This is a genomic window from Bacillus sp. FSL W8-0640 (assembly GCF_038007725.1).
Lineage (GTDB): Bacteria > Bacillota > Bacilli > Bacillales > Bacillaceae_G > Bacillus_A > Bacillus_A cereus.
On sequence record NZ_JBBOXT010000001.1, the window covers coordinates 4,474,187 to 4,531,857 of the forward strand.

Below are 57,671 nucleotides of genomic sequence, written 5' to 3' on the forward strand. Positions count from 1 at the left end.
CCACATTCTTAAATACATGACACCTTTACTACAAAACATATTATAATCTTCCTTATACAAAAAAATAAGGAGTGATTGTATATGTATCCACGTGCAAAGGCTTTTGGCATTGCTATACATCACGGGCGTCTTCTCGTACAAGAATATCATTCAGCCGATGAAACATTTTACCGACCTCTTGGTGGTTCAATTGAACTTGGTGAACAATCAGCACATACCGTTATTCGTGAATTTAGGGAAGAGCTTCATACAGAAGTGGAAATCACCAATTATTTAGGTTGTTTAGAAAATGTCTTTCATCTAGATGGAGACATTGGTCATGAAATTATTCAACTATATTCTTTGCGTTTATTAGACACGTCACTATATGAAATGAAAATATTAAATATACAAGATGAGGAAACAGTAGCATATGCGAAATGGATTCCTATTACGGCATTCATTCAGAAAGAAAAAATATTATATCCGGATGGAGTTTTAAAATACATCCAAAAGAAAAAAGACGAAATCCTATAGGATCTCGTCTTTTTTTTCATATATTAACCAATATCTCCAAGACGTAGTACGTCACGAGCAATCATAACTTCTTCGTCAGTTGGAATTACGATAATTTTTACTGGAGAGTGTGGGAAGCTGATGAATGCTTCTTCACCGAATACGTTATTACGTTTTGCATCGAAGTATACGCCCATGTACTCAAGGCCTTCTAATACGCGCTCACGAATAATCGCACTGTTTTCACCTACACCAGCTGTGAAGATGATTGCGTCTACACCTTTCATACGAGCAGTGTAAGAACCGATGTATTTGTGGATACGGCTTACGAATACATCAAGTGCTACTTTCGCACGGTGGTCGCCTTCTTCTTCTTTCGCAATGATGTCACGTAGGTCACTAGAGTAACCAGTAAGACCTAACATACCACTCTTCTTGTTTAATACGTTAACTACTTCTTCTACTGTTTGGCCTGTTTTTTCCATGATGTATGGAATTAACGCAGGGTCAAGGTTACCAGAACGTGTACCCATTGTTACACCAGCAAGTGGAGTGAAGCCCATAGAAGTATCAATAGATTTACCGCCTTCTACTGCTGCGATACTTGCACCGTTACCTAAGTGACAAGAAAGTAAGCTTAAGCTTTCAATTGGACGACCTAATAATTCAGCCGCACGCTCAGTTACATATTTATGAGAAGTTCCGTGGAAACCGTATTTACGGATGCCGAATTTTTCATAGTACTCATATGGTAAGCTGTATAGGAATGCAGATTCCGGCATTGTTTGGTGGAATGCTGTATCGAATACTGCTACTGCTGGTACGTTTGGTAATACTTCTTGGAATGCTTTAATACCAACAACGTTTGCTGGGTTATGAAGTGGTGCTAAATCGCTTAATTCTTCGATATCAGCTAATACTTCATCAGTAATTAAAACAGAGTCAGCAAATTTTTCGCCGCCGTGAACAACACGGTGACCGATACCGCCAATCTCATCTAGAGATTTAACGATTCCGTTTTCAGTTAACTTTTTAAGAAGCATATTAACTGCTACTGCGTGATCTGGAATGTTTGTAATTTCTTTTTGTTTTTCGCCATCTACAGTAATAGTGAAGATACTATCTTCTAAACCGATACGTTCTACTAAACCTTTTGTTAATACTGTTTCACTTGGCATTTCAAATAATTGGAATTTTAAGGAAGAGCTTCCTGCGTTAATCGCGATGATTTTTGACATCTAGTCTTTCGCCCCTTTTTCTCTTGGTAGTTGTGTGGATGTTTCCACAAACCGCTCGATTTTATCTGATCAAATTCACTAAATATGAAAACGTTTCATCATTAGCAAATTTTATACTCACGATTTTAATTTAAACATCGTCCGACATATATTTCAAGTGAAAAAATTGTAACACCAAGAAAAAATATATATTACAGATTTCAAAAAAATTCAGTTAAATCTTGTATATATTTAAAAATATGACATATTATATAAAACTGTACTACATAAATCACTAATGCTGTTACATATACCTAGCTTTATTTATGTGTTGCAAACCAAGTATTTAATTGATCCATAATGTCTTCCATCGCCTTCATGTTAGAGAATTTAGGCAACTCCACTAATAACGCCTGTTTTGGCATTGTTACATTAGCGCCTTTCTTTTGGAGAACAAATATACTTTTTGCATTTTTCTCGTTTTTAAACATGGAAACAGGAAGCTGTAATAACCCTTGAATAAAGCATGTTTCTTTAATAAATGCATGTAATTTCGGTGCTTGGTCACTTTCAAAAATGAAGTTTGGTACTAAGAAGAATAAGTAACCGCCCTCTTTCGTATGTTTCACACTTTGTTCAATAAATAAGTGATGGGCATACGACATTCCTTCATCTGCTTTTAATTTATATTCACTTGCACCGATTTCGTTTGGATAATAACCAACCGGTAAGTCTGAAACGACTGCATCAACTGGATCGATATAAAGTGGTGCTAGTCCATCTTGATGGAAGAATTCGATTGCATGCTTTTGTAAATTTGCATTTACTAAAGCAAGTTTAATTAGCACTTCATCCACTTCTACACCAAATCCACTCATTGTTAGTCCTTCTTTAGCGCTATTAAACACTGTAGTCATTAAGTTACCTGTTCCAATTGCAGGATCTAAAACTGTAATTTCATTTTGACCTTGCATAAATTTATGGAATAAGTAACTCATGAACATCCCAACTGCATCAGGTGTCATTTCGTGATTCGCTTGTACGCCTTCTTTCATTCCTTTTAAGATGGCTAACTGAAATGCTTTACGAATTTCTTCACCTTTATATGTTTCTTCATTAAACGTACTATATTCACGATTCAGCCTTTCAATTGCTGATTCGGATAATTCCTCTTGTAAAATCGCTCCCTCAAACAAGTTATCACCTGTTTCTACAAGCGCCTCTAAATATGTTACATCTAATTCTTTACGTAAAACTACCGCAGAAGAATCAAAAATAGAAAATAATGTTTCTACTGTCTGACTCACGTACATTCCTCCTTCTCTCTTTTACACATAACTTATATCATACCACAAAGTGATTTTTTCCAAAAAGAAAAAGCGACCTCCTGTAAAGAGCTCCCCTTTAGTTATATATGATATAACGTTTTTTCTCATATATCGATGCCGTTACAGAGCAATATATGAGAAAAAACGACCTCTTTATAAGAGGTCATTTTCTTCACATTACTTCGCAGATTTAGCTGCTTCTAATGCTGCTTCATAGTTTGGATGGCTTGTACCTTCGCTTACGTATTCTACGTAAACTACTTTGTCATTGCTATCTACTACGAATACTGCACGAGCAAGTAAACGAAGTTCTTTCATTACTAAGCCGTAAGCTTCACCGAATGAAAGGTCGCGGTGGTCAGAAAGTGTTACAACATTTTCTAAACCGTTTGCTGCACACCAGCGTTTTTGAGCGAATGGTAAATCAGCGCTAATTGTTAATACTTTCGCGTTTTCAATACCTGCTGCATCTTGGTTAAAACGACGTGTTTGTGCATCACACACACCTGTGTCGATTGAAGGTACAACACTAATTAATTTCACTTCGCCTTTGTATGTTTCTAAACTTACTGGAGATAAGTCGTTTGCTAATACTTGGAAGTTTGGCGCTTGATCGCCAACTTTAACTTCTGTTCCAACTAAAGTCATTGGATTACCTTTAAAAGTTACGTTTGCCACTTGAAAATCCTCCCTTATTTAAACAAAATATGTACAATGTAAATGATAGTTTGTCCCTATCGATAATGCAAATAAAATCGCTTTATTTACAAAAAAATTAAAGAAGCTAACCTATTGATTAGCTTCTTTATTCGTTAAATTTGAAATTCAGGATCATCTTCTTTTCGTTTATCCATCATTTCTTTCACTTTATCAACAGCTTGTGGCGCTAATTCAATTATTTTATCGATGACATGTGTTTGTTTATCTAAGTGCAATACTTTCACACCATCTCCATTTATAACAAGAAAAGCAACAGGATTAATAGAAACTCCTCCACCACTTCCCCCGCCAAATGGATGGTGGCCTGAATGTTCTACTTTACCAAATTCACTTCCACCAGCAGCAAATCCGAAACTTACTTTCGAAACAGTAAGAATTACACTTCCATCTGCCGCTTTAATTGGGTCACCAACAATTGTATTTACATCAGTCATTTGTTTTAAATGCTGCATTGCTGTTGTCATTAAACCTTGAATTGGATGGTCCATTCTATATCCCCCCTATGCTTGAACAGATTTTTCTGTCATACCAGATCTTTGCTTCCTCATAAATATGAGCAATTTCACCGCTGTTTTTATAGTGCGGAATATACGAAAAGATGCTGTTAACTCACATCTTGATGCAAATCCTTTTCCTTGAAAAACTGGGGTAATTTCAAATTCTGGTACGTCGACAATATGCATATATTGTCCGACAACTCCAGCAGCCATACCTTTTGTCCCCCATGCATATCCAGTGACAATTCCAGTACTAGCTGCGTCGCCTGCTCCAATTTGTGTATGCCATTTCCAACCATTGATTTTCACTCGTTTGAGAAAATCTTTAACAATAGTATGAACTTCTTGAAGCTTTTTTATCAGCTCACCAATGCTGTCAAGTTGCGCCATAATTTTATTATCGAGTCCGCCGTCCTCTTCAGCTTTTTCGATTTTCTGTCCTGTCTTTTTCTGCTGTTTTTCAATTCTTTCCAACACATCAAATGTATATCGAATCATCCATATTTTCACTTGAAGCAAACATTTCTTTTCCATTTCTGAATATAAAAATGTCACCTTAAGCTTTATTTTTGACAATAGTATAAACAAAATAAAAAGAAGAAGAATTATTATTCCAATTACGAGCCACTTCATACGTATCATCCTTTCACTCCGTACCCATTATCGACAACTTTATTCATCATTAAACAGAGTTCTATAAGATTGAATATAAAAATTTTTCTAAAAATAAAAAGGTATTTTGACATTTTATATCGAAATATATTATTTGAACATATCATCAGGGAACGGACTCTAATGATATGTAGCACGAAAAACAGAAAATTTAACTGCAGTGGAGGGATACATAATGGCAGATCGTCGCAATTTATTTTTCTTTTATGGTGATGACAAAGCAACGCTCGTTGAAAAAATGAAACCAATCTATCGTATTTTAGAAGAGAATGGATTTACCATATTAGATCATCCAAAAAATGCAAACGCTATCGTCAGTGTTGGAGATGATGCAACCTTCTTACAAGCCGTTCGTAAAACTGGTTTTAGGGAAGATTGCTTATACGCAGGGATTTCTACGAAAGATGAAACTTCGTTCTACTGCGATTTCCATATTGATCACGTTGATACAGCCCTTCAAGAAATTACAAAAAATGAAATTGAAGTGCGTAAATATCCAACAATTCAGGTAGATGTAGATCACAGTACATCTTTCCATTGTTTAAATGAGTTCTCATTACGTTCTAGTATTATAAAAACATTCGTTGTAGATGTTCACGTTGATGATTTATATTTCGAAACATTTAGAGGTGACGGTTTAGTAGTTTCTACCCCAACAGGAAGTACTGCTTACAATAAATCATTGCATGGCGCAGTTGTTGACCCACTTATTCCATGTTTCCAAGTAAGCGAACTAGCATCTTTAAACAACAACACTTACCGTACGCTCGGTTCACCTTTCATTTTAAATCACGAACGTACATTAACTTTAAAACTAAGACCAGACGGTAACGATTATCCTGTTATCGGCATGGATAACGAAGCGCTTAGCATTAAACAAGTGGAAAAAGCTGTTGTACGCTTAAGCGATAAACAAATTAAAACAGTTAAATTAAAAAACAATTCTTTCTGGGAAAAAGTACAGAGAACGTTTTTATAGGATTAAAATAACCGCAGAATTATGGAATTCCATAATTCTGCGGTTATTTATTTACCCCGATTGGCGCGGACAATACTCTCTTACTATCCACCCGTTATTCTTGTCAGTTTTTGTCGGTAATTCGATATATTTTAATAATCGCTCATATATTTCGAGTTACGATAGATATATTTCAATAATCGCTTATATATTTCGAGTTACAGTCGATATATTCCGAAAATCGCTTATATATTTCGAGTTACAGTCGATATATTCCGAAAATCGCTCATATATTTTTACGCATCTTTTCTATAGACAACTTGGCCATCTATTACGGTCATTTCTGCTTCTACTTCTTTTATTTCTTCTGCCTCAATTTCAAACATATTGCGGTCTAATATTGTAAAGTCTGCTTCATATCCTTTTGTAATTTGCCCTCGCTTCGCTTCTTTTCCAATTGCATAGGCACTTCCTGTTGTAAATAAAGAAACAGCCTCATATACCGTTAATCTTTCCTCAGGCATATAGCATACACCGTCAATAAAACTTCTACGTGTAACAGCGCTATATATACCTAAAAACGGATTTACTTGTTCAATGGGGGCATCTGAGCCACCATTACAATGTAGCCCTGCTTCCAGTAATGTCTTCCAAGCATACGCATAACGAAGACGGCGCTCTCCTAGTTTTTCAATGACTGACGGAAAATCTGATGAAAGAAAGACTGGCTGTATATCTATAATGACTTGCAAGTTTTTCATTCTTTCAATTAACTCCTCACGAGCAAGCTGACAATGAATAATGCGGTCACGTAACCCTTTTGCTGGTGGATATAATTCGAGTGCATCAATGACATATTCAAGCGATAAATCACCGATAGTATGAATCGCAACTGGCATATGTAAATCTCGTGCTTTCTTCACTAATTCTGCAAGTTCTTCACATGAGAAAATCGCAACCCCATTCGTTTCCTTCGCATCTTCATACGGTTCACTTAATAATGCTGTTCTTCCGCCAAAAGAACCGTCAGAAAAAATTTTCATTGCCCCAAATTCAATATAATGTTCATTTTCATATTCTTTTCGTTCATGTGCTACTTCATGGTGAACGAGCAAATGGGCTTTAAATGGCATTTCTTTTATCACATGAGAAAACGCATTATGCGTTTTTCTAAAACCACCATAATAATTTAAATCTTCCGTATGCCCGCCAACAAGTCCGTATTTCCAGCAATCTTTAATCGCTGTTTGCAGAGCTCTTTGTAAATAAGCTTCATCAATTTCTGGCTGAACATGTTTAATTAATTCTTGCCCTTGTTCATATAAAAGTCCTGTTAACTTATTTGATGAATCTCTGCCAATTTTCCCGCCTTTTGGATCTTCTGTCGCTTCTGTTATATTCGCTTCTTGCAGTATGTATGAATTCACCCATGTAACGTGACGACAAACTCTCTTTAATAAAATAGGATGGTCTTTCGAAATTTCATCTAAATCACGCGCGTGAACATCTTTCGTATCTGTAAAGTTATTTTCATTCCATCCTTCTCCAATAATCCAAGAGCCCTTTGGAGCTTCTTCCACTTGCTTCTGAACGAGAGCCAGTACTTCGCTATAAGATGTACAATTTGATAAATCTAGACGGAGTAATCTCTCTCCATGCCCAATAAGATGCATATGGCTATCAACGAGACCTGGAATCATTGTTTTTCCTTTTAGGTCATGTAACTTTACGTTTGAATATCTGCTTTCTAATTCTCCCTTATTACCAGCATCAACAATTATGCCGTTTTCAACGTAAACAGCGTCCACTTTTTCATTTTCTTCTCTCATTGTGTAAATGGTGCCGCCATACCAAATTTCTCCCATATATCCCATCTCCTTTATTTTTTATTGTATAAAAAAAAAGCACCAGTTCAAAACATGGTGCTTTTCTAAAAATTACTTTTGTTCAGTAGTAGACGTTGTAACTTGCCATTCAATATTAAATTTATCTTTTACTTGTCCGTATGCTGGGCTCCAGAATGTTTCTTGAAGTGGCATGATAACTTCTCCACCTTCTTGTAACTTATCGAATACTTCTTTTGCTTTTTCTGCATTACTAATTTGAATTGCGATTGTTACTTGAGATCCGATTGCATGTCCTTGACCTGGGAATGTATCAGAAATCATAAGATCCGTATTACCAACTTTTAAAGTAGCGTGTAAAACGCGCTCTTTCGCTTCAGCTGGAATCGGGTATTCTGGATTTTCAGGCATGTCACCAAAAGTTTGCATGACTTCTACTTTTGCATCTAAAGCCTCTTTATAAAACTGTACAGCTTCTTGCCCACTACCATCTAAAACTAAGTACGGATTAATACCTAAAATCATACGGACACCTCTTTTTTAAGTTTATAAAATCGAACTTGTGTTCGTTTTTATATTATCATTGTTTTGCATTTCATTCAACTATTTACTTCACTGTTTTCAAAATTATTTTGACGGAATCTCCATCTCTTGTTTTCTAAGTTCAATACGGCGAATTTTTCCAGAAATCGTTTTTGGTAGTTCATCTACAAATTCAATTTTGCGAGGGTATTTATATGGTGCAGTAAGTTCTTTGACGTGTTGTTGGAGTGTTGGAATTAATGTTTCTTCGTTCTTTTCTATATTCTCTCTTAATACGATAAATGCCTTCACGACACTTCCACGAATTTCATCAGGACTTGCGACAACTGCACATTCTCTTACGTAAGGATGTTTTACAAGTGCATCCTCTACTTCAAACGGCCCGATTGTATAACCAGAGCTAATAATGATATCATCACCGCGCCCTTCAAACCAGAAGTAGCCGTCTTCATCTTTCTTCGCTTTATCACCTGTAATATAATAATCACCGCGGAATTGCATCGCTGTACGTTCATCGTCTTTGTAATATTGTTTAAAGAGGGCCGGCGTTTCAATGTGAACTGCAATATCACCAACTTCGCCTACTTTAACCGGAGTACCTTCCTCATTTACGATATCGACGTGGTTACCTGGCGTTGGTTTCCCCATTGATCCTGGTCTAATATCCATCCCTTTCATTACACCAACAAGTAATGTATTTTCCGTTTGCCCATAGCCGTCTCTTACTGTAATATGAAAGTGCTTTTGGAACGTTCCAATGACTTCTCTATTTAATGGCTCACCTGCTGATACAGCGCTATGTAACGCCTCTAAATTGTACTGGCTTAAATCTTCTACCTTTGCCATTAATCTATACTCAGTCGGTGTACAACAAAGCACATTCACCTTATTATCGTCTAATAAGTTCAGGTATGTTTTCGGTTCAAACTTACCGTGATATACAAATCCTGTTGCCCCTGATCCTAGCGTTGCTAAAAACGGGCTCCAAATCCACTTTTGCCAGCCTGGACTAGCTGTTGCCCATACAATATCATTCTCTTCAATTCCGAGCCAATTTGGAGCGCTCGTACGTAAATGAGCGTATGCCCACGCATGTGTATGAACGACACCTTTCGGATTTCCTGTCGTTCCTGACGTGTAAGATAAAAAGACCATATCTTCTTTATCTGTCTTCGCCATTTCTAACATGTCACTCTCTGTTTCTAATGCTGTTTTTAAATTAATCCATCCATCTACTGACTGCTCGCTCAGGACAAATTTTTGAAGAGATTCCATCGCTTTTATATCATCAAACTGCCTAATGTACGGCTCATAGCTTACTATCGCTTTTACTTCTCCATGTCCAATTCGATATTCTATATCTTTTTTACGTAACATTTCCGAGCTTGGAATTACGACAAATCCTGCTTTAATAGCAGCAATATACGTCATGTACGCTTCAATTAAACGCGGCATCATAATGAGAAGCTTGTCCCCTTTTTGCAAACCACTTTTTATAAAAGCGTTTCCAATTTTATTCGCACCTTGCATTAATTCAGCGTATGTAACTTCCCTTCGATTCCCTTTATCATCTTGCCAAATTAAAGCTAACTTCTCTTTATCACCTGTATATTTCTCTATTTCAGAAACTAAATTATAAGACGGTGGCGCCAACAATTCTTCTCTCTTCATAAAATATCCTCCCTTTTCTTTATGCCTCCTTTATATAATAAAGAATTTTCTGTTAATTTTGAACCCTCTTCTTTTGACAAATTTTTCAGTTCTGTCGAATTACTAAATGAAATTACATCAACTTACCGACAAATGGCAACACAAAAAAGAAAGAGCGGGAGAACCCGCTCTTTCTAAGCCATCATATGGGATTATTTTTGGTAACCGCCTAATTGTTGCTCAGCTAGTGAAACTAGACGTTTAGTGATTTCACCACCAACAGAACCGTTAGCGCGAGCTGTTGCATCAGCTCCAAGTTGAACACCAAACTCTTGAGCGATTTCGTATTTCATTTGGTCTAATGCTGATTCAGCACCAGGAACCGCTAATTTATTTGTGCTACGTGACATGTTATATCACCTCCTTGTGAGTATAGAGTGTGATAAATAACATGACTTCATACACGTTTTAGATATGGTAATTTATGGTTTAGAAAAGTTCTTCAAATTTTTCTTCTTCCGCCACTACTTCTATCGTTTGTAATACCATTGTTTCTTTGTTCGCTACAGCTTCATCGATTAATGGTGTGAAATCGTATTTCGCTTCAAAACGATTTGCTTTTTCACGTTTCGGCTTCGTCGCTGGGCTTGCTGGTGTAAATACAGTACAGCAATCTTCATATGGACGAATTGAAATATCATACGTGCCGATTTCTTCAGCGATTTTAATAATCTCTAATTTATCCATCGTAATAAGCGGACGAATAACTGGGTAGTTTGTTACTTCGTTAATCGTATGCATACTATCTAACGTTTGGCTTGCTACTTGCCCAAGACTTTCACCAGTCGTAATTGCAAGTGCGTTACGCTCCTCAGCAATACGTTCTGTAATACGCATCATCATACGGCGCATAACCGTCATTGAATAGCTAGATGGGATTTCTTTATTAATTGTTTTTTGCACTTCTGTAAACGGAACAAGGTGAAGCGTTACTCGTTTACAATACTTCGTTAACTCTTGCGCTAAATCGATTACTTTTTGTTTTGCACGCTCACTTGTGAAAGGTGGACTATGGAAGTGAACTGCTTCCACAGATACGCCACGTTTCATCGTTAAGTAAGCTGCTACTGGGCTATCAATACCACCAGAAAGAAGTACCATTACTTTTCCGCCAACGCCAACTGGTAAACCGCCAGCTCCCATACGCTCATCACACATAATGTAGCTATAACCACTGCGAATTTCTACACGTACATTTACATCTGGATTATGAACATCTACAGTAATATCTTCTGTATTTTCTAGAATGTGTCCACCAATCTCAGGTAATAATTCCATCGTTCTCATTGGGAAATGCTTATAAGAACGGTGTACAGTAATTTTAAATGTTTTCACATCGCCTTTTACTTGTAAGAAAGCTGCTAATGCACCTTTTTTAATGTCTTCTAATTCTGATGGTACTTTCATCGCTAAGTTAAACTTATGAATACCAAATACATCTTTCAATCTTTCAGATACCGCTTCATGATCTTCGCCATTTAATTGGATGTACATACGGTCATGTGTTGCATCGATTTTAATATTTGGGAATTTTTTCAGTTTGAACTTCACGTTATCTTTTAATGTGCTTACAAATTTAGAACGGTTCTTACCTTTTGTCGTCATTTCTCCATAACGCACTAAAATATATTCATATTTCAACATAATTTCTTTACCTCATCACTTCATATAATTTTGGCAGCGTCTCTTTTACAATACCTTCAAATTGTTTTACTTCTTCCATTGTGTTTTCTGGTGCCAAACTAATACGAATAGCGCTTGCAGCTGCTGCATGCGGCACTCCCATTGACACTAACACTCTGCTCACTTCATTTGCTTTTGAAGAACAAGCAGATTTCGTTGACACATATACACCGTGTTCTTCTAAAGCATGAACGACTACTTCTGGTTTTAAACCAACAAATGATACATTTAAAATGTGCGGTGCTGCATATGCAAGCGACGTGTTAATCGTTACATCTTCCATCTCTTTAAAGAAACGAACAAGCTCTGCTTGTAAACTTTGCAAATGAGCTACCTTTTCTTTCACTTGTTCCATTGTCATGCGAAGTGCTTTCACCATCGCTACAATGCCAGGTAAATTCTCTGTACCAGAGCGATACTTAAGCTCTTGTTGACCACCTGATAAAATCGGATCTAATCTTACGCCATCGCGTACATAAAGAAGCCCCGTTCCTTTTACACTGTGGAATTTATGTCCAGATATTGAGCAAAGATCAATATGAGAAGCATATAAATCAAGCGGTACTTTTCCTATCCCTTGTACATGATCTACATGGAATCTTATTTTCGGATGATTCGATAATAACGTTCCAATTTCAGCAACGGGTTGAATTGCTCCAGTTTCGTTGTTCACATGAATAATTGACACAAGAATCGTATCTTCACGAAGCGCTCGTTTCACATCTTCTACCGATACAACACCATGCTCGTTAACCGGTAAATATGTTACATCAAACCCGAGTTCTTCTAATTGCTTATATGCCTCAAACACAGACGCGTGTTCAATATTTGTTGTAATGATATGTTTGCCACGCGAACGATTCCTCATCGCTATCCCTTTAATCGCAAGGTTATTCCCTTCCGTTCCACCTGATGTAAAAATAATTTCAGAAGGTTTAACACGAAGAAGCTGCGCTGCAATCGTTCTTGATTGTGTTAATAGACGCTCTGCCTCTCCTCCAAGCGAATGAATAGAAGAAGGATTACCAAAATATTTCCCAGCAACCGTCACGTACGATTGAAGAGCTTCTGGATATGGCTTAGTCGTCGCACTATTATCAAAATAGATCATCGTTCTTCCCCTTTCAGCGCTATCACATCGTATAATCATATCATAAATACGTGTCATTACGCTAAGACTACGCAAAGGTTCCGTTTTATCTCGATTGGTGAAGGCTAATAATTGGCGAGGATGCCCTCCTATTACAGTTTCACTTTATCCCGCGTTAACGGGCAATAAGACTCTCACCTCAAAATCCAGTTAGAGCAAAGAAGTTAGATGGGAGATTAACTGCCCGTAAATGCCCGATTGGTGAAGGCTAGTAATCAGTGGGGATGAATCTTCCCACCGATTACAGTTTCACTTTATTTTGAAACGAATAACCTTGCTGTATTCCGCTATTCATTATAGCAACATCGCCTGCAAAATTACATAAAAAAACAAACCCTTTTATGAAAGGGTTTGTTCATTGTCTACATATTCAGCTATTTTTTGAACAACGCCAGGTTCAAGTTGCTCTAATACTGAAGCCGCTTGTTCTAAAGCTGCATCGTATTGGTATTCACGGAATAATTTCTCAGCATAATTTAAACTTTCTGCTAGGTTTTCATCATGACTGCGGTAACGGTTACCGTACTGAATTAATTTTTCCACTAAATACGCTTGTCCAATTAACTCTTCTGTCATTTCAGCCACACCATTCACAGTTGTATATGCTTCTTCTAAACTGCTATTTACAGCGTTCATATTTAACGGCTTCACTTCTAATTGTTCATATACAGCTTGCATTGCCATTTGCCCTCTTTTTAAATCTTCCATAATACTCTCTGGAAGACCTGGCAAATTCGATTTTTGCATAAAGCGTTTCGTTTCGAAAATAGTATTTCGCATTTCTTGTAACTTCTCACGTGCTTCAAATTCTTCTTTGCGCATCGTTTGCAGCATTTCTTTATATTCTGCATGAAGTACTTTTAACGTTTCACATTGCTCATAAACCTCTTCTAGTTCCTCGCGAATAATAGAGAAGGCAATATCTTGTTCTGCAACGCGTAATTGTAGCATTTCAAAACGTTTCGTTAAAATGTGCATTTGCTTTTCAATTACTTTTTGAGACTCAATGTCTTTATCTTGTAACTGATAGCTTTGTTTCACAAGTTGTGTTTCTGTTTTCGTTTCAATCGTTTCGATGCGCATTTCTTCTAAATCATCATAAACAGAAAGTGTTTTTTGCTCCACATAATGTCTCGCATGTACTTCTTGTTCCAGTTGATCGTAGAAGCCATCTAAACGTGTTTTTAAGTTTTCTACTTTTTCAGCCGCTTCTGTTATATGAAGCTCCTGTATATCCATTAAACATGTTTGTAGTTGTTTCGTCATATCGCGAACTTCTTTAGGGACTTCCAAATAATCTAATACATAACCTTGTCTTACCATATCATTGTGTCCGTGTAATAAATCTTCCAGCTGAACTGGTAACGTCGCTTGACACTCTACCAATAAATCTGGAATTTGGTGAATAATGATTTCTAAATCTGCTAAACCTTCTTCCAAACTAATAACAATTTCTCTCGCTTTTAAATAGTCGCCATTGTTTGTCGCTTCTTCAAAGGTTTTAAATTTCTCAGATTCAGCGTCTAGCATCTCTTCGATTTTCTGCTCTGCTGCTCCATACATATGTCTATGAGCAAGAACACTCTTTTTCATACTACGATATGTATCACGTAACCCTTCAATTTCCGAGCTATTTTTCTCATGGCTTTCTAACAATTGCTGTAATTCATTTAAAATGTCCGTAATACGATTATCAGCGTCATCTAAACCACTTATGGATTCGTTCATCGCATGCTTTGCTTTTCGGAAGGAGAATTGCGAGGCGAATTTTCGCGCTTGCGCTAAATCTTTGTCAGCTTTCGGAAGGGTTGTTGATACAATTTCATCCCATTCTTCACGCCATTTACCAAACAGTTCTTCTGTTTGACCCGTCATGTTTAAATCTTTTACCCGTTTTAGTTCATCTGCCACAGGTTTATCTTTTATCTCTTGTTTCCACTGCTCCAGTGCTTCAATATCTTTATATGAACGATTTCTTATCACAAGCTCTATCATGAGCAGCACTAGAATAGAGCTTACTACAATGATAACGATCGTCAGGATAGAATCCATGCAAAAAAGCCTCCTAGTTATATCTCTTTTTTTGTCCGTTCCGTTTATGAAATGGAAGGCATTATGTATAAAAAGGGAATTCCCCTATATTTAACAACTAACAATGTACTAATCATACCATGTAATGGTTTGTTTTTGACCTAGTTTTTTTTAAAATTTCATGTTTCTTTCAATGTGATTGTAATCTTTCTCAATATTCCGCCTACCTCACTACCTATCCTCAAATGATTGTAATAACAAACAATCTTTCGTATGGGATACGAAATAAATTTTCCGCATGAGTGGTGGTTCAACAGAAATTACATGTACATTTCCTTGCCTTACAGACTGCTCTACTGCCCTTTCTGGAAGTAACGTGATACCAAGGCCAGCTTTTACCATTGCAAGCATCGGTTCTGCGTAAGATGTTTCCACAGCTATAGTTGGTTTTACACCTATTTCATGAAACATGTTCATAATCATTTTCCTTACATCACATATTTCTGGATATACAATTAATTTTTCATTGTGCAGCTCTTCTATTTGAATGACTATCTTCTCTTTGTACGGATGATTATTTGAAACAGCACAAACAATTTTCTCTTGTTGCACTTCTTTTATATACGTAGCACCTTCTACTACTGAATCGATGAACATCGCGTCAATCTCCCGTGCTTTAAATAACTCTCTTAATACTTCCGTATGTCCGATTTGCCATTCCACTTCGAACTCATCACCTAATATATCTTTACATTCTGATATGTAATGCTCCGCTAAACTCGGTAGTATACCAATTGAAAACTTCCGGTTCTCTTGATACCCCCTCATTTCTGTTTTCACTTCATTTATTTGCTCCAAAATTGGTAACATTCTTTTTATAAATAACTCTCCTGCCTCCGTTAACTCTACTCCTTGCGCAGAACGTTTAAGTAAAGTAACCTCTAAATCCGCTTCTAACTTTTGAATTTGTTTACTAAGCGCTGGTTGAGATATATGTAAAATCTTACTTGCCTTTGATAAACTTCGCGTATGCTTCACTTCAATAAACGATCGTACTGCCTCCAAATCCATCGTACACACCTCTAACAAAAAGTTATAACCGTTATAAGAAATCGATATTTCCTCCTATAAACAATTACTCTTTATACTTATTTCATCAACTTACTATAACGAAATGTAAAGGGGAAAGATACTCTTGAACAAAAAACAAATGCTACTCGGATCCTTTCTATGCTTACTCGCCGTCACTGCCTGGGGATTTATGTTTCCTGTAATGGCAAATGCTCTGCAATTTATCGATCCATTCTTCTTCACAACGCTTCGCTATGGATCAGCAGCTATTATTTTTCTTATTTTGCTATTAATTACTGAAGGAAAGACTTCACTCCGCTTAGAAAAAAGAACACTTTCTCTATTCTTTTACGGGACAGTCGGTTTCGCGGGGTATGGTTTTCTCGTTTTCTACGGACAACAACTTGCCGGACCTTCCGGAGCAATCCATGCAGCTATGATTCAATCCCTTATGCCACTAATTGCCTTATCACTGCAATGGATAACGAAAAATCGCCGCCCACAAAACTATACATTCCTTTGTATGTTCGTTGCATTACTTGGTGTTATGCTTGTCATTTCAAAAGGAAATATTGAATTACTATTTGGAGCTGCAAGCCACTTATCAACAAATATATTGATGCTATGCGGCGTTACTTGCTGGGTCATTTATACAAACGGGGGTGCTCGTTTTCAATCTTGGTCACCACTTAGGTACACGACATTAACTTGTTTATTTGGCTCCATTTCACTCATCGTTATTGTTACTTTCTTAACGTACACAAATATAGTTACTATGCCGTCACTGCGTACAGTTGTGAGCGTTCGTTTTGAACTCTTTTATATGTCGATTATCGCAGGCGTTATCGCTGTATTTTGCTGGAATATGGGAAATCGCTATATTTCATCTATTAACGGCATATTATTTATGAATTTAGTTCCTATCCTTGCACTGATTGGTTCTATCTTTCGAGGTTATACAGTCGATAAAATTGAAATCGCTGGAGCTGCATTAACAATTATCGCGCTATTATGTAACAATTTATGGCAAAGAAAAGTAAACATAAAAATCCCCACCTCAGTTCGTTAGGTGGGGATTCTTCACATATGAACAGCTCTTGGCCATTCATGGTACATATTCGCTTTACATAATGCTTGTTCCATCCATTGCTCAATCTCTTTCGTGTACATCTCTATAAAAAATGTCTCAGACGGGAAAGAATGCAGTACTTCTGATATATATTGTGGATATAAAAACGGCATATTTATCATACCTTTTAATTGCGTCATAAACATTGTAAATGATACTTTCTGAAATTCTTGTTTCATTTGTCCTTGTCTAATCATTTGTTCTATATAATATCTTTCTTTAGAAAAATAAACGGTCATCACTTCACGAATTAATGTCGTATCAAGCGAAAGCTCTCGGTAGAAGAAACGTGTTAGTTCTCTATTTTCAAATTGATATCGTAAAATCCCTCGCACCATTTGCACCATCACATCTTTAGCCGACAAATACTCTCTCTGTTCAAACGACATTTCAATCACATGAATATATCCTTCTAAAAAATCAGTAATAAGCTGTTCTAATAAACCTTGCTTCCCAGCAAAATAATATGAAATATTCGCTACATTCACATCCGCTCGCTTTGCAATGTCTCGCACCGACGTTCCATCATAACCTTTCGTATTAAACAACGATATTGCCGCATCAATTACTTTTTGTTTCGTCTGCTTCATGCGCTCACTTCCCTTCAATGAACAGCTATAGTTTAAATTTCTTGACTTTTAAGACAAATTCCTTTAATTTTCTATCGACAAAGTCATGTGAAATACATCGTATTTTGCTAATATTTTACACATCTCGATAAAAAAGGAGCTGTTTCCATGTTTACTAAAGAAAGTTATGCAGGATCTCGCGTGCAGCAATATGAGACAGTAATTAAACAACTGGATGCGTTATTAACTGGCGAATCAAACGTAGTCGCAAACTTATCAAATGCGTCCGCATTATTAAACCAATTTTTAGATCGCGTTAATTGGGTTGGCTTTTACGTAACAGAAGGAAATCAGCTTGTCCTTGGACCGTTCCAAGGAATGCCTGCTTGCGTACGCATTCCATTTGGACGAGGCGTTTGCGGCGTAGCAGCTGAAACGAAAACAACGCAGCTTGTAGCAGACGTTCACCAATTCCCAGGTCACATCGCTTGCGATAGTGCTTCTAATTCGGAAATCGTTGTACCGATTGTGAAAGAAGGAGCTGTCATTGGTGTACTGGACATTGATAGTCCTGAAAAAAATCGTTTTGATGAATTAGATCAGCGCTATTTAGAAAAGTTTGTGGAAACACTCCTAAAACATATGTAAAAAGAAAAGAGCGAGTTATCGATTTAGTACGTCCTGTACAAAACCGATAGCTCACTCTTTTTTCATTGATTAACAGTAGATATTTTCTTTAATGCCTGCTCTAAATCAGAAACGATATCCTCCCACGATTCTAAACCGACCGATAAGCGTATTAAATTATCGAAAATGCCCATTTCTTTTCTTAGTTCCGCTGGAATCGCAGCGTGCGTCATCGTTGCTGGATGCTGAATTAACGTTTCTGTATCTCCTAAACTCACCGCAATTGTAATAAAGTGAAGATCATTAATAAACGCTTGCGTCTCTTCTTTTCCGCCTTTTACTGAAAAAGAAATAACACCGCCCCCGCGTTTCATTTGACGAGATGCTAACTCCCCTTCTGGATACCAAACACCTTCTACCGCATCATGTTTTCTTAAGAACGATACAATTTTTTCTGCATTATCACAATGACGATCCATTCTTACTGCTAACGTCTTTAACCCACGTAATAATAACCACGCATCAAACGGCGCCATAATACCGCCGATATCCTTTCGCATCGGGCGAATCTTTTCAGCTAATGCTTTCGTTTTACAAATTGTTACACCTGCTACAACGTCACCGTGACCACCAATATATTTTGTCGCACTATGCACAACAGCGTCACAGCCAAGCTCAAGCGGTCTTTGTAAATAGGGTGAACAAAACGTATTATCAACAATAACAAGTAAGCCTTTTCGCTTCGCAACCCGAATCACTTGTTTTAAATCAATTAATTTCATTGTCGGATTAATTGGTGTTTCAACGAAAATAAGCTTTGTATTTGGACGAATTTTATTTTCAATATCAACCTCTGTCTCCATATCACAAAACGAATGCGTAATCATAAATTTTTCTTCTAACACTTCTAAAAAACCGTACGTGCATCCGTATAATCCATTTGAACAAATAATATGATCTCCAGCCTTTAAAAAACCGATTAAAGTCGCTGAAATAGCTGCCATACCAGATCCGAAGGCAAGTGCCTCTTCTCCTCCTTCTAACACCGCCATACGTTCTTCAAATAATTTCACAGTTGGATTTCCAAGCCGTGAGTAAATATAAGATGGATCCACTCCCGCAAAACTCGCCTCTCCTTGCTGCGCAGTCTCAAATGTAAATGTAGAAGTTTGAAATAAAGGTGGTGTTAAACTTCCTTTATGTTCCTCAGGTGTATAACCGTGATGAATTAACGCTGTCTCCATATGCTTCTTTTTCATAAAAACATCCCCCTTATGTTTTTATTGCCGCATATTCATCCATAAAAATTTGATGAACGTTTTCCTTCATTTTATGTAAACGTTTTATTTGTGTTTCTATCTCTTCTTCTATATTGTTTTAAATTCCTTCTTATATTAATTTCCAAAATTTATATGCATAAAACAAAAACGTACTCGCTTGACGAAACTCTGGGTAAAAGATATAATAGCGTTTGTGTAAAATAAAAAGGCAGCCTTGTAATGTGAGTTTATCGTTTGTATTTTGTTCCTCTACGGAGGTGTATCTCGTAACTCCCTGCTGCTGGAGCGAAGGTACATGAAAACAAAATGCCCGTAAATATCGATTACGTCTGTTTTTATTTTACGTAAATAAAAACATTTTTAAAGGAGGAGTCAACTATGGCTCGTTATACAGGTCCAGCTTGGAAACTGTCTCGTCGTCTTGGAATCTCTCTAAGCGGCACAGGAAAAGAATTAGAAAAACGCCCTTACGCACCAGGTCCTCACGGTCCTAACCAACGTAAGAAACTTTCAGAATACGGTTTACAATTACAAGAGAAACAAAAACTTCGTCACATGTACGGCATGACTGAGCGTCAATTCCGTCGCACATTTGACCAAGCAGGTAAAATGCCTGGTAAGCACGGCGAAAACTTCATGATCCTTCTTGAAGCTCGTCTTGACAACTTAGTTTACCGTATGGGCTTAGCTCGCACTCGTCGTGCAGCTCGCCAATTAGTAAACCACGGTCACATCATGGTTGATGGCGCTCGCGTAGATATCCCATCTTACCGTGTAAAACCTGGTCAAACTATCAGCGTTCGCGAAAAATCTAACAGCCTTGTTGTTGTTAAAGAAGCGATCGAAGTTAACAACTTCGTACCAGAATACTTAACTTTCGATGCTGACAAATTAGAAGCTACTTACACTCGTCACGCTGAGCGTTCTGAGTTACCAGCTGAAATCAACGAAGCATTAATCGTAGAGTTCTACTCTCGTTAATCTCGGTACTCTGCAAAGAGTATTATTAAAAGCCTTAGGAACCTTGTTTATCAAGGGGCCTGGGCTTTTTTTATTAAATATAGCCTGTATATGTATAAAAACGGAACAATGTAACAAAATAAAACTTAGCCCTCTCTCTAAAATTTCATCCATTTTTATCCACATTAATAAAAACCTACCCCTTAATTCATTTTTCTTTGCTGTACTCTCCTTTTGTTAACATTATTTTTACAACGTATTTATTTGTACATAATCTATACCTTCCCTTTTTCTATTCACATTCAACTTAAAAACCTCTTCATCACCCGAGCATCTGAATAAGATTAAAAAAACTTAATGAACAAGTATCTCTTTAACTGTCAAATTATTAGAATATTCAATTTACAACCCCTTCCTTAAATTGGTATTATTTTCTTGTAAGGGGAGGGAAAGTTACTAGAAGGAAGATATATTTTAGAGATTCCAACATCTAATAAAAAATTCAAAAAAATAGATGGATATATCAAGCTAGCAAAAGAAAAATATGATATTTATATTAGATTTAGGGAGGAATAATTGATGGCGTATGATTTAGAACCCGAAATTAAAGAGGTACTTGAGAAAATTGATTTTATTCAGAGATATAAAGCATTATCAAAACAATTTCCAGATAGAGAAAACACATTTGAAAACTATGAAAACGAAAAAGTAATTGCAGTATTTGAGTCTCTTGGCTATAAAGCTCGTTTTATGAAAAAAGAAAACTTTTTTATTGTTGGTGAGGTCAAGAATAAAAACATCTATACTTTTAGATTTAATATTAGTTTAAAACATGGCCTTGTTGAGTTTATTTGGTCTGCACGACATAATGGTGCAATAAGAGCTGGAGATCCATGGGCTATGTTTGTAGCAATATTATCAAATGATACAGAAAAAATACTTCGTCCATGCTTCCACAGTTACGATGAACTCAAAGAAATCATGAAAATTGCCTTTGAAATGTACGAAGATTTTAAGCGAGAATTGATTCCTATTTATTCATAATGTAAAAAGCTACCGAAGACACCAAAACAGTTACTTCGAGTAGCTTTTATTTATATATATTAAAGTTATTTATTTTCCTCTTTTTGAACATATACATAAGCATCTTTCTGCTCTTTATGTATATCAACTTTCGAATTCTCTGCAAGTTGACCCGCGTTTAGCAAAGAAAAAATAATCAACGCTTCTAGTGACATTTCGTTTTACCACTCCTTTCTAATTGTTATACGTTTATCATACCGCTTACATGTGATTTCCGTATGAACTCGAAAAGGAGATTAAAACAAAAAAGCTTTGAGGAAATTCCTCAAAGCTTTTTATTTATTAGTAACGAATTAAGAAATATTTCTTCTTACCGCGGCGAATGATTGTGAATTTACCTTCGATGCGGTCGTTTTCTGTTACAACGTAGTCTAATGCTTGTGTACGCTCACCGTTCACGTAGATTGCGCCGTTCGTTACATCTTCACGTGCTTGACGTTTTGATGGAGAGATTTTGCTTTCTACAAGTAAGTCGATTAATACTGTATCTTCTGCAGTACGTTCTACAGATGGTACGTCTTTGAATCCTTGCTCGATTTCGCTTGCAGTCAGTTCTGCTACAGAACCGCTGAATAATGCAGCTGAAATTTTAATCGCTTGCTCTAATGCTTCTTCGCCGTGAACAAGTTTTGTCATTTCAGAACCTAATGCTTTTTGTGCTGCACGTTTTTCTGGCGCTTCAGCTACTTGCTTTTCAAGCTCAAGAATTTCTTCATGAGATAAGAATGTGAAGTATTTTAAGTATTTAACAACGTCGCGGTCATCTGTGTTAATCCAGAATTGGTAGAACTCGTAAGGAGTTGTTTTCTCTGGGTCTAACCAAATTGCGCCGCCTTCGGTTTTACCAAACTTCGTACCGTCAGATTTAGTAACTAGTGGAATTGTTAAACCGAATGCTTTCGCATCTTCTTCTGATTTACGGATTAATTCAAGACCAGCTGTAATGTTACCCCATTGGTCACTACCACCGATTTGTAGACGGCAATTATGTTGCTGATATAAGTTTAAGAAGTCGTATGATTGTAAAATCATGTAACTAAACTCAGTGAATGAAATACCAGTTTCTAAACGAGATGCTACTGTATCTTTTGCTAACATATAGTTTAAACCGAAGTTTTTACCGATATCGCGTAAGAATGAAATTACATCTAAGCTACCAAGCCAGTCGTAGTTGTTAGCCATCGTTGCTGGGTTGTCCACGTTTTCAAACTCTAAGAAGTTTGAAAGTTGGTTTTTAATGCTTTCTGTGTAGTAAGCAACTGTATCTTTCGTATTTAATGTACGTTCTGCTTTTTTACCACTCGGGTCACCGATCATACCAGTACCACCGCCAACAAGTGCGATTGGTTGGTGACCAGCTAATTGGAAACGACGTAACATTAATACTGGTAACATATGACCAATGTGTAAGCTATCCGCTGTCGGGTCGAAACCACAGTATAATTTAACGCTTTCTTTTTCTAATAATTGCTCAAGGCCCTCAGCATCTGTTTGCTGATTAATTAGACCGCGAAATTCAAGATCTTGTAAAATACCCATATCCTACATACTCTCCTTTAAGTTCATTACTGGCGTGAAGGTTGAAAACATAAAAAAATCGCCCCTTCAAATAAGGGACGATTTTGATTATCGCGTTACCACCCTAGTTGCAGGCAAAAAAGCCTACCACCTTATTTACATAACGGCTTAGCACCGTCTTTTCCCTTTTGAATAAAATTCAATCGAAAAAAGATGCTCTAGGGGCGTAATTCGCGATCATCTATGTGCTGATTTTCACCGGCCATCAGCTCTCTAAAACAGGGAAATGATCACTACTTCTCCCTTTCCACGCTCAATTATTCATATACTTTTCTTTATACCATCATTTATATAGGCATGTCAAATAGAGGTCAGGTTTCCCTTCTTGTCAATCCTTTACAACACCATAAAGAGTATCGTAATAAGAGAAAGAATTGGAACCCCAACTAATAACGATACATGAAACACAATCGATAAATCATTCCCAATGGTCGCCTCCACAGGATCTTTCGCTGGGGAACCAAGAAACCCGATTAATCGATCGAATCGACTTACCGTTTTTGGAAAGTCTGGTATTTCTACATGATCACTATCTAAATGTTGCTTTAACTTATATTCACTCTTAAAGGGATTTTCGCTCAATTTCGTCCACCTCCAGCAATTGTTTCAATTTCTTTATCCCGTTATGAAGTCTCGATTTCACCGTTCCAATCGGAATGTTTAATATCTCTGCAATTTCTTTTTGCTGCATGTCATGATAATAAGAAAGGATTAGGACCGCTCTTTGCTCTTCTGGAACTTTCAAAATTGCTTCTCTTACTGTGAGCCGATCTTCGTGAGAAAATTCTTTTTCCGGAATCGGCACTAAAAATGGCAAAAGCGTACGCCACTTTTTTCTCCTATTTAATTTATTAATCATAAGACGATAACCAATTTGAAATAAATACGTTTTTATTTTACCTTTTTCAAGTTCATACATATGTTTCTTACGCTCTAGCGTCAAAAACGTATCTTGCACAAGATCGATACTTAATTGTTCATCTCGGTTAAATCGATATAAAAATGTGTATAGCGCTGGTTTGATTAAAACATATAGTCTTTCTCCCGCTTGTTTATCTCCACTTTGATACGCAAGCATGAGCTCCTCCTCAATCCCAATCTGCGCCATGATTTTTGATCTCCTTTATTCCTTTTAACGTTAATGAAATACGGGAAATTAAATATGCAATCGCAATAAAAATCCACAATTGTGATTGATTTGTAAAAAATTGCACATATGGGTTTTGAATCGTAAATCCCATTGTAACTAAAGTATTTAACGCTTGCACACATATGCATGCATACAACGCAAGGCAGATAGAAATAGTGTCAAATACATTCCAGCGAAAATACACTTTTGTTTTTGTAAAATCAATTTTATATCCATTTTTCCGTACTATATGTTTTCTATCAAATGGAATAATGATTGAAAACATAACACCCATTATAACTCCAGCTGTAAGCATTGATACTCTATATCCAATTGGTATCGGTAAGAAAAGACCACAAGAAAATACAACTATAATTCCAATTACAGCAAAAGTAAGAAGTAATTTATTAGACATAAAAAAGCCTCCCTCATCTATTCTTTCATAAATGTATACAGACGAGGAAGGCACTTCGTTCAAATATTATTTTAGTTTTTTTATAATCTTTGCAGGATTCCCGCCAACTACTACATTATTAGGCACATCTTTCGTTACGACAGCACCAGATGCGATCACCGCATTGTCTCCAATTGTTACACCTGGATTAATAATTGCTCTTCCGCCAATCCATACGTTATCGCCAATTGTAACTGGTTTTCCGTATTCTGATCCGCTTATACGCTCTACCGGATCAAGTGGGTGCGTTGCTGTATAAATGTGAACACCTGGAGCTAACATACAGTTCACTCCGATTGTTACCGGGCATACGTCTAAAATCGTACAGTCAAAGTTCGCGTAAAAATTTTCACCGACATGAATGTTATAGCCGTAATCACATCTAAAAGAAGATTCAAGATGAATATTATCTCCTGTCGTTCCGAATAATTCTTTTACGATTTCGCTACGCTCTTTCAATTGCTCTTCTGGCGTATCATTTAATTTTCTCGTTAATATACGTGCTTGCTCCCTCTCTTGAACTAAAACTGGATCAGCCGGTATGTACATTTCTCCTAGTATCATCTTTTCCTTTTCTGTTTTCATCATACTATCCCCTTTAACTTATATATATAAGTTCATGATATCATAAAAAAGAAAGGCCTGAACATTTTTCGTTCAGACCTTTCTCTCTTAATCTTCCATCGTTGATAAGTCACCTGTTGGTAAGTTTAACTCCCACGCTTTTAATACGCGTCGCATAATTTTACCACTTCTCGTTTTCGGTAATTTATCTCTAAATTCAATTTGTCGTGGCGCTGCATGAGCTGCTAGGCCTTTCTTTACAAATTGACGAATTTCTTCTTTTAATTCATCAGATGGTTCGTATCCTGCTCGAAGTGCGATAAATGCTTTAATAATTTCGCCGCGCACCGGATCAGGAATACCAATTACACCAGCTTCTGCAACAGCACCATGCTCGATTAATTTACTTTCTACTTCAAACGGACCAACGCGCTCACCTGACGTCATAATTACATCGTCAATACGCCCTTGGAACCAGAAGTATCCATCTTCATCCATATAGGCAGAGTCACCTGATACGTACCAATCTCCCGGCATGAAATAAGATTCATATTTTTGCTGGTTATTCCAGATCCCACGCATCATAGATGGCCAACCTTTCGCAATTGCTAAGTTACCCATCGTGTAAGGAGGCACTTCATTTCCTTCATTATCAACAATCGCTGCTTTCACACCTGGAATTGGTTTACCCATTGAGCCTGGACGGATTTCCATACAAGGGTAGTTACAAATAACTTGTCCACCTGTTTCTGTCATCCACCACGTATCATGAATACGAAGTCCAAATGCATTCATACCCCAGCGAATTACTTCTGGATTTAACGGCTCACCAACGCTTAATACGTGGCGCACTTGTGATAAGTCATATTTTTTAATTGCGTCTTGTCCAGCTCCCATTAACATACGGAATGCTGTTGGTGCGCTGTACCAAACCGTTACACCGTAATCTTGCAGCGCTTCATACCAAGCTTCTGGACTAAAGCGTCCACCTAAAATAACATTTGACGCTCCAACTAACCACGGTGCGAAAATACCGTAAGCTGTTCCAGTTACCCAGCCCGGGTCAGCAGTACACCAATATACATCGTCTTCTTTTAAATCTAACACCCACTTCGCCGTTTGATAGTGCTGAACCATTGCGTTTTGCGCATGAAGCACACCTTTTGGCTTACCAGTAGAACCAGACGTGTAATGTAAAATCAAACCGTCTTCACGGCCTAACCATTCAATATGTAATTCTTTTGAAGCTTGTTCAAATAAAGGATTGAACGCTACCGTTTTACCGCCTTCTTCTACATTATCTCCAACAAGGAAAACTGTTTTTAAAGCCGGTAAATCATTTAATGGTACGCGCTCTAACAATTCAGGCGTTGTAATTAACACCTTTGCTTCGCTATCTTCTAAGCGATCGCGAACTGCGCCTTCCATAAATGCTTCAAATAGCGGTCCAACAATTGCTCCTAATTTCACTGCACCTAAAAGTGCGAAATATAACTCTGGAGAACGTGGCATAAAAATAAAAACGCGATCGCCTTTTTCTACATCACCATAGTTCTTAAGGACGTTTCCTGCTTTATTAGAAAAATCCTTCATTTCCTTAAATGTATATTTCTCTTTTCGCGATCCATCTTGATAATAAAGAGCTACTTTATTCTTTCGATCGGATTTCGCATGCTTATCAATTGCCTCATACGCCATATTTACTCGGCCTGTTTCATTCCAAGTAAAGTTTTTATTAACCTCTTCCCAGTTAAAATTCGCGTATGCCTCATCATAATTCGGCAAATTATTTTCTCCTTTAATGACAGGAAGCGTTTCTACTTTCATACTTTACATCCCCCTCCTATGTATTCTATTATCTATTATAATGATATTATTTAAAATTTTCAGTATATTTGTTGATTTTTAGACAAATTTTTAATGACAAATTTCGATTCACATCGCATATATTATAAAGTACGATATTAATAGATTCACAAACCCTCAAGGTGGTGAGCAATACATTGATTCATAAAAAAATATATAATGCTAGAAACTTAAAAACAGCGAAAGGCACTTTAATTATTGAAGGTCCTGTCTCTACACATAACTTAGAAATGTATGAGTTTCATCCAGACTTAATTGCGTTTCGTCCTGCCGAGCAACAATATAAAGCAATTGTCGAAATTTCTAAATTACCAGAAGCTCGTCTCATTATTGCTAGACATGACCAAACAATTGTTGGATATGTTACATACTTGTATCCTGATCCACTTGAACGATGGTCAGAAGGAAAAATGGAAAACTTAATTGAGCTTGGGGCAATTGAAGTAGTCCCAGCCTTCCGCGGGAGTTCTGTCGGAAAGAACTTACTAGAGGTTTCTATGATGGACGATTATATGGAAGATTACATTATATTGACGACTGAATATTATTGGCACTGGGATTTGAAACAAACAGGATTGAATGTGTGGGAATACCGAAAAGTAATGGAGAAGATGATGAATGCTGGCGGGTTACAATGGATGGCTACAGACGATCCTGAAATTTGTTCACATCCTGCCAACTGTTTAATGGTCCACATCGGTAAACGCGTTGATACGGATTCTATTCAAGCTTTTGATCGTCTACGTTTTCACAATCGTTTTATGTATTAATAAAGGGGGCAACTGGAATGATTGTAGAAGAAATTATGAATCAAAATGTAGTTACATTGCATCCAAACGATACAATCGAAACAGCAATCCGAACGATACGCACGAAAGGCATTCGGCACATTCCAATTGTCGATCAAAATAATCACGTCGTAGGCATTATTTCTGATCGGGATGTAAGAGATGCAAGTCCGTCTATTCTAGATGAACAAGTTTCAATCGATATGCTACAGCAACCGCTCGAACTTATTATGAAACATCCTGTTATGACTTGCCATCCTCTCGATTTCGTTGAGGAAATTGCTACTTTATTTTTTGAAAATAAAATTGGCTGTCTTCCTGTTACAAAGGCTGGGAAGTTAGTTGGAATCATTTCTGAATCTACAGTACTGCACACATTAGTAAAATTAACAGGAGCACATCAACCAAGTTCGCAAATTGAAATTCAAGTAAAAAACGAACCTGGTATTCTTGGAAAAGTCGTTGCTATTTTTAGTGATTTACAAATAAATATCGTGAGCGTTCTCGTCTACCCAGCAAAAGACGAGAATGATAAAGTACTCGTTTTCCGCATTCAAACGATGAATCCTCTAAAAGTGATTGATGCACTTGAAGCAGAAGGTTACCGCGTATTATGGCCAAACATCATGGGGATGCAGGCATGAGTAGCGCGTTTATTTATTCGGATGACTTTCGGGGCTATTCATTTAGCCCTGATCATCCTTTTAACCAACTGCGCGTCACACTTACGTATGATTTATTACAAAAGGGCGGTTTCATCTCTCCCTCTCAAATCATCTCACCACGGATGGCTACAGATGAAGAGATCGCCTACGTTCATACAGAGGAGTACATAAATGCGGTAAAACGTGCTGGAGAAGGAAAGTTAGAAAAATCAATTGCAATGACATATGGACTCGGAACAGAAGATACACCGATGTTCCCAAATATGCACGAAGCAAGCGCATTGCTCGTTGGCGGTACGTTAACAGCTGTCGATGCTGTTCTTTCCGGAAAAGTAAAACACGCACTTAATTTGGGCGGCGGCTTACATCACGGCTTTCGCGGCAAAGCATCTGGCTTTTGTATTTATAACGACAGTTCTATCGCAATGAAATATATTCAAAAGAAATACGGTTTACGCGTCTTATATATTGATACAGATGCTCATCACGGTGATGGCGTACAGTGGTCGTTTTATGATGACCCTAACGTATGCACCATTTCACTGCATGAAACTGGTCGCTATTTATTCCCTGGAACTGGCGCTGTAAACGAACGTGGACAAGGTAATGGTTATAGTTATTCTTTTAACGTTCCACTCGATGCTTTTACAGAAGATGAATCATTCTTAGAATCATATCGAACTGTTGTAAAAGAAGTTGCAGCGTACTTTAAACCGGATATTATTTTAACGCAAAATGGTGCTGACGCACATTATTATGACCCACTTACACATCTTTGTGCGACAATGAATATTTACCGCGAAATACCGAAGCTCGCTCGTGAAATTGCTAATGAATATTGCGACGGTCGCTGGATCGCTGTCGGCGGCGGTGGCTATGATCACTGGCGCGTCGTTCCAAGAGCTTGGGCGCTCATTTGGCTCGAAATGAACAACATCCAAAACATCTCAGGTTATCTCCCTCCAGAATGGATTGAAGCTTGGAAAGGACAAGCAGAAACAGAACTTCCCCTCACATGGGAAGATCCAGACAACATGTATAAACCTATCCCCCGTAAACCAGAAATTGAAGAAAAAAACGCATTAACTGTAGCGAAATCCCTTGAAATTATTCGGAATAATATGACAAAATCTTTATACTAAAAGAAAAGGAGGCTCGTTTTTGAATAGCCTCCTTTTATTTAAAGCTTGCTATTATTGTCGTTTTCTGTCGGTAAGTCGATATATTTTAATAATCGCTGATATATTCCGAGTTACGCCGATATATTTTGATAATCGCTGATATATTCCGAGTTGCGCCGATATATTCTAATAATCGCTGATATATTTTCATTTTATAACAGTCTGGCCCAACTTTTATGAGAAAAGGTCGTGATATTATGTGGACACAACAAATAATCAACACGAAACGCGGTACATTTGAACTCTTTACAAAAGGAAATGGCGAATCGCTTTGTATTACACATCACTATTCACAATTTAATGAAACTGGTGATTACTTTGCGGATGTTTTTACTGCTACGCATCGTGTATTTCTCATTAATTTACGAGATACTGGTCGCTCTGTAACCGCCCAGTCAGAAAACGAATTAAGCATGATTGAAACAATCCACGACTTAGAAGCAATACGAGAAGCATTACAACTTCCAACATGGCATTTCGCCGGTCATTCAACAGGTGGTATGCTTGGACTTTTATATGCGATTACATATCCAAATTCCTTACAATCATTAGTCGTAGCAGGAGCTGCAGCAAGTAACTATACCGAAACACCATTTTGCATTTATCACCCAGCACATCCACAGTTTCATTATATGCAAAAACTCATCGAAAACTTAAAAAGCCCTCACCTTACAAGTGAAGAACGAAAAGAACTATCTACTGAGAGAACAAAATTATCATTGTATAAACCAGAAAACTACAACTCTTATTTTTGTAAACCAATCAATAAAACAATGTCCGTTAGCCGGATGAACGCTTTCGCCAATGAATATCCTTCATATGATTTAAGAGAGTATTTACCTTTCATCCAAACAAAGACACTTATTATATGCGGAAGATATGATGTGCAGTGTCCAGTTCAATATTCTATCGAGATACATGATGGGATACGTAATTCTATCTTCATTCCATTCGAAAACAGCAACCATTATCCTTTTTTAGAAGAAGCGACCCTGTTTACTTCTACTACTCAAATATTTTATAAATCGTTACGCCAGTACCGTTATTATTAAGGAAAGCTCACAGTCTCTATAAGACTATGAGCTAAATTTTCAGAAGAAATATTTCGTACTATATAAAAATAAAAGATAAAAGGAAAAGAGCACCAAACCTACATCAAACAACACTGACTTTTTATCTCCTTCTTTTAAACCTATCGTAATATTAAAAATGCTTCTAACTATCCAACCTAATACTAAAAATAACCAGCCGAAATGATCATTTGTATAATCTTTATCATAAAACATTTGTATTGCACCAATAATTAATAAAATAATTATAATATTAGTTCCAATCCTTAAGACCTTGTTTGATTTATTATCTTGTAATGTATCTCCCAAAATGTAGCACACCCTCTCATGCTCTCCTCTGTTTTGTTTCTCTTTACATTTTAACATAAATTACCTATTCCTTCCTTTTCATTCGAATAACATACAAAAAACCTGCCAATTACTCGGCAGGTATATTACACGTTAAAACGATAACCAGCTCCCCATACTGTTTCAATATATTGCGGGTGAGCAGGATCTCTTTCAATTTTTTCACGTAGCTTTCTAATGTGGACGACAACAGTGGCTAAATCCCCAGCGGAATCTAATCCCCAAATGCGTTCAAATAACTGTTCTTTATTTAATACTTGGTTTGGATGTGTGACAAAGAATGTTAATAAATCAAATTCCTTCGTTGTAAACGCAACTTCTTCATTGTTTATAAAAACTTTTCTCGCTCGTTGATCGATAGAAATTCCGTGAATATATAACGTATCACGTTGCTTACTTACATTTCCTAATAATCTTTCATAACGGGCAATATGTGCTTTTACTCTTGCGACTAATTCACTCGGGCTAAACGGTTTCGTTATATAATCATCCGCTCCTAATCCAAGTCCGCGGATTTTATCTATATCTTCTTTTTTTGCTGAAACAAGTAGAATCGGAATATCTTTTACAGCACGTATTTGTTTACAAATTTCGAATCCGTTCATTTTCGGAAGCATAATATCTAAAATAATTAAATCATAGTCTTCTTGCAAGGCTGTTTGTAAACCTATTTCTCCTGAATGCTCTACATCAACTTGGAAATCATTAATTTCTAAATAATCTCGCTGTAATTCTGCAATACTTACTTCATCTTCTATTAATAAAATTCTTTTCAATTTACTCACCACATTCCTCTACTTTTTCCAATGAGAAGAAAATGCTTGTGCCTTTACCAAGCTCGCTTTCCGCCCAAATTTCCCCGCCATGTTCTTCAACAATTTGCTTCGCTATTGCTAAACCAAGTCCACTTCCACCTGTGCTAGAATTCCGCGATTGCTCTGCACGATAAAAACGTTCAAAGATATACGGCAATGTATCAGCTTCTATACCTGATCCGTTGTCCATCACTTTCACAATAACTTTATTATTATCACTCGATACTGTTACAGTAATTTTCTTCTCTTCTTTATCCATGTATTTCACACTATTATGAATTAAATTTGATATCACTCTATTTATTTTTTCACAATCAGCCGTTACATATAGTGTTGATGCATGTAATTGTAAGTTAACTTCTATACCTTCTTTACTTAAATCCATCTGCATCTCTTCTATTAATTCTTGCATAAACGTATTTAATTCAACTGTTTCAAACTGGAATGGAACTCGATTCAAATCGAGCTTCGAAAATAAAAATAGTTCATCAATGAGTGTGTCCATATGTTTTGCCTTCGTATGGATAGTTGTTAAATACTTATCCATTTTTTCTGGCGTATTTGCTACCCCGTCCTTTATTCCTTCTACATATCCTATAATTGATGTAATCGGTGTTTTTAAGTCATGAGAGATGTTTGAAATAAGCTCTTTTCGATTTTCTTCATACTGTGTTTGCATCTCTATCGATTCTTTTAATCTCTTCCTCATTTCCTCAAACCCTTGATTTAATTGCCCTATTTCGTCGTGTGATGTAATTGGTATTTGAAAATCTAAATTTCCTTCTTTAATTTTCTCCGTTGCGCCTTTCAATACAAAAATTGGTTTTATTACACTTCTTGAAACGAGGTAACTTAATAATCCAATGAGTAAAATGGCTAGTAGTAAAAGCGATACGAATAAGATTGGAAATAATTTTTGTGTAAGATCTACAAATGAACTTTGCTTTTTTAATACAAATATACTTCCCTCTTCTTCCTGAGGAAAATAAAAATCAAACTTTACATATCGATAAAATGTATCGCCTAGTTCCGTTGTACCACGACTATTAATATTTGCTGATTCAAATTTCGGAAGGGCTTCTTTTAAAGATACACTTTCAAATACGTTTGAAGCATATGAAAGTGTTTCTCCTTTTCTTACTACTATTTTCACACCCTCTTTTTCTATTGCTGAGACAAACGACTCATCTAACAATTGAGATTGATGCTGTTTGGCTGCTGACTTCAACTCAAGATAGGCATTCTCTTCTTCTGGTGTAAGCGGCTTTTGAATGTAAGAACTTTTATAGAAATTTTTCACTGCTTCCAAGTCACCTGTTATCGAAAAAACGATTAAAAATCCCGTGACTAATATAAGCGTAATGGAAACGAGGATAACAGCAATATAAGAAAATAAAAACCTTGTTTTAATAGACATATCTTAAATCCTCACTTTATCAAACCTTATTATTTATAAGCATAAAAATATATGTTCAATTACTCAAGCGATTTTATAGTAATTTTAGCGTCAGTTTATAAAAATTTAATGTTCCTATTTTACAGTTGAAATTAGGAGGTTGAAATTCCATGTTCAAAAAAACATTCAGTATGATATGTTGCGTAATTTTTTTACAAGGATGCTCGCAAGAACAAGAAGTAAAAAAGGAGATGATAAACATGGAGACTGCACTACTAGCAGCTACTGAAAAAAATGAAACGAATACTGTTATATCTTTACTAAAACAAGGCGCAAATATAAATGCGACGGATAGTCAAGGACGTACTCCGCTTATGATTGCTACATACAAAAATGATGTAAAAACCGCAAAGGCACTTATCGAAGCTGGTGCTGACGTAAATATCCAAGATGACATGAAAAATAATCCCTTTCTATACGCCGGTGCGGAAGGTTACTTAGACATTTTAAAACTAACAATTGATGCTGGTGCAGATCCTACGATTACAAATCGTTACGGCGGAACAGCTCTTATCCCAGCCTCAGAACATGGCTATATTGACGTTATAAAAGAACTCCTCACTCGAACAAATATTGATGTAAATCATGTAAATAACCTGGGATGGACAGCTTTAATGGAAGCCATCGTACTAAGTAACGGAAACGAAACACAGCAACAAGTCATTCGCCTTCTTATTGAGCACGGTGCAGATGTAAATATTCCAGACAATGATGGTGTTACTCCGCTAGAGCATGCTCGCGCTCATCACTTTGAGGAGATAGAGAAGATTTTGTTAGAAGGCCGTAAGTAAAAAGCTAATTTTTGCCTTCCTCCCCCACCCTATGCTACATTTAAGCCGTTACATTACTATTAATAGGGGGGAATAAACATGAACAAACCTAAAATTGGGATGATTGGACTTGGAAGTATTGCGCAAAAGGCCTATCTTCCAACACTTACAAAAGAAACTGATTGGAATTTTGTAGGGGCGTTTACACCTAACGCACAGAAAAGAAAACAAGTTTGCCAGCAATACCGAATTCAAGACTTTCATTCTATTGAAATGTTAGCTTCGGAATGCGATGCAATCTTCGTTCATAGTTCAACTGCATCGCATTATGAAATCGTTTCTGAACTTCTAAAAAAAGGGATCGACGTTTATGTTGATAAACCGCTAGCAGCTACAGTGGAACAAGCTGAGCAACTAGTCGAGTTGAGCGAGAAGTATAACCGAAAATTAATGGTCGGATTTAATCGCAGATTCGTTCCTATGTATGTCGCTGCCAAAGAACAGGCTCATGATATTTCATGGATTCGAATTGAAAAGCATCGTACAAATAAAGTCGGGCCATATACGTACGACTTCACTATGTTAGATGATTATTTACACATTGTAGATACCGCTCGCTGGTTAGCTAATGATGACCTTAACGCCGTTCACAATATGATGCAAATCAATGAAAAGAATGAACTTCTTTACGGACATCATACATATACAACTCCAAGTGGACTATTACTTTCTACTGCAATGCATCGCCATGCCGGTACAAATTTAGAACAAATTGAACTTGTAACGCCAGGGAAAATCATTCGCGTAAAAAATATGAATACATTTGAAATTGAACAGGAAAACTCAGTTTCACAAAGTGGTTCCCCATCATGGGATACGACGTTAAAACAACGTGGTTTTGAAGATGCTGTTCATCATTTTATTGAGTGTGTACAAGGCGATACAAAGCCTGTTGTAGACGGATTAGAAGGATTAAAAACGCAGCAAATGCTACAATCTTTACTAGATGATGTAAATAAAAATTAAAACGGATACATTTTTCAGAATTTACTTTCATTCCCATTCCCTCTTTATTTCTCTCGTAAATTTCTATAGAATATGTTGATAGGAATTATAAATTTCATAATGAATCGTGGAAAGGATGGGATTAACACATGTGGAACGAGTTTAAAAAGTTCGCTTTCAAAGGGAATGTAATCGATTTAGCTGTCGGGGTTGTAATCGGTGCTGCATTCGGTAAAATCGTTAGTTCTTTAGTAAAAGATATCATCACACCATTACTTGGTATGGTATTAGGTGGCGTTGACTTTACAGATTTAAAAATTACATTCGGTAAATCATCTATTATGTATGGTAACTTCATCCAAACTATTTTTGATTTCTTAATTATTGCAGCTGCTATCTTTATGTTTGTTAAAGTTTTCAACAAACTAACATCTAAAAGAGAAGAAGAAAAAGAGGAAGAACTTCCAGAACCAACAAAAGAAGAAGAACTTCTTGGCGAAATTCGCGACTTACTAAAACAGCAAAACTCTTCTAAAGATAGAGCATAATTGAACGGATAAAAAGGCATGTCCCTCGGGACATGCCTTTTCTATATGCTATAACGTTTCCGAATTCATATGAATAAATAAAATAATACCAGCAACCACAAGTACCATAATGCTACCTGCAAATAGTGTAATACCAATAAACATTAAACTTGTGCTCATATCTACTGATACACTTTCAATAAAAATAGAAATTACATACGTGATAAGGGCAATTCCTGCAAGAATACTTCCTGGAACAAATCGCTTTAAACCATTTTGTTTTAACGTCATATATGCAAAAATAGCAGTCATACAAAGCGTAATTATCCAAAGAACGATCATCTCTTTTCCCCCCTCACAAGCCTTTTCTTTCTATTATACATGACATTGCCCTATAATAGTTAAATTTGCACTTATGTGACATATAACAAGGAATAGCCCCATCTATAGCGAAGGCATTATGAAGAGAATCACAATACACTTTTTGAAGAAAGCATTATTCTTGTTAAAGCAAACAGTTTAGAGGATGCTCACGAACTTGGTAAAAAAATTGCTATGCAATCTGAAGATACGTACGATAATATGTACGATGAGCAAGTAACGTGGACGTTTCGAAAAGTGTTGCATGTGTTTGAATTAGACGATACCCCCTTTGAAACTGGAAAAGAATTGTACGCAAGATTTTTACACGTTAAGAAAAATAAAGCGGTGGATACAGTCGTACAAAAATACTATCCTGAATCCGAATAAAAGCTCACAGCAAATGCTGTGAGCTTTTTTATACTTACTTCGTTGAATTTCTAAATTGGATACGGTGAGGTAATATAACAGTGTGATCTTCCACTTTTTCTTTGTTCATATACTTTGTTAATAAACGCATTGCTACTGCACCGATATCATACATCGGTTGAACAACTGTTGAAAGCTGCGGACGAACCATTAATGCAAGACGTGTATTATCGAAACCAAGTACTTCTACGTCAGTTGGTACGTTTAATCCAGCGTCTTGTGCTGCATGGATTACACCTAGTGCCATTTCATCAGAAGACACGAAGATTGCTGTTGGCTTTTCATCATTGCTCCAAAGCTTTTCGAATGCTTCAATACCTGAGTCATATGTGTAATCTCCATCGATTACAAGATTTTCATCATATGAAATACCTGCTTCTTCTAAAGCTTTTTTATAACCTTGTAACTTCTTCGCGCTTCCCGCTTTATCAATGAAAGGACCAGAGACGAAACCGATACGTTTATGTCCTTGCTCGATAAAGTGCTTCATTGCATCATAAGCTGCTTGTGTATAATCAATATTTACTGATGGCGTTTCATTTTGCTCATCAAATGACGCTGCTAATACAATTGGTACTGGAGATTTTTTAAATTCTTCAATGTGAATGTCTGTAATATCTTCACCCATGAAAACAATTCCGTCCACTTGTTTTCCAAGCATCGTATTTAATAAATGGAACTCTTTCTCTTTGTTTTGATCAGAGTTACTTAAAATGATGTTATATTTGTACATTGTTGCGATATCTTCAATTCCACGTGCAAGTTCTGCATAAAACGTATTTGAGATATCAGGAATAATAACACCTACTGTAGTTGTCTTCTTACTTGCTAGTCCACGTGCTACCGCATTCGGGCGGTATCCTAAACGATCAATTGCTTCTAATACTTTCTTTCTTGTTGTAGGCTTTACATTTGGGTTACCGTTCACAACACGAGATACGGTAGCCATTGAAACGTTTGCTTCGCGCGCTACATCATAGATTGTTACGTTCATCTCATCGCACACTCCTTCTATTTTTGTTATCTATTTTTATGTATCGGTTACTTGAATGAAAAAAAGACATCAACTCTATTTGCAGATGCCACCAATCGTCCCGAGTTCTTCCTTTTACTAATGATACGATAAAAACGCAGGCTCATACAATATTTTCCCGCAAAAGTTTCGAAAAAATTCGCTTCTTTTCTCGTATTTTCGTATTTTTTATGAAAAAAGGGCATTTTTTGTAAAAAAATAGATGTTTCCTAAGTAGAAATCTTATTTTAAGCAGTACGATAGTAAATGAAATTTATATCGGCGATTTTTCGAATATATCGACTATAACTCGAAATATATCAGCGATTTTCCAAATATATCGACCGCAACTCTAATTATATCAGCGATTTTTTAAATATATCAACTTACCAACAAAAATCGACAATGACAGTCGCTATACAATAAGAGAAAGCTGTTCCAAAATCCCTTTTTGGAACAGCTCATTAAAAGTTTTTATAATTTACTTCCAAATGATTTTAATTCATTCATAAAATCATTGAACTGCGGTATATTCATTTGCTGCGCCGCATCTGATAAAGCTACAGCTGGATCTGGATGTACTTCAGCCATAATTGCATCTGCACCAATTGCCATCGCTGCTTTTGCAGTTGGTAAGAGAAGGTCACGTCGCCCTGTAGAATGCGTTACATCGACAACGACAGGTAAATGTGTTTCTTTCTTTAAAATCGGCACAGCGGAAATATCAAGCGTATTACGCATCGCTCTTTCATACGTGCGAATACCTCGTTCACATAAAATAATGTTCCCATTTCCCTTTGCCATAATATATTCTGCCGCATTAATGAATTCTTCAATCGTTGCTGATAGACCACGTTTTAATAATACTGGTTTATTTACAGCACCAGCTGCCCTTAGCAAATCAAAGTTTTGCATATTGCGAGCACCAATTTGAATAACATCAACGTAATCTAATGACATCTCAATATCATTCGGATTTAAAATTTCACTAATAACAGCCAAATCATATTCATCTGCTACCTGGCGCAAAATTTGTAATCCCTCTAATCCAAGACCTTGAAAATCATACGGTGAAGTACGTGGTTTGAACGCACCACCACGCATTAATTTCAGACCTTGCTCTTTCATTGCTTCAGCAACTTGACGTACTTGTTCATAACTTTCCACTGCACACGGTCCCATAATAAAATGCTGATTTCCGTCACCAATTTTTTCACCATTAATTTCAACAATCGTATCTTCTGTTTTTTTCTTACGAGAAACAAGTAATGCTTTACGATGATCATCTTCTTGTAATTCTAAACCAGCTTGAAAAATTTGTTTGAAAATATGTTGTAAAGTCGAAGTTTCAAATGGACCATTATTATTCTCTGCAATTAAATCCAGCATATTTCTTTCACGTACAGGATCAAAACGTTTCACACCTTGTACTTCTTTTAAATTACCAACTTCTTGTACGAGACGACCTCTTTCGTTTAGTAACTCTAATATTTGTAAATTAAGTTGATCAATTTCAGAACGTAAACGATCTAATTGTTATGATGCCATAAGAAAGCCACCTCTTTCAAATTCCTATATGTTACTTTTTTAAGATAACTTATTATAGCTGATACATATACGATTGTCACACGATATACAGCAATGAATTACCATCAAAAAACGTTGTATATTTTCATTTAAAATAAAAAAAGACAGTTTACATACTGTCTTTTTTACAAGAAGGAAACAAACGGTTTATCACTGTTTTTCTCTTTTATAATCACAGCCTCGATTTTACTTTCGGACTTGATCTGTAATTGTACTTTCGCATCTTTAGGCAATTTGTCTAACATACCTTGCGCAGCCAATTGGGTAAGAGCCATTAATTCTGTTTTACCGTTATATTTAATAACAATATTCATATTTAATGTATCCATTTGATCTTTCTTATAAGAAACTTTAGCGTTGACTGGAATAAAATCTCCATTAGAAAAACCTTTTATTTCCTTAGCAAAGTTATTTATTTTTGTATTATCTTCTCCATGTGCTTGTGTAAATTCATCAGAAGGATATGAATACGACTTTTCATCAATTGTACTCCAATTTCCAAGGTTCGTATCATTCTTTTGAACAGTAGCACTAGCAATATACGTACCATTTTTTAAAGAACTAGTACTTTCTTGCTTAAAGATAGCAAACGTAATTGGAGATTTGTTATACTTATCATTTTTGTTAATAGCTTCAATAAGTTGTTTAGCAACTTCAGTCCCTTTAGACATAGCTTCTTCATTCGATACACTTGAAGACATAGCTAAACCTATCATAACACCAGATAAACTTAGTTCATTTGAATTCTGTTTTCCGAAATAGTCTTGTTCTATAATATTCGTCAAAACTGGCGCTTCTACTTTCGCAACTAGTTCATCAATTAGTTTCTCTGGAATATACTGGTTTAATTGCAGTACGTGACTCTCTGTATCAAATTGCTGCGTTGCAATATTTATTAAACCATTTTCATACTCTGCTAAATCTAATTTAGAATTTGTTTTTATATTAGCTGTATTAATAACCTTTTGTTCTTTTAAAGGAATAACAGTTCTATAATAATCTTTAGAAACAGCAGTTCTCGGAATCATACTTTTTTCTTTTGTATCTTTTTGTATAACTTCATCCTTCTTACTAATCGTATTACTATTGTTACTACAAGCTCCCAGTAATAAACTTACGACTGCGAAGGATAATGCCATTTTCTTCATTACTTAAAACCTACTTTCAACAATCTAGTTATTTAGTTTGAACTATTAATAGTGTACCACTAAATATATTTCAACAAAAACAAAAAAAAGAAGCAAGCACCTTTAGCTTGCTTCTTTTTACTTTATATTCTCTTCTAAAGCATCTTTTTTAATATTCCAATGAGATGTATTCCATACTACCATCCCATCTTTTATGTATAGCACTTGCGGTGATTCATGTCTAATACTGTATTGTTCTGCAACACGATTTGACACATCTCTCGCATCTTGTACGTATAAGTAATACGCTGGCACTTCTCTTTCTTCGCTGCAATACGCTTGAAATTCTGTGTATGCACCGTGACTAATCGGGCATGTCGTACTATGTTTAAAAAGCACATACGGCTCGTTCTTTTCTACTAAGACTTCAAGCTCTTCAATTGTTTCAAGTTTTGTCATATTCATCACGATTCACCTCTCATACGAAATCTAGAGCGCTTCTCTTTCTTTTCAGCTTTTTTCTCAATTCTTTCTAATTTACGCTCTTCTTTTTCAACCTTCTTCTCTTGTCTCGACGCACGGTAATGATTGTATACTTCAATCGCCGCACTGCTCCACTGCACAACTTGCGCTACTTTATCAGCGTTATTTTCAATTTCGTCCGTTACAGAGTCCGATACATTACGAAGCTTCGTATTTAAAGATTGGATTGTCGTTCCAATCCCATCTACACCCGCTACCACTTTATTTAATGACTGTGACTTCTGTTGAATATCATCAGCTAACGCATTCGTTTTATGTAATAATTGCTCTGTCTCTACGCTAATTCCTTGCATTTGCTTTTCTAAACCTTCTAACGTACTTGCAACGTTTTCCAACGTCTTCTGAACCGATAACAACGTTCTGCATACATACACTACTAATACTGCGAAAGCAACCGCGATAATAGCCGCACTTACATATAAAAGAACTTGCATTTCATCACTTCCTTTATCTTTTTCATACTTTCCCCTATTATACAATCATTTTCCGTTTCATTCTAATCCCTATCTCATCATTAGAATTTTCATACTTATTCGTTAACTGTAACATAAATCATTCAACAAATTCCACTAAGTAGGTTACAATAGGAGAGGATACATAATTAGTAGGGAGGCTTTACATATGAAAGATCCACGTATTGAAAAGTTAGCATACAATTTAATTAACTACTCTATCCGCTTACAAAAAGGTGAAAAAGTATTAATTGAAAACTTTGGCTTACAAAAAGAACTTGTAACTGCACTTGTAAAAGAAGCATATGCAGCTGGTGGTTTCCCATTCGTCTCTTTAAAAGATCATCAAGTAGATCGCTCTTTATTAATGGGTGCTACTGAAGAACATTTCGAACAAATCGCTGCATATGAAGCAAGCGTAATGAAAGACATGGACGCTTATATCGGCCTTCGCTCTGGCGATAATATTAATGAACAAGCTGACGTTCCAAGTGAGCGTATGAAAGTTCATGGCCAAACAGTTGGTAAAAAAGTTCATAGAGACATTCGCGTTCCAAAAACACGCTGGGTTGTTCTTCGCTACCCAAATGCTTCTATGGCACAGCTTGCTAAAATGAGTACAGAAGCTTTCGAAGACTTCTACTTCGAAGTATGTAACTTAGACTACGGTAAAATGGATAAGGCAATGGATAGCCTTGTTACATTAATGAATAAAACAGATAAAGTTCGTTTAACTGGTCCTGGAACTGACTTAACATTCTCTATTAAAGACATTCCAGCAATTAAATGCTCAGGTCATTTAAACATTCCAGACGGTGAAGTATACTCTGCACCAGTTCGTGATTCTGTTAACGGTACAGTTTCTTACAACACACCATCTCCTTACAACGGTTATACATTTGAAAATGTACAACTTAAGTTTGAGAACGGTCAAATCGTTGAAGCAACTGCAAACGATACAGAGCGCATTAACAAAATCTTCGATACAGACGAAGGCGCACGCTACGTTGGTGAGTTCGCAATTGGCGTAAACCCATACATCTTACATCCAATGGGAGACATCCTATTCGATGAAAAAATCGATGGCAGCTTCCACTTCACTCCTGGACAAGCTTACGACGATGCATGGAACGGCAACAACTCGAACATCCACTGGGATTTAGTATGCATCCAACGCCCTGAATACGGCGGCGGCGAAATTTACTTCGACGACGTACTAATCCGTAAAGACGGACGCTTCGTTGTACCTGAACTAGAAGCTTTAAACCCAGAGAACTTAAAATAATAATAAAAACGCTCGGAATTTTCGCCGAGCGTTTTTATTTCTTCCCTACCATTTCTATTTTCACATGTGGATTTTCTTTCTCTATAAGCCCCAAGAATTCATCCATATTTTGCGGCATCGCAACGATATGTACTTTATATGCATTCGTCGTAATTTCAAGAGACTTTCCGACCTGACGTATAATTCTCACATCTTTTAATACAATATCATCATTTAAAATACCGTACTTTAATACGCCATTTTCTACTTTATGTTTTTTAATAAATACTTCCCAAACGAGTGGTACATTTACAATGAAGCATAAACCCATCCCAATCAACGCTGACATCCAATGCGCTTTATTAGTGAAAAGCATGACAATTGGATATATAAACATAAAAGCTAACGTAAGACAAACGAAAATGACTACTGACTTACTTCTTTGAATTGGAAAGTTCATACCTACACCCCCTAACCCAAATTATACCACTATTTCCATTTTACTTCATAGAAAAAGGCCATTTCTAAATGACCTTTTACACAATGTACCTATAAAATTTCTTATCTACCTGTAGCACCGGAAAGTTTTTCGGCAACTCGTCTATACTCACACTTTCAAAACCATTCTTTTCATAAAAACGATGTGCCGCTAAAAATTTTACTGTTGTTCCTAAGTAAATATCTTTCAATTTTTTATCCTCAGCCCATGAAATTGCTGTTTGAAGCAACATATGTGACGCGCTCCATTCTTTTCCGCGAAACTCTTTCTTCACGAACATTTTTCTTAGCGCTACTTGAAGATTCTCAATATCTAATAAAGCTACTGTTCCAACTACTTTCCCATCATAAATTGCTACCCAAAAGTTTCCGTGATCCTTTTGATAGAATGTTTCTATTTCAAGTAAATCAGGTTGCTCTTCTTTCGTAATGGGAACATTATATTCTTTTTGCTGAATATGAACGATAAGATCTACTACTTCCTCTTGAAACGTACTTTCATATGGAACAATACGAATCTTCTCGTTCATCGAATCTCTTTCCATTCTGAAGCTAGTAAACTATATACAGCGATATCATGAAAATGATCATATAGCCATTCTTCATCTCGTAAAATACCATCTAACTTAAATCCTAAACGTTCTGGAATTGCGCGGCTCTTCGCATTTCCAACACCGCACCGAATTTCAATTTTATTCAACTTTAAATTTTCAAATGCATAGTGAAGTACAGCCTTTACGCTACGCGTCATAATACCTTTCCCGCCAGCATCTTCTGCAAGATAATACCCAAGACTCGTCGCTTTCTTCCCCCAGCTCACTGGATGAATGCCTACCATCCCAACGAGCTTTCCTTTGTAACGGATACCACTTTCAAAACCGTCTCCCTCTGCAAACTTCTTTAACCACATCGGAAAAATCTCATCATAAGCATCAGCAGATTTCGTCCCATCTACCCAAGGGAGCCATTTTCGTAAATGATTACGGTTTTGATCTATTAATTGATATAGTTCCTCCTTATGATGCTTCTCTAATAACTGTAATTCGATTTCATCGTCTACTCGAAGTGTGAACATGTTTTTTGGTCCCCTTTTTATTTTTCTTATTATTCTAACATTTATAACTAAAGAAATACACGCTAATATATCGACTTATCGACTAACCTCAAGAATCATATATGCCAACATAGCACACAAAAAAGACGCATAGCCAAGCTATGCGTCTTTCCTATTACTTCTCTGCAACTTGAACTTCTTTTACGTAAGCTGCTTCGAATTTTTGGATGTCTCCTGCGCCCATGAAAATTAGAACGCCGTTTTTATGTTTCTTTAATACATCCGTTGTTGTATCTGTAATTAGTTCTGCACCGTCAATACGCTTTTGCAGATCTTCGATTGTTAATTCACCTTTGTTTTCGCGTGCTGATCCGAAAATATCACATAAGTATACTTGATCAGCTTTGCTTAGGCTTTCTGCGAACTCATCTAAGAACTTTTCTGTACGTGAGAATGTGTGTGGCTGGAATACAGCGACAATTTCACGCTCTGGATGTTTTTGACGAGCAGCTTCAATCGTTGCATTAATCTCTGTCGGATGGTGTGCGTAGTCATCGATGATTACTTGCTCTCCCATCGGCTTTTCATTAAAGCGACGTTTTACGCCTTCAAAAGTTGTTAATTGATGTTTTACTGCTTCTACATCAACATTTTCATAATGGCAAAGCGCGATTACTGCTAACGCATTTAATACGCTGTGATTGCCGTATCCTGTAATTTTGAACGTATCATAGTACGTGTTACGAACGAATACATCGAATATCGTGCCATCTGTTCTCTTTTGGATGTTGCGTGCTTGGAAATCATTATCTTCTCCAAATCCATAGAAAATAACAGGTACTTTCGCTTGAATTTTTTGAAGTTCTTCATCATCTCCACATGCAATAATGCCTTTTTTCACTTGCAATGCCATCTCTTGGAATGCACTGAATACATCATTGATGTCTGCAAAATAATCTGGATGATCAAAATCAATATTCGTCATAATTGCATAGTCTGGATTATAAGACAAGAAATGACGACGATACTCACAAGCTTCAAATACAAAATACTTACTATTTTCTACCCCATGCCCTGTTCCATCTCCAATAAGGTAAGATGTCGGGTGTGCACCTTGCATTACATGGGCTAACAAACCTGTTGTTGATGTTTTTCCGTGTGCACCAGTTACAGCAACACTTGTGTATTGGCTCATCAGGTCACCTAAGAAATGATGGTAACGATGGACTGGGATGTTTAATTCTTTTGCTGCTACGATTTCTTCATGCGTATCAGGAAATGCATTTCCTGCAATAATCACTTGTCCTTCTTCTACATTATTCTTATCAAAAGGAAGGATCGAGATACTACGCTTTTCCAACGCTGTTTGTGTAAAGAAACGCTTTTCATAATCAGACCCTTGAACAGTATGCTTCATATCATGAAGAATTTGCGCTAATGAACTCATTCCTGTTCCTTTAATTCCTACAAAATGGTAAACTGTCATCTTAAAGAACCTCCAACATTTCGAACTAATACAACGGCCTATCTATAAGACAGTATATGAATCTTTTCTTATTTTGGTAATCATCATACATTTTTGATGTAGTGAAGTTATTTTTCCCTTCACTTATCAGGATAAACTCGTACGTACTTCTTTATATGTCCATAACAAGTCCATTATAGCAAAAAAGAAGCCGCTATACTATGATAACAGAAAAACTGATAGGGTCAATCACCTATCAGTTTTTCTCTCTTTTACATCTCTTCTCTTTTTTCTAATTGAACACGCTCTAAACGTGGGTTTGGACGATATTTACGACCAGCTTTTGCTTCTGGTTTCCCATTTAATTCTACATTATCACCAGTAAAGCCAATATTCATTTTTAATAAACTACTTCCTACCCCGTATATGTCAACAGGTACGTTTTGAGCTTCAAATTCACGAATACGCTTCTCATCAAATCCACCAGTTACAACGATGTCTACATGCTGGAATCCTTCTTCATCAAGTGCTTTACGAAGTGCGAATACAAGCGATGGGTTTACACCACGTGGATCGAATGTTCCAAGTACTTCTGGGTGGCGAATGAAGTATTGATCAATCATCGTGCGGGACGTATCTACACGTACACCTTTTAATGTTGATCCAAATTCACGCGCTACGCGAAGTGCATCTGTAATGACATCATTGTTGTAATCAATTAATACAACTAATTCATCTTCTGGGAATTTCTTATGATATGCTTTTGCCGCTTCTACAACATCACCATTAAACATTTGAATTAATGCGTGAGGCATCGTCCCCATACCACTTTTGCCCCACCATTCATTCATCGCATGCGTCGCTTGTGCGCTCATACCTCCGATGTATGCTGCATAACCGTCACCAGCTTGTTGTGTATAATGATCGTCACGATCTCCCATGAAAATAACTGGTTTTTCTTTATCTACGCTACGCGCAGCTTGGACAACGTTATATACGTTTGTCGCAACCGATGTACGACGAGCTAAAATCCCATCAATGACACCTTCTAAAAATCCGAAATTTTCATAAGGACCATGAATTGTTAACACTGTTTCAAATGGACTAATTTTATCGCCATCTTTTAAAGAGTTAATCTCAAGTTCCTCAGGATTTTTAGCGAATGTTTGTAGCAATGCAATTACTTCATCCGTTCCGCAAAGAACTGCATTTTCCTTTTGGAAAAATTGCATCGTTACAACACTTTTCGGGCGAAATTCTTCGATGATTTCTCTAGTCTTTAAAAAGTAAACGGCAGAGAACCACCCTTCTCCAACACGTTCGTCAAATTTAAATGTTTTATTTGTTAGTCTATTTATTTCACCTTTTAATTTTAATTCAATTTCTTTCATGTCGCTTTACTCCCTACTTTACTATCCAACATTTTCTCTTAGTATACAGCAAAACCGTTTACTATACATTCGTTTCCTGCATAGCGGCAAATTCATCCTCAGAAATAAGGACATCTCTCGGTTTCGTTCCTCTACCTTCAGAAATAATTCCTTGCGATTCCATCTCTTCAATGAGACGTGCCGCGCGATTATAACCGATGCGGAATTTTCGCTGTACAGAAGATGTGGACGCTCCCCCTTGTTCTACAACAAATTGACATGCATCAAGGAACAATTCGTCTTCCGACTCAGCTTGTTCTGTTTTCGCTAATAAATCCTCTTGCTTAAATAAATAATTCGGCTTCATTTGCTTTTTCACATGATCAACTGTTTTTTCAATCTCATCATCCGATACATATACACCTTGTACACGAACTGGCTTAGATGTACCGTTCCCTAAGAATAACATATCACCACGGCCAAGTAATTTCTCCGCGCCCCCAATATCAATAATCGTACGCGAATCAACTTGAGATGATACAGTAAACGCAATACGCGTTGGAATATTTGACTTAATTAAACCTGTAATAACATCTACAGATGGACGCTGCGTTGCTACTAATAAATGAATACCACAAGCACGTGCTTTTTGCGCAATACGACAAATCGCTTCCTCAACATCACCAGGTGCTACCATCATTAAATCGGCTAACTCGTCAATGACAATAACGATATAAGGTAATGTCTCTCCTGGAATTTCTCGCTCACTTACAATCGTATTGTAGCGAGTTAAATCACGAGCACCAGCATGCGCAAACAATTCATAACGGCGTTCCATTTCCTCAACTGCCCATTTTAATGCAGCTGTTGCTGCTTTTACATCCGTAATAACAGGTGCTACAAGATGTGGAACAGAATTGTATGGTGCAAGCTCAACCATCTTCGGATCGATTAACATTAACTTCACTTCATGTGGTTTCGCTTTATATAAAATACTCGTTAAAATCGCGTTAATACACACACTTTTACCTGAACCCGTTGCACCCGCAATAAGTCCGTGCGGCATTTTTCGAATATCCGTTACAATTGGATCCCCTGAAATATCAAGCCCCAGCGCAACAGTAAGCGGTGATTCACTCTTTGTGAATACAGGACTTCTTAAAATTTCACGAAGAAATACTGGCTTACTTTCTTTATTTGGAACCTCGATTCCAATCGCACTCTTCCCTGGAATCGGTGCTTCAATACGAATATCTTTCGCAGCTAAGCTTAACTTAATATCATCACTTAAATTTGTAATTTTATTTACTTTCACACCTGGGTCTGGCTGCACCTCAAAACGAGTGACTGCCGGCCCTTGCGATACATTAATAACATGTGCTCCAACGTGAAAATTATTAAACGTTGTATCTAATAATTCTTTCTGCTCCTCTAACCATTCTGTATTATCTAACGCTGATTGCTGTGGAATCGACAACAGCGCTAATGGCGGAACAGTGTATGTCGGTGGTGTGTGCAATACATTTCGCATATCGTTCTCTCTTTGATTTACAACATATGCTTTCTCTTGTACTTCCGTACTTGAAATTGGCTTTTGTACTTGCTCTACCACTACTTGCTGTATTGGTTGTTCTTCCACTTGTGGCTCTGCTACTACTTGCTGCACTGGGCGTTCTTCCACTTGTGGTTCTGCTACCACCTGCTGCATTGGTTGCTCTTCCACTTGTGGTTCTGCTACCTCTTGCTGCACTGGGCGTTCTTCCACTTGTGGCTCTGCTACTACTTGCTGCATTGGTTGCTCTTCCACTTGTGGTTTTGCTACTACTTGCTGCACTGGGTGCTCTTCCACTTGTGGTTTTGCTACTACTTGCTGCACTGGGCGTTCTTCCACTTGTGGTTCTGCTACCTCTTGTTGCACTGGCTTATTCTCTACTCGTACATTAGCAGAAGGCTGCATTGCATTTGCTCTAGCTGCATGTCTTTCCATTAATCGTGTTCTATCTTGTTTCAACATAACAACATTAAATGGTACATGACGCTTTTTCTCACGTTTTGGTTCTTCTTTTTGTACAACTGGTTGCTCTTCTGCAACTGGCACTTCTTCTACAACTCGTTGCTCTTCTACGACCGGTGCTTCTTCTACAACTCGTTGCTCTTCTGCGACTAGTGTTTCCTCGGCAACTGGTTGTTCTTCTACGACTGGCGCTTCTTCTACAACTGATTGCTCTTCTACGACCGGTGCTTCTTCTACAACTTGTTGCTCTTCTGCGACTGGCGCTTCTTCTACAACTGGTTGTTCTTCTGCAATTAAAACATCCGCAAAGCTTTGAACATCTTTCTTCGTTTGTTCATCAGCCTCAGCAACATATATGAATTCACTCTTTTGTTCAATTGCTTCATCTTCTTGCTGAATTTCCTCAAGTGCTACAAATGTCTCTACTACAGGCGCGTTTATTTCTGCAATTACTTCAGCTTCTTCTGACTCTTCTGCTTCCGCAATTACTTCCACTTCTTCTGACTCTTCTACTTCCGCAATTACTTCAGCTTCTTCTGACTCTTCTGCTTCCGCAATTACTTCCACTTCTTCTGACTCTTCTGCTTCCGCAATTACTTCTACTTCTTCTAGCTCTTCTGTTTCCGCAATTACTTCTACTTCTTCTAGCTCTTCTGTTTCTGTAATTACTTCTACTTCTTCTGACTCTTCCGCTTCTGCAATTACTTCCACTTCTTCTGACTCTTCTGCTTCCGCAATTACTTCAGCTTCTTCTGACTCTTCTGTTTCTGTAATTACTTCCACTTCTTCAGGTGCCTCTGTTTCCATAACTACTTCTTCAAACTCTTCCGTTTCTGCAATTACTTCTACTTTTGACACTTCTTCTAGTATTTCCACAATGATTGTTTCTTCAAGTTTTTCTTCTGCTTTGACAATCACTGATTCTTCTGGAGCTTGCTTTTCTACTTCAATAGTAGGTTGTTTTATTTCTGTATTACGTTTAATTTCTTCTGATAATATTGTATCCTCGTGCTCTACTTTAGAAGCTACTAATTCTTCTTGTAGATTGTTTTCGTTTAACCCCACTACATCTTTTTCTAGCTTAGCACTTTCCATCTGCTCAGCTACTGTTTTATGAAGTAATTCATCCGCTGAAACTTCCTGCGGTGTACTCATTTCTTGAATCACTTCTTTTTCTTCTACTAAAGGCACTTGGCGTTCAATTTCATAACCGTTTTTCTCTAGCCATTGATCAACTACTGACTTTTCTTCCTTTTTATTCTCTTCATATTGTTGCTCCCCTTGCTGGTTAGCAGCTCTATGACTAGAAGAAGTTGGTGCTTGTCCTTCTGAGAAATCAGATAATGTATATCCTTTTTTCTCTAACCATGCATCAACGACTGATTTACCCTCTACAGATATTTCAAGGTCTTCTCTTTCCTTTACTTCCTCCTGCTTTTCTTCCTTTTTCTCTACTGAAGGACGATTATATCCATAAATTGGCGAAATCATTTCTGTTGGACGAAATGGTCTACGGTTACTCTCTTGCGAAGGTACAGATGCCTTTTTAACGACAGACTCCCGCACCGGTTCATATTGCACTTCCGGCTCTTCATATGTAGAAACTACCTTTTCCACATACGGTCGTCTGCTTCTTTCCACCTTTATTCCTCTTTGGGCAGTCGGTTCTTCATATGTTACTCCTTGAACAGGTTGTTCTTCGAAGCGATTTACTTCGCTTTCATCCTCTTCATCGAACCCATTATCCGGTACTAAAGGAAAACGGCATTTACCTGCATTCCTACTTGCCATTTGTGCTTCTCTTGCTTCAGTGTAGTGGTTTACACGAGGAATTTTCGGCTGACTTTCAATTTGCTTTGGTACTTCTTTATTCATCGCTGTTTGTTCTTCCTCTTTGTTAAACAGCTTTTTCATCCAATCTAACATGCTTACCACTCTTTCTACTAAATAGTAACATCCTTTATTGTATCAGCATTCGGCAAAAAGTGCAGGTAAAATTAAGCATGTCATATTTATCCACAATATTCTAATTTACGAGTGTTTCATATGAAAAAACGCAGCCTTTCATATAAGACTGCGCTTAAGCTTTACTCTTCTGATATGCATCTATGCTATCCGTTACACTTTGCAATAAAGAATTTACATATTGCGGGTCAGATAATTTTTTATCTTCTTCATGGTTTGACATAAACCCAAGTTCTAATAACACACCAGGAACCTTTGCCCAATTAAATCCAGAAAGATCATCCCGAAATTTAATTCCATTTACTTTTACTTGCTGGTTCTCCCTCATTTTATTTACAATCATTTGAGAGATTTGAAGACTTTCCGCATAAATCTCTTTCGTATACGGACTTCCTTCTGCCGGCGTCAATACAGCGAATCCACTTTGGTTTGGATTTTCAGAACCATCTGCATGAAGACGTAAAAATAAATTAGCCTTATGATTATTTGCGAATGTCGCCCTTTCTTTATTACTTATATCAACGTCTTGTGATGTTCTCGTCATTAATACTTGTATCCCTTTTGCTTCAAGCTTTTCTTTTAATAAAAAAGCCATTTCTAATACAAGTACAGCCTCTCTCTTTTTCGTCACAACACCTGTTGTACCGTCTGTCACTTTATATTTTTGCGTTGTTGCCCCTGGTCCAATCGGCTCTAAATTTAAATTCGCTTTTTGTTGATGCCCTGGATCAATAACGACGAGAAACTTCTCTTGTTTTTCATTACTCTCTATTTTTTGTTCATTATTTTGCACTGGTTGCTCAGTCGGCTGCACTGGCGTAGTTTCTTCTTTCTTTTCATCAGATGATACTTCCTCTTGCTTATGTTCTACTTGGTCATTCGTTTGAATTGCTTGCGATTCTTCGTTCTTTTCTTGTTCTTGCTTCTTTTCTACCGGTGCGTCTTCTTTGGTATCTTTGTTTTTCTCTTGTATAGAAGATGTAGTTTCTTTTTTCGGCTGCTCTTGTGAACAACCGGCCATATATATTCCAATGAATGCAATCATGCTCATTATTTTTATATACTTCATACTTCTCCCCCATCACTTTGCACCGGATTCAAAGTTTTTCTTATAATTGCCCTATAATCTCATCTATATTTCCAATATAAACTGGCTGCCATTTTTCTGTACCACGTTCTGCAGTATAAAGCGGATAAGCGGCATCATCTATATTTACGAAAACTGGATCGCCCATATCCGTTTCATATCCAATTGTAATCCATTCTTCTTTCCATTTTCCGTGTTCTTCACTTATTAATGAATTTTTATGTTTATCGTATCGGTAACCGATTTGTCCTTTTTCTAATTCACTTTCACTAAACAAATATATTTCATAAGTACCTAGCTCAACATCTTGCTGTTTTGAAGTTTCAATTCGTTTTAGAAGTTCTGCGATTTTTGGTTGCTGTTTCATACGTCTATCTCCTTCTATTTTTCTAAATTTTAACTAGTTTGTTTATAAAATACAATATAGATTTTAAGAAAAAAGGTGACATCCTTATCATATTAACAATTTTTTGAATATATCTATCACTACTCTCAATATATCAACGATTTTTTAAATATATCTATCACTATTCTCAATATATCAACGATTTTTTAAATATATCTATCACTATTCTCAATATATCAACGATTCAACACGAAATTTCGAATTACCAACAATGAATGCAAAAAAAAGAGAGGTTGTCCAAAAGGACAACCTCTCTTTTCTTATATCAATTAAAATTTGAACTCTTGTCCAACTTCAAAGCTATCTTCTAATACAAGAATACCTTTTTCTTGTGGAGCATCTGGAAGCTCTAATTCACGTGCAGAGCAGATCATTCCAGAAGAAGGAACACCGCGAAGCTCAGCTGGCTTGATTAACATACCGCTTGGCATTACAGCGCCGATTTTTGCAACGACAACTTTTTGTCCTGCATCAACGTTTGGTGCACCACATACGATTTGTAATGTTTCTGTACCGATTTCTACTTTACAGATGTTTAACTTATCAGCATTTGGATGTTTTTCTTTTTCAGCTACATAGCCTACAACAAATTTCGGAGAAAGATCTGCTTCTACTGTTTCTTCAAAGCCATTCTTCGCTAAAATTTCGTTGATTTTCTCTACAAGCTCTTTCGTTAATGTAAGGTTGCCTGTTTCTTTTACTTCTAAGTAAGAAGATGCATTAAAGATGTTGAATCCTGCTGTCTCGTTGCTTTCACGATCGTATACGCGTGCAACATCTCCTTTGCGATCAAAAGTACGGTTCTCTAAAGTAATATCTTGTAAGGCAACAATTAAAGTGTCACCAATTCCTTCAAGGTTGTAAAAAACGTTCACTTCGTTCATCCTTTCTCTTTTCCATCTGTCTTCTTCCGATTTTTCGCTAAAATAAAGATTGGTTCAAATTCTCCATCTTCATATACGAATGAAAGTGATGTAATCGGAACATGCCCTTCGGCAAAAAATTTCATTGTCATTTGTGCAATAATATCATAACCGATTTCGTTGACGATATCAGCAATAATTAATACATCTTGGTGAGGAACAGCAACAACCATGTCACCAGAAATCTTTTCACGCATCGATTGTAGTAACGATTCGTTTAAAATACGAGTCGCGTCATACCCATCATTTGTGTTTAAAAAGTAGAATGTATTCCCCGCTACTGTGTCTTGTTTAAATTCATAACCTAATGAGCGTGCGTTGAATAATGCCATTTCACGCACTTGCTGTTCTGTAAGTTCTAATTTTTGTAATAGACGCTCGTCAATTAGTCGATACGTTTTATTCGAATCTAACGCATAGTAAATACGTGTTTCCGCCGTATGATCCGTCATAATAAACGGATTTCCTTCTTCTGCTTGTTTCGGGAAAGAAGTAGAGCGAATAACAGGTAAAATTTTCGCTCCGCTATTTTCTTCTTTATGCATCGCAATTAGCGCTTCTTGTACGTAATAAGCAACTTCTTCAATTGCCTTTTCTTTGTTCACTTCCCATTTTGCCACAACTCCTGGAAGCGATACGTTAATACCTTTTTTGGAGTCTTTTTGTTCAATACGTAAAACTTCTTTCTCACTATCATACTGAAAGTCCCATTCTGGGCGAGATAATTTCTTTATTAACTCATCTTTCATCTTTTTACTTGTCATCTTCATCTCTTTTTCCTCCCTTCCAAAAAAATAACCTCCCCCGCGAAGGTAGAGGTTGTTTTACAATTCAATTGGCAAATTGCCTTATTTTAAACCTTCAATGAACTCTTCGATTTGTTCTTGTGTTTTACGATCTTTGTTTACATAGCGACCAGTTTCTTCACCTTTATTGTACGCTACAAAGCTCGGAATGCCAAATACGTCTAATTTTACGCATAGATCAATAAACTCATCGCGATCTACATAGTAAAATGAGAAATCACTATATTTCTCTTCTACTTCTGGCATAAATGGGTCTACAAAGCGGCAGTCTGGGCACCATTCTGCTGAGAACATAAAGACTACATTCTCTTCATTTTTTAACTGTTGGAATTGCTCCATGCTTTCTAATGACTTCATCTATATTTCCTCCTCTAACGGGTACATTTTTCATGTTATAATCTTTCTTTTATACTACCATACATCGCGCACGGTGCAAGGTTTATGCTTGCTTTTTGTCATACTTATATTGCCCAACTAACAACTTAACAACGTGTACAAATAATTCCGTACGGTCGACATAATCATCTGTAAAAATACCGATCGCACCTTCGTGACTACGAATATCTTTTCGCTGCACAAACTCTTCCATCACTTCGCTTAATTCCTTACCATCTTCAAGAGGTGCTAAAAAATCGTCTGGTAACGTAATACGCGCTCCTCCGGCCACAAATACTTTCCCATCACTTGTTGCTAGCGCGCCCCAGTTACACATAAATAAACCGTGCTCCGTTTTCATTACGCCGCCTTCTAGCCCAATCCCAATTGGAGCTTCTCCGTCCTCTAGCGCTCGCTTCGCTCTATTGATCGCTCCTTGCATCGTCTCTTCATCTGAGAAAGGCTGAGCTGATACTCCTGACGGAACAGAAAGAGATGTAATTTCAGCATCTTTCCAAACCTTCTCCACAGCGCCAACCTTCGTTTTATTCTTCGATCCAACTACTACTTTCATTTCGTTCACCTCTATAAAAATTCATCATTCTATTCTAATATCCGCTTCGGCACAAATTAAGTACCAACCACTACCACACACCATCAGGGAATTCCTTCTCCCCATAAAAGAAGGTCGCTTTCTACAATATTACTGGTCCTAAACACAAAAACAGGCTTCTTCTTTCTTCCTACCCGCGGTCTTAATACATCATTCGAGCACCCATTAGGCACTAACCGCCACCACTCATCGCTGGGTCATCTATTCAACCTAAAAAAAGAAGGGTTTTTCGCCCTTCTTCTCTACGCGTTATTCTTAATTGTCTCTAACGTCGTTTTATCTGTTGTTCTTACAAGCTTCGTAATTAATTCTTTCGCCGCTGCATAATCATCAACATGTAAAATTGAAGCATGTGTATGAACGTAGCGTGCACAAACACCAATTACTGCTGATGGGATACCAGAGTTACTTGTATGTACACGGCCCGCATCTGTACCACCTTGTGAAATAAAGTATTGGTACGGAATGTTGTTTGTTTCTGCTGTATCTAAAATGAATTCGCGTATTCCTCTATGTGTTACCATCGTGCGATCGTAAATACGAAGAAGAGCACCTTTTCCTAATTGACCGAACTGTGTTTTGTCACCAGATGCATCGTTTGCTGGACTTGCATCAAGCGCATAGAAAATGTCTGGTTGAATCATATTTGCAGCTGTTTGCGCTCCGCGGAGGCCTACTTCTTCTTGTACAGTAGCACCAGAATATAATGTATTTGGTAATGTTTCATCTTTTAATTCTTTTAACAATTCGATTGCAAGACCACATCCGTAACGGTTGTCCCAAGCTTTCGCCATAATTTTCTTCTCATTTGCCATCGGTGTGAATGGGCAAATCGGCACGATTTGTTGTCCTGGTTTTACACCAATTTCAATCGCATCTTCATAACTATCTGCACCTATATCAATTAACATATTTTTTATATCCATCGGTTTTGCACGTTGCGCGTCACTTAATAAATGAGGAGGAATAGAACCAACAACCCCAATAACAGGACCATTCTTCGTCATAACTTGTACACGCTGTGCTAATAAAACTTGGCTCCACCAGCCGCCTAACGTTTGAAAACGAAGCATTCCGTTTTTCGTAATTTGCGTAACCATGAAACCTACTTCATCCATATGACCTGCTACAAGAACACGCGGGCCAGTTTCGTCCCCTTTTTTCAGACCAAATACGCTACCTAAACCGTCTTGTACAATTTCATCCGCATATTTGCTTAATTCTTGTTTCATAAAACGGCGTACATCATGTTCAAAACCTGATGCACCTTGTAATTCTGTTAACGTACGAAATAATTGTAATGTCTCTTTATTCACGAAGTCCCCTTCTTTCAAACCTTAGTAGAATACCTCTTTTATTGTAACGAAATTTTCGAAATGTTTCTAGTTTCTTCTTTTTTGGCTGTATTTGCTTTATAATTATTATCGGTACACTATTTTTATTTTATAGAATTGAGGTGAATATATGAGCTGGAAAGGTTTAGTAGCAGGTCTTGGCGTTGGGTTCGCAGCTGGTTATCTCGTTGCAAACAAAGTACAAGAACAATCCCATATTTCTTCAGAAAAAGCATTGAAAATGGTGAAACAAGCATTAAGTCATAAAGGTGAAATTACTGGCTCTTGGGTACATATGGTTCCAGAGACATTTGAAAAATATGATGTCGCATATGAAGTTTATCGCGGCGGTCTTACAACAATGTTAAATGATATACAAGAACGATTTGAATTTTTAGTTGATGCTAAAACAGGTACTGTTTTAGAGGTTATAGCAGCATAAAAAGGAGGGTTCCCATTAGGTGAACCTCTTATTTTTTTGAAATTGCGGGTATTGATTAAAATTATATCAGCGATTTTCCGAATATATCGGCGCAACTCAATTTATATCAGCGATTTCCCAATTATATCGGCGCAACTCAATTTATATCAGCGTTTGTTTAAATATATCGACTTACCGACAAAACCCGACAATAAAAAAGAGGCTGCTCCAATAAATATGATGGAACAACCTCCTATTTTTATGCTTCTATACTCGTTTTCCGTTCTATTTTTTCTACGATATGCCCTTCCTCATTCCACTTCACAGCGCGATAATATGCGTCATGGTAAAACGTAAACCATGCCTCTTTTTCAGCACCATACTTCATCCACTTTTGCTTATTTTCAATCGAGGTCATCGGATAATCGTCGTATGCCATTACCCATAATACATTTTGATGTGCGTGCGTCGGTAATAGGTCTGCTAAATGAAGCATCGTTTCCCCATGGCTTTCTAAAGCAATAACTGCATGTCCATCACTATGACCACCTGTATGCGCCATTTTTATTTCATCTGTAATTTCTATTTCTTGCTGGAACGTAACAACTTGATCTACAATCGGCTCCCAATTTTCCTTCCAATATGTATTACGGGATCTAATATTTGGGTTCCTCATTTCATTCCACTCTGTTTCACTTACGTAAACTTTCGCGTTCGGAAACGCTGGTACAAGGTGATCACCTTCCCATTTTGTTAAACCAGATGCATGATCAAAATGAAGGT

General features: G+C 37.0%; 60 protein-coding genes, 2 pseudogenes and 1 other annotated feature (2 of these 63 running past the window's edge). Of the genes and pseudogenes, 17 read left to right on the top strand and 45 right to left on the bottom strand.

Annotated elements, in window-relative coordinates; translation table 11 throughout:
* Both N2V80_RS23135 and N2V80_RS23140 read left to right on the top strand, forming a co-directional pair.
* On the top strand, window positions 1-12 hold the 3' portion of the coding sequence (locus N2V80_RS23135; RefSeq protein WP_061654595.1) for a DUF1796 family putative cysteine peptidase. 624 nt of this gene lie to the left of the window's left edge; 12 of the gene's 636 nt are visible here — the last part of the coding sequence; its start codon lies off the left edge, out of view; the stop codon is at window positions 10-12.
* A gap of 69 nt (window positions 13-81) precedes the next feature.
* Window positions 82-516: an NUDIX hydrolase gene (locus tag N2V80_RS23140; RefSeq protein WP_000283468.1), complete on the top strand. Its 435-nt coding sequence runs from the start codon at window positions 82-84 to the stop codon at window positions 514-516.
* A gap of 23 nt (window positions 517-539) precedes the next feature.
* Here the strand turns inward: N2V80_RS23140 and ackA are convergent, their stop codons facing one another.
* From ackA to N2V80_RS23165, 5 genes are all read right to left on the bottom strand, one after another.
* Window positions 540-1,733 (bottom strand): acetate kinase, encoded by a 1,194-nt coding sequence (gene ackA, locus N2V80_RS23145; RefSeq protein ID WP_000034575.1) that lies wholly within the window; start codon window positions 1,731-1,733, stop codon window positions 540-542.
* Window positions 1,734-2,032: 299 nt separating this feature from the next.
* Window positions 2,033-3,019: a class I SAM-dependent methyltransferase gene (locus tag N2V80_RS23150; protein ID WP_000084367.1), complete on the bottom strand. Its 987-nt coding sequence runs from the start codon at window positions 3,017-3,019 to the stop codon at window positions 2,033-2,035.
* 198 nt (window positions 3,020-3,217) lie between these two features.
* Window positions 3,218-3,718 (bottom strand): thiol peroxidase, encoded by a 501-nt coding sequence (gene tpx, locus N2V80_RS23155; protein ID WP_000024529.1) that lies wholly within the window; start codon window positions 3,716-3,718, stop codon window positions 3,218-3,220.
* A 134-nt stretch (window positions 3,719-3,852) separates the two neighbouring features.
* On the bottom strand, window positions 3,853-4,248 hold the full coding sequence (gene ytfJ / locus N2V80_RS23160) for a GerW family sporulation protein (RefSeq protein WP_061654596.1): 396 nt from the start codon (window positions 4,246-4,248) through the stop codon (window positions 3,853-3,855).
* A gap of 12 nt (window positions 4,249-4,260) precedes the next feature.
* On the bottom strand, window positions 4,261-4,899 hold the full coding sequence (locus N2V80_RS23165) for a DUF2953 domain-containing protein (RefSeq protein WP_002101410.1): 639 nt from the start codon (window positions 4,897-4,899) through the stop codon (window positions 4,261-4,263).
* Window positions 4,900-5,104: 205 nt separating this feature from the next.
* Between N2V80_RS23165 and N2V80_RS23170 the strand changes: the two genes are divergently transcribed.
* Complete coding sequence (locus N2V80_RS23170) at window positions 5,105-5,908, top strand: NAD kinase (protein WP_000785186.1); 804 nt, start codon at window positions 5,105-5,107, stop codon at window positions 5,906-5,908.
* A 275-nt stretch (window positions 5,909-6,183) separates the two neighbouring features.
* Here N2V80_RS23170 and N2V80_RS23175 read toward each other — a convergent pair whose 3' ends face one another.
* From N2V80_RS23175 to N2V80_RS23210, 8 genes are all read right to left on the bottom strand, one after another.
* Entirely contained in the window at window positions 6,184-7,752 is a 1,569-nt protein-coding gene (locus N2V80_RS23175; RefSeq protein ID WP_061654597.1) for an amidohydrolase, read from the bottom strand.
* 72 nt (window positions 7,753-7,824) lie between these two features.
* Window positions 7,825-8,256: a VOC family protein gene (locus N2V80_RS23180; RefSeq protein WP_000600350.1), complete on the bottom strand. Its 432-nt coding sequence runs from the start codon at window positions 8,254-8,256 to the stop codon at window positions 7,825-7,827.
* 102 nt (window positions 8,257-8,358) lie between these two features.
* Window positions 8,359-9,945, bottom strand: a complete 1,587-nt coding sequence (mbcS, locus tag N2V80_RS23185) for an acyl-CoA synthetase MbcS (RefSeq protein ID WP_000817757.1) — start codon at window positions 9,943-9,945, stop codon at window positions 8,359-8,361.
* Between the two features lie 191 nt (window positions 9,946-10,136).
* On the bottom strand, window positions 10,137-10,334 hold the full coding sequence (locus N2V80_RS23190) for an alpha/beta-type small acid-soluble spore protein (protein WP_000091640.1): 198 nt from the start codon (window positions 10,332-10,334) through the stop codon (window positions 10,137-10,139).
* A 79-nt stretch (window positions 10,335-10,413) separates the two neighbouring features.
* A complete protein-coding gene (thiI, locus tag N2V80_RS23195; RefSeq protein ID WP_000922340.1) occupies window positions 10,414-11,628 on the bottom strand; it encodes a tRNA uracil 4-sulfurtransferase ThiI in 1,215 nt (404 codons plus the stop codon).
* A gap of 7 nt (window positions 11,629-11,635) precedes the next feature.
* Window positions 11,636-12,778 (bottom strand): cysteine desulfurase family protein, encoded by a 1,143-nt coding sequence (locus tag N2V80_RS23200; RefSeq protein ID WP_000638991.1) that lies wholly within the window; start codon window positions 12,776-12,778, stop codon window positions 11,636-11,638.
* A 378-nt stretch (window positions 12,779-13,156) separates the two neighbouring features.
* Complete coding sequence (gene ezrA / locus N2V80_RS23205; protein WP_000377305.1) at window positions 13,157-14,869, bottom strand: septation ring formation regulator EzrA; 1,713 nt, start codon at window positions 14,867-14,869, stop codon at window positions 13,157-13,159.
* A 210-nt stretch (window positions 14,870-15,079) separates the two neighbouring features.
* Window positions 15,080-15,919, bottom strand: coding sequence for a LysR family transcriptional regulator (locus N2V80_RS23210; RefSeq protein WP_000362532.1), 840 nt, complete (start codon window positions 15,917-15,919; stop codon window positions 15,080-15,082).
* A 124-nt stretch (window positions 15,920-16,043) separates the two neighbouring features.
* On the opposite strand from N2V80_RS23210, the gene N2V80_RS23215 reads away from it, so the two are divergent.
* Window positions 16,044-16,988, top strand: a complete 945-nt coding sequence (locus tag N2V80_RS23215) for a DMT family transporter (RefSeq protein ID WP_002101415.1) — start codon at window positions 16,044-16,046, stop codon at window positions 16,986-16,988.
* 11 nt (window positions 16,989-16,999) lie between these two features.
* Here the strand turns inward: N2V80_RS23215 and refZ are convergent, their stop codons facing one another.
* Entirely contained in the window at window positions 17,000-17,638 is a 639-nt protein-coding gene (gene refZ / locus N2V80_RS23220) for a forespore capture DNA-binding protein RefZ (RefSeq protein ID WP_000814921.1), read from the bottom strand.
* A 147-nt stretch (window positions 17,639-17,785) separates the two neighbouring features.
* On the opposite strand from refZ, the gene N2V80_RS23225 reads away from it, so the two are divergent.
* Window positions 17,786-18,265 carry a GAF domain-containing protein gene (locus N2V80_RS23225; protein WP_000494337.1) on the top strand — a complete coding sequence of 160 codons (480 nt, stop codon included), beginning with the start codon at window positions 17,786-17,788 and terminating at the stop codon, window positions 18,263-18,265.
* 62 nt (window positions 18,266-18,327) lie between these two features.
* Here the strand turns inward: N2V80_RS23225 and megL are convergent, their stop codons facing one another.
* A complete protein-coding gene (gene megL, locus N2V80_RS23230) occupies window positions 18,328-19,503 on the bottom strand; it encodes a methionine gamma-lyase (RefSeq protein ID WP_000726572.1) in 1,176 nt (391 codons plus the stop codon).
* Between the two features lie 399 nt (window positions 19,504-19,902).
* Here megL and rpsD point away from each other — a divergent pair, with 399 nt between their 5' ends.
* The gene (gene rpsD / locus N2V80_RS23235) at window positions 19,903-20,505 is read left to right on the top strand and encodes a 30S ribosomal protein S4 (RefSeq protein ID WP_000135317.1); all 603 of its coding nucleotides are present in this window, start codon (window positions 19,903-19,905) and stop codon (window positions 20,503-20,505) included.
* 558 nt (window positions 20,506-21,063) lie between these two features.
* Window positions 21,064-21,528 carry a hypothetical protein gene (locus N2V80_RS23240; protein WP_000312819.1) on the top strand — a complete coding sequence of 155 codons (465 nt, stop codon included), beginning with the start codon at window positions 21,064-21,066 and terminating at the stop codon, window positions 21,526-21,528.
* Between the two features lie 65 nt (window positions 21,529-21,593).
* On the opposite strand, the gene N2V80_RS23245 is transcribed toward N2V80_RS23240, so the two are convergent.
* The 7 genes from N2V80_RS23245 to acsA form a co-directional block, all read right to left on the bottom strand.
* A complete protein-coding gene (locus N2V80_RS23245; RefSeq protein WP_000050940.1) occupies window positions 21,594-21,722 on the bottom strand; it encodes a hypothetical protein in 129 nt (42 codons plus the stop codon).
* Between the two features lie 127 nt (window positions 21,723-21,849).
* On the bottom strand, window positions 21,850-23,106 hold the full coding sequence (gene tyrS / locus N2V80_RS23250) for a tyrosine--tRNA ligase (protein ID WP_000512092.1): 1,257 nt from the start codon (window positions 23,104-23,106) through the stop codon (window positions 21,850-21,852).
* A 70-nt stretch (window positions 23,107-23,176) separates the two neighbouring features.
* Window positions 23,177-23,404, bottom strand: a binding site (T-box leader).
* Window positions 23,405-23,481: 77 nt separating this feature from the next.
* Window positions 23,482-23,727: a hypothetical protein gene (locus N2V80_RS23255; protein WP_001293778.1), complete on the bottom strand. Its 246-nt coding sequence runs from the start codon at window positions 23,725-23,727 to the stop codon at window positions 23,482-23,484.
* Window positions 23,708-24,253 (bottom strand): RNA polymerase sigma factor, encoded by a 546-nt coding sequence (locus tag N2V80_RS23260; RefSeq protein WP_000057201.1) that lies wholly within the window; start codon window positions 24,251-24,253, stop codon window positions 23,708-23,710. Before N2V80_RS23260 ends, N2V80_RS23255 begins: the two co-directional genes overlap by 20 nt.
* Window positions 24,234-24,689, bottom strand: a complete 456-nt coding sequence (locus N2V80_RS23265; protein ID WP_000066457.1) for a hypothetical protein — start codon at window positions 24,687-24,689, stop codon at window positions 24,234-24,236. The genes N2V80_RS23260 and N2V80_RS23265 overlap by 20 nt, the downstream gene beginning before the upstream one ends.
* A gap of 66 nt (window positions 24,690-24,755) precedes the next feature.
* Window positions 24,756-25,316, bottom strand: coding sequence for a maltose acetyltransferase domain-containing protein (locus N2V80_RS23270; protein ID WP_002026426.1), 561 nt, complete (start codon window positions 25,314-25,316; stop codon window positions 24,756-24,758).
* An 84-nt stretch (window positions 25,317-25,400) separates the two neighbouring features.
* A complete protein-coding gene (gene acsA, locus N2V80_RS23275) occupies window positions 25,401-27,119 on the bottom strand; it encodes an acetate--CoA ligase (RefSeq protein WP_000862050.1) in 1,719 nt (572 codons plus the stop codon).
* A gap of 176 nt (window positions 27,120-27,295) precedes the next feature.
* Here acsA and acuA point away from each other — a divergent pair, with 176 nt between their 5' ends.
* The 4 genes from acuA (at window position 27,296) to N2V80_RS23295 (ending at window position 30,844) form a co-directional block, all read left to right on the top strand.
* A complete protein-coding gene (gene acuA, locus N2V80_RS23280; RefSeq protein WP_061654598.1) occupies window positions 27,296-27,928 on the top strand; it encodes an acetoin utilization protein acetyltransferase AcuA in 633 nt (210 codons plus the stop codon).
* Window positions 27,929-27,945: 17 nt separating this feature from the next.
* Window positions 27,946-28,590, top strand: coding sequence for an acetoin utilization AcuB family protein (locus N2V80_RS23285; protein WP_000634578.1), 645 nt, complete (start codon window positions 27,946-27,948; stop codon window positions 28,588-28,590).
* The gene (gene acuC, locus N2V80_RS23290) at window positions 28,587-29,753 is read left to right on the top strand and encodes an acetoin utilization protein AcuC (RefSeq protein WP_000092823.1); all 1,167 of its coding nucleotides are present in this window, start codon (window positions 28,587-28,589) and stop codon (window positions 29,751-29,753) included. The genes N2V80_RS23285 and acuC overlap by 4 nt, the downstream gene beginning before the upstream one ends.
* Before the next feature lie 215 nt (window positions 29,754-29,968).
* Window positions 29,969-30,844 (top strand): alpha/beta fold hydrolase, encoded by an 876-nt coding sequence (locus tag N2V80_RS23295; RefSeq protein ID WP_142407735.1) that lies wholly within the window; start codon window positions 29,969-29,971, stop codon window positions 30,842-30,844.
* Window positions 30,845-30,883: 39 nt separating this feature from the next.
* Here N2V80_RS23295 and N2V80_RS23300 read toward each other — a convergent pair whose 3' ends face one another.
* From N2V80_RS23300 to N2V80_RS23310, 3 genes are all read right to left on the bottom strand, one after another.
* The gene (locus N2V80_RS23300; RefSeq protein ID WP_000502934.1) at window positions 30,884-31,171 is read right to left on the bottom strand and encodes a hypothetical protein; all 288 of its coding nucleotides are present in this window, start codon (window positions 31,169-31,171) and stop codon (window positions 30,884-30,886) included.
* A gap of 125 nt (window positions 31,172-31,296) precedes the next feature.
* Window positions 31,297-31,986 carry a response regulator transcription factor gene (locus N2V80_RS23305; protein WP_001986686.1) on the bottom strand — a complete coding sequence of 230 codons (690 nt, stop codon included), beginning with the start codon at window positions 31,984-31,986 and terminating at the stop codon, window positions 31,297-31,299.
* A gap of 1 nt (window position 31,987) precedes the next feature.
* Window positions 31,988-33,442: a sensor histidine kinase gene (locus N2V80_RS23310; protein WP_061654600.1), complete on the bottom strand. Its 1,455-nt coding sequence runs from the start codon at window positions 33,440-33,442 to the stop codon at window positions 31,988-31,990.
* Between the two features lie 149 nt (window positions 33,443-33,591).
* Here N2V80_RS23310 and N2V80_RS23315 point away from each other — a divergent pair, with 149 nt between their 5' ends.
* The 3 genes from N2V80_RS23315 (at window position 33,592) to mscL (ending at window position 35,804) form a co-directional block, all read left to right on the top strand.
* A complete protein-coding gene (locus N2V80_RS23315) occupies window positions 33,592-34,272 on the top strand; it encodes an ankyrin repeat domain-containing protein (protein ID WP_000474110.1) in 681 nt (226 codons plus the stop codon).
* A gap of 78 nt (window positions 34,273-34,350) precedes the next feature.
* On the top strand, window positions 34,351-35,277 hold the full coding sequence (locus N2V80_RS23320) for a Gfo/Idh/MocA family protein (protein WP_001039709.1): 927 nt from the start codon (window positions 34,351-34,353) through the stop codon (window positions 35,275-35,277).
* Between the two features lie 128 nt (window positions 35,278-35,405).
* Window positions 35,406-35,804: a large-conductance mechanosensitive channel protein MscL gene (mscL, locus tag N2V80_RS23325; protein ID WP_000267003.1), complete on the top strand. Its 399-nt coding sequence runs from the start codon at window positions 35,406-35,408 to the stop codon at window positions 35,802-35,804.
* Window positions 35,805-35,852: 48 nt separating this feature from the next.
* On the opposite strand, the gene N2V80_RS23330 is transcribed toward mscL, so the two are convergent.
* Entirely contained in the window at window positions 35,853-36,125 is a 273-nt protein-coding gene (locus N2V80_RS23330; protein WP_000636590.1) for a DUF3917 domain-containing protein, read from the bottom strand.
* A 114-nt stretch (window positions 36,126-36,239) separates the two neighbouring features.
* On the opposite strand from N2V80_RS23330, the pseudogene N2V80_RS23335 reads away from it, so the two are divergent.
* Window positions 36,240-36,533, top strand: a pseudogene (locus N2V80_RS23335) (DUF4288 domain-containing protein); the annotation flags it as partial.
* A 34-nt stretch (window positions 36,534-36,567) separates the two neighbouring features.
* Here the strand turns inward: N2V80_RS23335 and ccpA are convergent.
* From ccpA to N2V80_RS23360, 5 genes and pseudogenes are all read right to left on the bottom strand, one after another.
* Window positions 36,568-37,566, bottom strand: a complete 999-nt coding sequence (ccpA, locus tag N2V80_RS23340; RefSeq protein WP_001103298.1) for a catabolite control protein A — start codon at window positions 37,564-37,566, stop codon at window positions 36,568-36,570.
* A 492-nt stretch (window positions 37,567-38,058) separates the two neighbouring features.
* Window positions 38,059-39,120: pseudogene (locus N2V80_RS23345) on the bottom strand (bifunctional 3-deoxy-7-phosphoheptulonate synthase/chorismate mutase); the annotation flags it as partial.
* A gap of 176 nt (window positions 39,121-39,296) precedes the next feature.
* The gene (locus N2V80_RS23350; RefSeq protein ID WP_000738025.1) at window positions 39,297-40,319 is read right to left on the bottom strand and encodes a CamS family sex pheromone protein; all 1,023 of its coding nucleotides are present in this window, start codon (window positions 40,317-40,319) and stop codon (window positions 39,297-39,299) included.
* 117 nt (window positions 40,320-40,436) lie between these two features.
* Complete coding sequence (gene ytxJ / locus N2V80_RS23355; protein ID WP_001057469.1) at window positions 40,437-40,763, bottom strand: bacillithiol system redox-active protein YtxJ; 327 nt, start codon at window positions 40,761-40,763, stop codon at window positions 40,437-40,439.
* Entirely contained in the window at window positions 40,763-41,275 is a 513-nt protein-coding gene (locus tag N2V80_RS23360; protein WP_001197720.1) for a DUF948 domain-containing protein, read from the bottom strand. The genes ytxJ and N2V80_RS23360 overlap by 1 nt, the downstream gene beginning before the upstream one ends.
* A gap of 187 nt (window positions 41,276-41,462) precedes the next feature.
* Between N2V80_RS23360 and N2V80_RS23365 the strand changes: the two genes are divergently transcribed.
* A complete protein-coding gene (locus N2V80_RS23365) occupies window positions 41,463-42,578 on the top strand; it encodes an aminopeptidase (protein WP_000654731.1) in 1,116 nt (371 codons plus the stop codon).
* Between the two features lie 34 nt (window positions 42,579-42,612).
* Here the strand turns inward: N2V80_RS23365 and N2V80_RS23370 are convergent, their stop codons facing one another.
* The 13 genes from N2V80_RS23370 to N2V80_RS23430 all read right to left on the bottom strand — a co-directional run bounded on the left by N2V80_RS23370 (window position 42,613) and on the right by N2V80_RS23430 (window position 56,449).
* Window positions 42,613-43,017, bottom strand: a complete 405-nt coding sequence (locus N2V80_RS23370) for a PH domain-containing protein (RefSeq protein ID WP_001010627.1) — start codon at window positions 43,015-43,017, stop codon at window positions 42,613-42,615.
* A gap of 76 nt (window positions 43,018-43,093) precedes the next feature.
* The gene (locus N2V80_RS23375; protein ID WP_025966469.1) at window positions 43,094-43,585 is read right to left on the bottom strand and encodes a GNAT family N-acetyltransferase; all 492 of its coding nucleotides are present in this window, start codon (window positions 43,583-43,585) and stop codon (window positions 43,094-43,096) included.
* A complete protein-coding gene (locus N2V80_RS23380) occupies window positions 43,582-44,130 on the bottom strand; it encodes a GNAT family N-acetyltransferase (RefSeq protein ID WP_000494653.1) in 549 nt (182 codons plus the stop codon). Before N2V80_RS23380 ends, N2V80_RS23375 begins: the two co-directional genes overlap by 4 nt.
* A 154-nt stretch (window positions 44,131-44,284) precedes the next feature.
* A complete protein-coding gene (gene murC, locus N2V80_RS23385; RefSeq protein WP_000219468.1) occupies window positions 44,285-45,595 on the bottom strand; it encodes a UDP-N-acetylmuramate--L-alanine ligase in 1,311 nt (436 codons plus the stop codon).
* A 251-nt stretch (window positions 45,596-45,846) separates the two neighbouring features.
* Window positions 45,847-46,965 (bottom strand): nicotinate phosphoribosyltransferase, encoded by a 1,119-nt coding sequence (locus N2V80_RS23390; RefSeq protein ID WP_000658370.1) that lies wholly within the window; start codon window positions 46,963-46,965, stop codon window positions 45,847-45,849.
* 61 nt (window positions 46,966-47,026) lie between these two features.
* Entirely contained in the window at window positions 47,027-50,884 is a 3,858-nt protein-coding gene (locus tag N2V80_RS23395) for a DNA translocase FtsK (RefSeq protein WP_061654601.1), read from the bottom strand.
* Between the two features lie 154 nt (window positions 50,885-51,038).
* Entirely contained in the window at window positions 51,039-51,992 is a 954-nt protein-coding gene (locus tag N2V80_RS23400) for an N-acetylmuramoyl-L-alanine amidase (protein WP_000874039.1), read from the bottom strand.
* Window positions 51,993-52,032: 40 nt separating this feature from the next.
* A complete protein-coding gene (locus N2V80_RS23405; RefSeq protein ID WP_000813342.1) occupies window positions 52,033-52,377 on the bottom strand; it encodes a hypothetical protein in 345 nt (114 codons plus the stop codon).
* A gap of 308 nt (window positions 52,378-52,685) precedes the next feature.
* Window positions 52,686-53,300: a YtpR family tRNA-binding protein gene (gene ytpR, locus N2V80_RS23410; RefSeq protein WP_001006761.1), complete on the bottom strand. Its 615-nt coding sequence runs from the start codon at window positions 53,298-53,300 to the stop codon at window positions 52,686-52,688.
* Window positions 53,297-54,109 carry a DUF1444 domain-containing protein gene (locus tag N2V80_RS23415; RefSeq protein ID WP_000784588.1) on the bottom strand — a complete coding sequence of 271 codons (813 nt, stop codon included), beginning with the start codon at window positions 54,107-54,109 and terminating at the stop codon, window positions 53,297-53,299. The genes ytpR and N2V80_RS23415 overlap by 4 nt, the downstream gene beginning before the upstream one ends.
* 78 nt (window positions 54,110-54,187) lie before the next feature.
* Window positions 54,188-54,502 carry a thioredoxin family protein gene (locus N2V80_RS23420; RefSeq protein WP_000838193.1) on the bottom strand — a complete coding sequence of 105 codons (315 nt, stop codon included), beginning with the start codon at window positions 54,500-54,502 and terminating at the stop codon, window positions 54,188-54,190.
* A gap of 82 nt (window positions 54,503-54,584) precedes the next feature.
* Window positions 54,585-55,094: a DUF84 family protein gene (locus N2V80_RS23425; RefSeq protein ID WP_000869937.1), complete on the bottom strand. Its 510-nt coding sequence runs from the start codon at window positions 55,092-55,094 to the stop codon at window positions 54,585-54,587.
* Window positions 55,095-55,375: 281 nt separating this feature from the next.
* A complete protein-coding gene (locus N2V80_RS23430; RefSeq protein ID WP_001031514.1) occupies window positions 55,376-56,449 on the bottom strand; it encodes a M42 family metallopeptidase in 1,074 nt (357 codons plus the stop codon).
* A gap of 148 nt (window positions 56,450-56,597) precedes the next feature.
* Here N2V80_RS23430 and N2V80_RS23435 point away from each other — a divergent pair, with 148 nt between their 5' ends.
* Window positions 56,598-56,909: a PepSY domain-containing protein gene (locus N2V80_RS23435; protein ID WP_000118543.1), complete on the top strand. Its 312-nt coding sequence runs from the start codon at window positions 56,598-56,600 to the stop codon at window positions 56,907-56,909.
* Window positions 56,910-57,147: 238 nt separating this feature from the next.
* Here the strand turns inward: N2V80_RS23435 and N2V80_RS23440 are convergent, their stop codons facing one another.
* A protein-coding gene (locus N2V80_RS23440) for a YtnP family quorum-quenching lactonase (RefSeq protein ID WP_061654602.1) crosses the window boundary here: on the bottom strand, window positions 57,148-57,671 show its 3' portion. It continues 331 nt past the right edge of the window; only the last 524 of its 855 coding nucleotides appear in the window; its start codon lies beyond the right edge, outside the window — the gene reads right to left on this strand; it ends in the stop codon at window positions 57,148-57,150.

Coding starts and splice junctions, on each gene's coding strand:
- N2V80_RS23315 (WP_000474110.1), top strand. CDS start 33,592: ATGTTCAAAAAAACATTCAGTATGATATGTTGCGTAATTTTTTTACAA.
- N2V80_RS23370 (WP_001010627.1), bottom strand. CDS start 43,017: ATGAACTTTCCAATTCAAAGAAGTAAGTCAGTAGTCATTTTCGTTTGT.
- thiI (WP_000922340.1), bottom strand. CDS start 11,628: ATGTTGAAATATGAATATATTTTAGTGCGTTATGGAGAAATGACGACA.
- N2V80_RS23200 (WP_000638991.1), bottom strand. CDS start 12,778: ATGATCTATTTTGATAATAGTGCGACGACTAAGCCATATCCAGAAGCT.
- N2V80_RS23265 (WP_000066457.1), bottom strand. CDS start 24,689: ATGTCTAATAAATTACTTCTTACTTTTGCTGTAATTGGAATTATAGTT.
- N2V80_RS23320 (WP_001039709.1), top strand. CDS start 34,351: ATGAACAAACCTAAAATTGGGATGATTGGACTTGGAAGTATTGCGCAA.
- ytpR (WP_001006761.1), bottom strand. CDS start 53,300: ATGAACGAAGTGAACGTTTTTTACAACCTTGAAGGAATTGGTGACACT.
- acsA (WP_000862050.1), bottom strand. CDS start 27,119: ATGAAAGTAGAAACGCTTCCTGTCATTAAAGGAGAAAATAATTTGCCG.
- N2V80_RS23360 (WP_001197720.1), bottom strand. CDS start 41,275: ATGCAAGTTCTTTTATATGTAAGTGCGGCTATTATCGCGGTTGCTTTC.
- N2V80_RS23225 (WP_000494337.1), top strand. CDS start 17,786: ATGTTTACTAAAGAAAGTTATGCAGGATCTCGCGTGCAGCAATATGAG.
- N2V80_RS23435 (WP_000118543.1), top strand. CDS start 56,598: ATGAGCTGGAAAGGTTTAGTAGCAGGTCTTGGCGTTGGGTTCGCAGCT.
- tyrS (WP_000512092.1), bottom strand. CDS start 23,106: ATGGGTATTTTACAAGATCTTGAATTTCGCGGTCTAATTAATCAGCAA.
- N2V80_RS23165 (WP_002101410.1), bottom strand. CDS start 4,899: ATGATACGTATGAAGTGGCTCGTAATTGGAATAATAATTCTTCTTCTT.
- N2V80_RS23380 (WP_000494653.1), bottom strand. CDS start 44,130: ATGTTCACACTTCGAGTAGACGATGAAATCGAATTACAGTTATTAGAG.
- N2V80_RS23270 (WP_002026426.1), bottom strand. CDS start 25,316: ATGATGAAAACAGAAAAGGAAAAGATGATACTAGGAGAAATGTACATA.
- N2V80_RS23175 (WP_061654597.1), bottom strand. CDS start 7,752: ATGGGAGAAATTTGGTATGGCGGCACCATTTACACAATGAGAGAAGAA.
- N2V80_RS23400 (WP_000874039.1), bottom strand. CDS start 51,992: ATGAAGTATATAAAAATAATGAGCATGATTGCATTCATTGGAATATAT.
- N2V80_RS23240 (WP_000312819.1), top strand. CDS start 21,064: ATGGCGTATGATTTAGAACCCGAAATTAAAGAGGTACTTGAGAAAATT.
- rpsD (WP_000135317.1), top strand. CDS start 19,903: ATGGCTCGTTATACAGGTCCAGCTTGGAAACTGTCTCGTCGTCTTGGA.
- N2V80_RS23180 (WP_000600350.1), bottom strand. CDS start 8,256: ATGATTTTAGGTATTAATCCGTACTTAGTTTTAGATGGTAGTGGGCAA.
- N2V80_RS23365 (WP_000654731.1), top strand. CDS start 41,463: ATGAAAGATCCACGTATTGAAAAGTTAGCATACAATTTAATTAACTAC.
- ezrA (WP_000377305.1), bottom strand. CDS start 14,869: ATGGATTCTATCCTGACGATCGTTATCATTGTAGTAAGCTCTATTCTA.
- N2V80_RS23405 (WP_000813342.1), bottom strand. CDS start 52,377: ATGAAACAGCAACCAAAAATCGCAGAACTTCTAAAACGAATTGAAACT.
- N2V80_RS23140 (WP_000283468.1), top strand. CDS start 82: ATGTATCCACGTGCAAAGGCTTTTGGCATTGCTATACATCACGGGCGT.
- mscL (WP_000267003.1), top strand. CDS start 35,406: ATGTGGAACGAGTTTAAAAAGTTCGCTTTCAAAGGGAATGTAATCGAT.
- acuC (WP_000092823.1), top strand. CDS start 28,587: ATGAGTAGCGCGTTTATTTATTCGGATGACTTTCGGGGCTATTCATTT.
- mbcS (WP_000817757.1), bottom strand. CDS start 9,945: ATGAAGAGAGAAGAATTGTTGGCGCCACCGTCTTATAATTTAGTTTCT.
- N2V80_RS23295 (WP_142407735.1), top strand. CDS start 29,969: ATGAGAAAAGGTCGTGATATTATGTGGACACAACAAATAATCAACACG.
- N2V80_RS23190 (WP_000091640.1), bottom strand. CDS start 10,334: ATGTCACGTAGCACAAATAAATTAGCGGTTCCTGGTGCTGAATCAGCA.
- N2V80_RS23310 (WP_061654600.1), bottom strand. CDS start 33,442: ATGTCTATTAAAACAAGGTTTTTATTTTCTTATATTGCTGTTATCCTC.
- megL (WP_000726572.1), bottom strand. CDS start 19,503: ATGAAAAAGAAGCATATGGAGACAGCGTTAATTCATCACGGTTATACA.
- N2V80_RS23170 (WP_000785186.1), top strand. CDS start 5,105: ATGGCAGATCGTCGCAATTTATTTTTCTTTTATGGTGATGACAAAGCA.
- N2V80_RS23330 (WP_000636590.1), bottom strand. CDS start 36,125: ATGATCGTTCTTTGGATAATTACGCTTTGTATGACTGCTATTTTTGCA.
- ytxJ (WP_001057469.1), bottom strand. CDS start 40,763: ATGAATATGACAAAACTTGAAACAATTGAAGAGCTTGAAGTCTTAGTA.
- refZ (WP_000814921.1), bottom strand. CDS start 17,638: ATGAAGCAGACGAAACAAAAAGTAATTGATGCGGCAATATCGTTGTTT.
- ackA (WP_000034575.1), bottom strand. CDS start 1,733: ATGTCAAAAATCATCGCGATTAACGCAGGAAGCTCTTCCTTAAAATTC.
- N2V80_RS23260 (WP_000057201.1), bottom strand. CDS start 24,253: ATGGCGCAGATTGGGATTGAGGAGGAGCTCATGCTTGCGTATCAAAGT.
- N2V80_RS23375 (WP_025966469.1), bottom strand. CDS start 43,585: ATGAACGAGAAGATTCGTATTGTTCCATATGAAAGTACGTTTCAAGAG.
- N2V80_RS23415 (WP_000784588.1), bottom strand. CDS start 54,109: ATGAAGATGACAAGTAAAAAGATGAAAGATGAGTTAATAAAGAAATTA.
- murC (WP_000219468.1), bottom strand. CDS start 45,595: ATGACAGTTTACCATTTTGTAGGAATTAAAGGAACAGGAATGAGTTCA.
- N2V80_RS23245 (WP_000050940.1), bottom strand. CDS start 21,722: ATGTCACTAGAAGCGTTGATTATTTTTTCTTTGCTAAACGCGGGTCAA.
- N2V80_RS23420 (WP_000838193.1), bottom strand. CDS start 54,502: ATGAAGTCATTAGAAAGCATGGAGCAATTCCAACAGTTAAAAAATGAA.
- ccpA (WP_001103298.1), bottom strand. CDS start 37,566: ATGAACGTAACAATCTATGATGTAGCGCGCGAAGCAAACGTTTCAATG.
- N2V80_RS23390 (WP_000658370.1), bottom strand. CDS start 46,965: ATGAAAGAAATTGAATTAAAATTAAAAGGTGAAATAAATAGACTAACA.
- N2V80_RS23210 (WP_000362532.1), bottom strand. CDS start 15,919: ATGGATTTGGAGGCAGTACGATCGTTTATTGAAGTGAAGCATACGCGA.
- N2V80_RS23425 (WP_000869937.1), bottom strand. CDS start 55,094: ATGAAAGTAGTAGTTGGATCGAAGAATAAAACGAAGGTTGGCGCTGTG.
- N2V80_RS23350 (WP_000738025.1), bottom strand. CDS start 40,319: ATGAAGAAAATGGCATTATCCTTCGCAGTCGTAAGTTTATTACTGGGA.
- N2V80_RS23395 (WP_061654601.1), bottom strand. CDS start 50,884: ATGTTAGATTGGATGAAAAAGCTGTTTAACAAAGAGGAAGAACAAACA.
- N2V80_RS23285 (WP_000634578.1), top strand. CDS start 27,946: ATGATTGTAGAAGAAATTATGAATCAAAATGTAGTTACATTGCATCCA.
- ytfJ (WP_061654596.1), bottom strand. CDS start 4,248: ATGGACCATCCAATTCAAGGTTTAATGACAACAGCAATGCAGCATTTA.